The organism is Enterocloster sp. 210928-DFI.2.20 (assembly GCF_020554465.1).
Taxonomy (GTDB): domain Bacteria; phylum Bacillota; class Clostridia; order Lachnospirales; family Lachnospiraceae; genus Enterocloster; species Enterocloster bolteae.
On the sequence record NZ_JAJCHK010000041.1, the window covers coordinates 1 to 53,352 of the forward strand.

A 53,352-nucleotide genomic window follows, 5' to 3' on the forward strand; every position below is an offset into this window, starting at 1 on the left:
AAGTTCAATGCCAGAGTTTTGCTGGCATGATCACTCAAGATTCCGAGAGATCATACTTTTTTCATGCTTTCACATGATATTTTTATGTTTTCTTAACACTGATTTTATTATAAGAGTATTTTGCGTTTCTGAACATAGTAAATTTTTGTGAATCATAGTAGGATTTTAACTTGTTTCTCCCATCCATTTATGCAAATATCACATATATGGTCTTTATACAATCTTTATCCCTTCTGGAAAATAGACAATCTGTACTCTGTGGGGCTCTGTCCCGTTATGCGCTTGAACACCTTTGCAAAGTAATTGGAATCCCCATAGCCCACTGCCCTTCCAATCTCCTTCACATTGACCGTTGGCTGGCTTAGCATCTTCTTGGCCTCCTTTATCCGGTACTGTGTCAGGTAGGATGTGAAATTCTGGTCAAAACACTGCTTGAACAGCTTGCAGAAATAGGCCTCTGAATAATTCATGGCCCTTGCGGCATCCTGCATGGAAATGTCAAACATATAATTCTCATGTATGTACTGGCTGATTAAGGATGTAACCTTTGACAGACGGGCATGTCCTCCGTCCTCCGGTTCCTCTGTGTCTGGCGGCGCAGGAATTTCATTTTCATTTTCATCCCCATCCCCTTCATCCTGCCGGTGTTCCCCCGCAATATGCATGGCTTCCTCCACCACTAACATCAGTTCCTCCTCGTCGTAAGGCTTCAGAAGGTAATCCAGGGCCCTTACCGTGATGGCCTTTTTTGCATAGGAGAACTCGTCAAAGGCTGTCAGGAATATGATGCAGCAGTCCTTGTCGGCCTGCCGGATCTGCTGGGCAGCTTCTATGCCGTTTATGCCCGGCATCTCGATGTCCAGAATGGCAATCTGTATCTTCTCTTCCTCATAGATCTTAAGGGCTTCCCTGCCGTTGGCTGCCTGGAAAATCCGGCACCTGTCCCCCAGATTTTTCTGCAGCGTCTTATAAAGGACCTGCCTCTCAATCATCTCATCATCCGCAATCAGTAAACGCAACATCCGTTCCCCCCTTATATCTTCTGATAGTCCTCTTCCCGGGCGGCAGGCAGGATAATCTGTACCACGGTCCCCTTGCCTGCCTTGCTGTAGATTCTCAAATCCCCATCCTCGTACATGGATTTAATCCTCTGATATATATTCCCCAGCCCAATTCCCACCCTGGCTGTCCGGTGTCCCTTAAGGGCATCCATAAGCCTTTTGAGCGCCTCTTCCTCCATCCCCACACCGGTGTCAGCCAGGGAAATGACTATCTTGTCCTTCCGCTTCCATATCCTTAAAAATATCCTCCCTCCCTCCTCCTTCCTGGCTATGCCGTGTATGATGGCATTTTCCACCAGCGGCTGAAGGGTAAAAGCCGGTATCATGGTCTCGCTGCCGTCCACCTCCACCCTAAGGTCATGGCTGATACGGCTGCCAAAACGCATCTGCTGTATGTACATATAGTCCTGCACCACCTTAAGCTCCCGCTCCAGGGGCACAATCTGCTCCGAGGTCTTAAGATTATAGCGGAAGAGATTTCCCAGGCTGGATATCATCCGCTCTGTGGTCTGGGCTTCCTCCAGTTTAGCCATACAGGATATCATATTCAGGGTATTAAACAGGAAATGGGGATTAATCTGGCTCTTAAGCAGTTCCAGGCGGGCCGCGTCCAGACGTTTCTCCATCTCGATGCGCTCCACCTCCTCCTTATGAAGACGCTCCGCCATCTCGTTTTTCTCTTTCAAAGTATTGATATACCCCTCTGTGGCATGCTTCATCTTATTAAATGCCTGTACCAGCTCTCCCATCTCATCCCGGTTCTCCACCACCAGGTCCTCACCGCCGAAATCATTTCTCGCTATCTCCCTGGAGCTGTGGGCCAGCTTTACCATGGGGGCAATCAGGGTATTGGACAGAAGCTTGGTCAGACAGATAACCGTAATAATCATCAGGACGGAACAGGCCATAATCATGTAGGGTAGGTCATAGAGGAGAGGAACCTTTTCCTGGTAGCTGCGCTTTCCCTCCTTCAGGGTAGACTGCATCAGTCTTCTGGCGTAAGTCTGCAGATAACCCTGCATTCCATATACCCTGTACAATTGCTCCACAAATCCTTCATCCGACTGGTCCATGTGAAGGACCTGGTCCCGGAAAGTCTGGTAGCCTTCATAGCCATTCTTAATATTCCATGTCCTGGCATACCGCTCAGGCCCAATGACATCATAGTCAAAGGGCAGGGCCTCCAGACTGCTCTCCGTCTTAAAACAGGCCAGCCTGTATTGCTTTGCATTCTCCCAGGACCGCTCCCTCACATAGAGTTCAAAGGCATCCGCTTCCTGCTCCATGGACTCCTGCACATCATAGCAGAGGGAATTGTCATTGAGTATCACGTTAAAACTCTCCAGGGAAAAATTCATGACCAGCATATTGAAGGCAATGGACAGACCCATTACCAAAATGACAACCACGGAAAATGCACCCAGCTTTTTCTTCAACGAGATTGAAAGCCACTGATTTTTAATATAAGAAAACATACCCCACCCCAATCGCACCAGAATGTGTCTGAAACCTGCTTTCTTCCGGCTGTTTGTCCAATTTGCGCTCTGCGTAACCGTATCAAGCATCCTTCACCCTGCCATCCCTCCTGGAATGCCCATGGTCCGGTCAGTGTCTTTCGCCATTATACCATATAATAACAGGGAGCGCAAAGCCCCCGGCCTTGCGCTCCAGTTATTCCCAATCACCTATTTTGTTTCACTGCCTTCGGTTTTTGAAGCGGTTATCTGCTTCTGGTTCTTCTTAGCTGTCCCGATCTGCTTCCGGCTCTTTTTGGACGTGCTGATCTGTTTCTGTTCTTCCTTGGACGTGGCTATCTGCTCCTGCTTCTTCCTGGAAGTACCTATCTGCTTCTGCTCCTCCTTGGACGTGGCTATCTGCTCCTGCCTCTTCCTGGAAGTGCCTATCTGTTTCTGCTCCTCCTTGGACGTCGCTATCTGCTCCTGCCTCTTCCTGGAAGTGCCTAGCTGTTTCTGCTCCTCCTTGGACGTGGCTATCTGCTTCTGCTCTTCCTTGGATGTGCCTATTTGCTTCTGTTCTTCCTTGGATGTGCCTATCTGCTTCTGCTCCTCCTTGGTCGTGCCTATCTGCTCCTGCTTCTTCCTGGAAGTGCCTATCTGCTTCTGCACCTCCCTGGACGTGCCTATCTGCTTCTTCTCTTCCTTGGTCGTGCCTATCTGCTTCTTCTCTTCCTTGGTCGTGCCTATCCGCTTCTTCTCTTCCTTGGTCGTGCCTATCTGCTTCTGTTCTTCCCTGGACGTGCCTATCTGCTTCTGCTCTTCCTTGGTTGTGATTATCTGCTTCTGCCCTGCCTTGAACGCAGCCATAGGCTTCTGTACATCCTTTGCAACTGCAGCGCCTTCTGTCTCCTGCGCCACAGCAGTTATCCTCTTTGGGGACGCTGTTTTGCTTACCGCTGTTTTACTAGCCGCTGTTTTTCCGGATGCCGCTTTTCTGGCCGCAGGCTTTTTATCTGCTGCCTTTTTAACTCCAGGCTTCTTTGCCTCAGGCTTCTCGGATTCTTCCGCCTGCGTGCATGTGTAGATGCTGACGCTCATCGGCGGTATATAGACTTCAATGGAATCGTCCTTTTCATCCCATTCCAGCTTCCGGGATGTCTTGACACGCCCGTTGACCCGGCCTTCTCCGCCAAAGTCTTTGGCATCAGTGTTGAATATCTCCTTATACTTGCCGTGGAAGGGAACGCCCACACGGAATTTCTCATGCTCCATATTGTCAAAATTGCAGATAAAGAGAAGGGTTTCCTCACTCTTCCTGCTCTTTCGCAGGAATATAATCATGCTCTCATTCTGGTAACTGCAGTTAATCCACTCAAAACCATCGGGATCATAATCCATCTCATACAGAGCCGGGTGCTCACGGTACAGCCTGTTAAGCGCCTTCACATAATCCTGCATGTTCTTGTGAACAGGATACTCCAAAAGTCCCCACTCCAGGGACGCGCCCTCATTCCATTCAGCCGTCTGGGCGTATTCCTGGCCCATAAACAGCAGCTTCTTGCCGGGATGCCCCATCATAAAGGCATAGGCAGCCCTCAGGTTCTCGGCCTTCTTTTCCAGGGTCTCACCCGGCATCTTGCCAATCATGGAACCCTTGCCGTGAACCACCTCATCGTGGGAGAATACCAGCACAAAATCCTCACTGTAGGCATACAGCATGGAAAATGTCAGCTCCCCATAATTGTTTTTCCTGAAAAGAGGGTCGCACCGCATGTAGTTGGTAAAATCATTCATCCAGCCCATGTTCCACTTATAGTTAAATCCCAGGCCGCCCTCTTTCGGATCGCCTGTAATCATTGGCCATGCAGTGGACTCCTCCGCGATGATGACCGTGCCGTCCTTTCGGCCCTTGAATACGGAATTCAGATGCTTCAGGAACTCCATTGCCTCCAGATTCTCATTGCCTCCGTATATATTAGGCACCCATTCACCGTCATTCTTCCCATAGTCCAGATAGAGCATGGAAGCTACCGCATCCATCCTGATTCCGTCCGCATGGTACTTGTCCGCCCAGAACAGCGCATTGGCAATCAGAAAATTGGTTACGCCGGGACGGCCGTAATTGTATATCAGAGTGCCCCAATGGGGATGGGAGCCCTTCCTGGGGTCCATGTGTTCATAGACGCAGGTGCCGTCAAACACAGCCATTCCATAGGCATCCCTTGGGAAATGGGCCGGCACCCAGTCAAGTATGACGCCGATTCCCTGTCCGTGCATATAGTCCATAAAGTACATGAAATCCTCAGGAGCACCGTAACGGCTGGTAGGGGCATAATACCCTGTTACCTGATAACCCCAGGATTCATCCAGAGGATGCTCCATCACAGGCATGAGCTCCACATGGGTGTATCCCATATCCTTTACGTATTCCGCCAGCCTTGGGGCCAGCTCCCGGTAATTATAAAATTCGGAACCCGCCAGGTCCTGTCCTGTCTCATCCCTGACCGTCTCCTTACGGATCCAGGAGCCCAGATGGACCTCATATATGTTCATGGGCTTGTCCTTTGTATCTGTCTTTGCCCTCTGATCCATCCATGACTTGTCGTTCCATGTGTATTTATCAATATCCCATACAATAGAGGCATTGTTGGGACGCAGCTCTGCGTAGTTTGCATAGGGATCAGCCTTCAGCATAGGCTCCCCTGCCCTTGTCTTTATCTCGTACTTATATATCTCACCTTCATACAGACCGGGAATGAACAGCTCGAACACGCTGCCGTCCCCTTCGCCCAGGCGGCGCATCTGATGGCGTCTTCCATCCCAAAGGTTGAAATCCCCCACCACGCTGACGCGCATGGCGCATGGCGCCCACACGGAAAAGTACACGCCGGATACCCCGTCAATGGTCATGGGATGGGCGCCCATTTTCTCATAAATTGTATAGTGGATGCCCGCTGCAAATTTCTTCAGGTCTTCTTCCCGGTACTGGGGAGCAAATGAATAGGGATCACAGAGTTCCTCCGTCACCCCGTTGTCATAGGTGACCTCCAGGGTATAGGGCGTCTTGCTCTTGCGTGGTATCAGGGCCGCGAAAAAACCAGCCTCGTCCGCCAGCTCCATGGGATATTTCTTCCCGGTGGTGGAAATCTTCACACTGATTTCAGCCGCAGTGGGTACCAGCGCCTGAATCAGAAGTCCATCCTCTGTCAGATGGGGTCCCAGCATGGCATGGGGATTGGATGCTTCCGAATACACCAGTTCTTCAATCCCTGCCCAGTCCATCAAATCGTATAATTTCTGTTCCATATGATTGCCCCCTTGTAAGTTTATTCATTCTTCGGTCTGATATCAGCATGCCTGCTGTATATCCTACTTCTAAAGGGTATTTGCCCTGTCAGCAATATTCTGTCTGAAATTAACCACATCATGCTCGTATTCTTCATCCATAAGGGGAGAAGTAATCATGAAATCCGCGCTGGCCTTGTTATTTGCAATGGGAATATCATACACCTGGGCAATCCTTAACAAAGCCTTAACATCCGGATCATGGGGCTGCGCTGTCAGCGGATCGGAAAAGAAAATCACAAAATCAATTTTTCCCTCCACAATCTTGGCCCCAATCTGCTGGTCGCCGCCCAAGGGGCCGCTGTTATACCCCTTTACAGGCAGGTTGGTTGCATCCGTAATCATACGGGCCGTTGTGCCGGTCCCGCACAGGAAATGCCTGGACAGTATATCCTTATGTTCCCCGCACCACTGTATCAGTTCCCGTTTCTTCTGGTCGTGGGCAATCAGGGCAATGTTCTTCTGTCTGCGTATTGTCATAGGTAAATAATCCATTTTCATCTGTCTCCTTTCAGTCTGTCACTTTGTTTGCGATGGTACCTATCCCTTCTATGGTACACTCCACCACATCTCCCGGAACCAGGAATTTCGGCGGGTCAAAGCCCATGCCCACTCCTGCCGGGGTTCCCGTGGCAATAATGGTTCCTGGCTTTAAGGTCATGCCCTGGGAAAGTTCGCTTACAATGTGACTGATATCAAATATGAGCAGCTCCGTATTACTGTCCTGGCGAAGTTCGCCGTTCACCCTGGACTGTACCTGTACTTTGGGCGGATAGGACAATTCATCCACAGTGGCTATGCATGGTCCCATGGGCAGAAAGCCGTCCAGCCCCTTGCCGAAATACCACTGCTTATGCCGTGTCTGCAGGGTCCTGGCGCTGACGTCATTGATGATAGTATATCCGAATATATAGTCCTTTACATCTTCCTCCCTGACATGGGATGCCTCGCGGCCGATGATGACTGCCAGCTCTGCCTCGTAATCCAAATCCGTTACAATATCCCTGTGGCTTGGGATGCCTGCCCCGGGATCCGTGGCACGGTTTACCCGCTTGGAAAAATAGATGGCATGGGGCCTTTCCCCGTCAAATGCTTCCTTCTTAAATCTGGCCGATTCCTCAGCGTGAGCCATGTAATTGATTCCCAGGCAGATAACATCCTGCCGAGGGTGGGGAATCGGGGCTAAAAGGCTTACCTCCCCAATAGGGGCAGCCCCCCTGACCTTATATGGGTCCTGGCCGGACACATACTCCAGCAGCTGTTTCTCCGACTCGCTGATGTTCTCTATCAGCTCCTGCATGGTCTTATAATCCATATCCAGGGAAGCAAGGGGATAGACCCAGCTTCCGTCCCTGCTGATGACTCCAAGTCCGGATTTGTGTTCGATTTCATATGTAACTAGTCTCATAATGCCCTCCTGCTCATACCATTACGTGTATCTCATGTTTACTCTATCACATTTTTCCGAATTTTTCTACGATTTTGCCATTATTTCAGAAATCGCCCTTCCCCCTGTCAGAGCCCTTCTGCCTAATAAATAGACTCCCGGAGTATCTTATGTATCTGGATTGCCAGAGTGGGCAGGAAAGCGGCCGCCGCCAGGGTGGTAAGCTGGCTCAGGCTTAAATCGGCTGCGGCAAACATGATTTGAAGGCCCGGCACAAAGAGCACCGCTGCCAGAAGAACCACGCCCAGCTGGAACGCCATAACGCTGTACAGGTTGCTTCCCAGCCCCAGACGTATGATGGAATGGCTGCTGCGGCAGTTGAATCCGTGGAACAGCCGGGCCAGGGTAAGGGTGGAAAATGCCATGGTACAGGCCCTTCCCGCACCGCCCTCATGAAGTCCGGTGGTATAGGCCCACATGGTGGCTGCCGCAATCAGGGCTCCCTGGACCAGGATATCCCGTATAAAGGACGCCGTGAGGATGCCCTCCTTTGGATTTCTGGGAGGCTCCTTTAACAGACCTTCCTCCGGCGGTTCCATCCCTATGGCAATGGCCGGCAGGGAATCCGTTATAAGGTTGATAAACAGCAGATGCACCGGTTTAAAGGGCAGGGGCAGGGACAGAAGGGATGTGTATAATACGCAGAAAATGCCTGCCATGTTGCCTGACAAAAGGAACTGGATGGAGTTCTTTATATTTCTGTACACATTCCTGCCGTTGGATACTGCCTTTATGATGGTGGCAAAATTGTCGTCCGCCAATATCATGGACGCCGCATCCTTGGACACCTCGGTTCCCGTGATTCCCATGGCCACGCCGATATCGGCCTTCTTAAGGGCCGGGGCGTCATTGACACCGTCTCCGGTCATTGCCACAATGTGTCCCCGGTTCTGCCATGCCTTGACAATACGTATCTTGTGCTCCGGCGATACCCTGGCATAGACTGAAATGTGTTCCAGACTCCGGTTCAAATCCTCCTCTTCCATCTGGTCCAGCTCCGCCCCTGTCACCGCCATGTTGCCCGGCGTAAATATGCCGATCCGCTCTGCTATGGACATGGCGGTCACTTTATGGTCCCCTGTGATCATCACAGGGCGTATGCCTGCCTGCCTGGCGCTGGCCACTGCCTGGCGCGATTCCGGCCTGGGCGGATCCATCATGGCAGTGAGCCCCAGAAACACCAGATTATCCTCCAGCCTTCCTGACAGGGATGAGCGTTCCTGGCTGTTCCCTGCTTTTGCCCCGGCTAAGCCGGAATTACCGTGCTCCTTTCCCTCCTCATTGAAAGGACGGCATGCAAAAGCCAGGACCCGGAGTCCCCTGGCAGACCAGCGGCTGTTCTGGTCCAGTATCCTCTGGCGGTCCGAGGACGACAAGGTACGGCAGGGTATGGCTGCCTCTGGCCTCTGGCCGGATTCCCCCGGCCTCTGACCGGCTGCCCCTGTCCCCTGGCCGGCTAACCCTGTCCCCTGGCCGGCGGCCGGATTAGCCAGGCGGGTGCATTTTTTCAGCAGCACATCCACGGCTCCCTTGACAAAGACAATATCGTGTCCTTCTATCTCATTTACGGTAGTCATAAGCTTGCGGCGGGAGTCAAAGGGAATCTCCCCCTTTCTGGGACTCTGGAGCCGAACCTGTTCCGGGATAAGCCCTGCCTCCCTTGCCATGTTAAACAGCGCTGTCTCCATGGGGTCCCCGTCCTGGCCGGAGGCGTTGTTATTAAGAACCGCCCCCATAAGCAGGAGCCTGACATCGCTCCTTCTCTTTTCATTTTCCAGCCATGACGGCTGCTGCTGCGTGTGGTTGACGTACACCTGCTCCACATCCATGCGGTTCTGTGTCAGGGTTCCCGTCTTATCGGAACAGATAACAGAGACGCATCCCAGGCTCTCCACCGCCTTCAAATCTTTTATGATAGCCTGTTCCCTTGCCATTTTCTGGGTGCCCATGGCCTGGACAATGGTGACGATGGAGCTGAGCGCCTCCGGTATAGCTGCCACTGCCAGGGCCACGGCAAACATCAAGGCATCCAGCACCGGTTCCCGGCGGTACAGGCTGAGCAAAAACACCAGGCCGCAGATGGCTATGATGGCAATGGCCAGATGTCCGGAGAACCGGTCCAGGCTTACCTGAAGCGGGGTCTTTTGTTCCTTGGTTCCGTTCATCAGCACAGCTATCTTACCGATTTCCGTATTCATTCCCGTGGCTGTTACCGCTGCCACGGCACGGCCTGAGGTCACCAGGGAACCGGAAAATACCATGTTGGTCCGGTCGGCCAATGCCACGGTTCCCTCCCGCGCCTTCACCGCCCCGGTGTGTTTCTCCACCCCCAGGGATTCCCCTGTAAGGGAGCTCTCATTGACGGTCAGCCCGTACACCTCCAGCAGCCGTCCGTCCGCGGCCACCATATCGCCGGTCTCCAGCAGCAGGATATCCCCCGGTACCACCAGGGCGGACGGTATGGTCATGCTGCGCCCGTCCCGCAGGACCCTGGCTTCAGGCGAGGAAAGCCGCTTTAAGCTGTCCAGGGATTTTTCCGCCTTCTGGTGCTGGACCGTTCCCAGCACTGCATTTAGCAGCAGGACCGCAAATATGACCATGGCGCTCTCCGGATCCCCTGTGAGCATGGACACTGCGGCCGCCCCGATCAGGATAATGACCAAAAGGTCCTTAAACTGCGCAAGAAATACCTGCCACCACTGGAGCCGTCCTGCCTCCTCCAATACATTTTCCCCATATTCCTTAAGACGCTGCTCCGCCTGCCCGCTGTCAATTCCCTGCCTTCCGGAGTCCAGCCCGGCTAACACCTCTGCCTCCGGCTGTTCAAACCAATCTGCCATCTGTCTCTCCCCTCTTACCTAATTCATGGTTCTTATGAGCCTGCGCTAATGTGCGTCTGCTTCCCCGGTATCCGCCAGACGCCGCGTGAACAGATATAAAAATGCTCCCGGAAGCGCATGCATACGCTGTTTCCGGGAGCACTCCATAAGAGTACCCACTCTAAATCTATGAATTAGTAAGAATCATTATGACCGGCCATACACAGCCGGGGCGAGAAAGCTTTACCGCCTGTCCTTAAAATCAATCCCTTCTTCCGAAAATCATACCGAATGCCACCTTATAGCCTTCCTCCAGGGAATCTGTCTCCACATATTCCTCCCTGGTATGGGCCCCTGCGCCGCGGAAGCTTCCCACGCACACGCTTGGAATCCCCAAAGACAGCGGGATATTGCAGTCCGTGGAGCCGGCATGGTGTTTGGGCGCCTGTCCGGTCATTTCTTCAACCACCCGGTGGGCCCAGTCTGTCAGGGCCTGTTTTTGTGCCGGGTCCACCTGGCCTTCGCAGGGCCTGACTCCTATAACCTGGAAAGACACGTCCGTCCCCTCTGCCTTTGCACGGTCAAGTACCTCCATGAACTGCCGTTCCATATATTCCAGGTTCTCCCTTTTGTCGGAACGGAACTCGTACAGCATCTCGGCTTCCTGGGCAATGGTATTAACCGATGTCCCTCCTGATATCATACCTACATTATAGGTTGTCTTTCCGCCCTCCGGCACCTGGATTTTATAAAGCTTCCCCACCAGGGACGCCAGTCCCGCTATGGCATTATCATTGCCAAAGTCATTGTAGGAATGACCGCCCCGGGTGCGGACCTTTACCCGGAAGCGCTTGGAACCCACCGCCCTGTCCACGATGCTGGAAAGAGAACTGTCAAAGGTACAAAAGCTCTTTATCCTGCCGCCGTAGTCCTCGCAGATCTTACGCACTCCCTTCAGGTTTCCCAGACCTTCTTCCCCTGCATTGCACACCAGCAGAAGTCCGGGGGCATCCTCCCCCCGGATTTCCCTCCAACTGGGAGAATCCACATGCCGGGCTATATATTTCCCTGCCAGCAGAAGACATACCAGACATGCCGTGTCGTCTCCCACGCCGGGACAATAGATGCGTCCGTCCTCTACCCTTAAGGGAAGTTCTGTCTCATCGGAAAACACCACATCCATATGGGCCATGAACACATCCAACGGCCTGTCCTGGCTTACATCCGCCGGATACACCACATTAAGGGCCTGGTCAATATATACGCCCCTGGCGCCCTGGGACTTAAGCCAGTTCAGACAGAATTCAGCCCGCCTCTCTTCATGGTTGGAGGGCGCCGGTATCCTGGCCAGCTCCAGAAGAAGGCTGTAAGCCTCCTGCCTGTGGCTCTCTATATACCGTATCATTTCCTCTGACAGTATCATCTGCTTCCTCTTCCTTTCTTTCGCCTTTTCCCGCTGCCTTTCCCCTGGAGGCTTTCTTCTGCGCGGGAACCTCCTTTCCCATGAGAACCACGATGGTCCTTGCCATAATCATTATGGACTTCTGGTTCTCCAGAACCGGTTCACTGCCCCCGGGATACATGCCGTTCACCTGGTCCTCGTCCGTATTAAAGGCCGTATGCCACTTATAGTCCTTCGGCAGGTTGGGAAGGGCAAACTCATGTGGTTCCCAGTGCATGTTAAACGCAACGTAGAAGTAGTCGTCCTCCCTTCCGTCCGGCTTTTTACCGTATTTTCCGCAGTATAATATACCCAGCTGGCGGAGGAAACGGTCAAACATGGGACACCAGGTCTTAAGGCCGTGGTAGGACACGTCCGGCAGCCCCACGGAGCGGTAATCCATCAGGGCCGGCTCCTTCTCCATATGGAACACGGAGTGCTCCTTTCTGAATTGAATTACATGCTTTACAAATTCATGGATGCTGCTGTTGGAATTTAACAGGCCCCAGTTAAGCCATGATATATCATTGTCCTGGCAGTAGGAGTTGTTGTTTCCCTTCTTGGTCCGGCCAAATTCGTCCCCCATCATAAGCAAAGGAGTTCCCTGGCTTAAAAACAGCATGAGCAGGGCATTGCGTATCTGTTTCCTGCGCATCTGCATGATGCGTTTCTTTCTGCTGGGGCCTTCCACTCCGCAGTTCCAGGACTGGTTGTAGTCTGTTCCGTCCCGGTTCTCCTCCCCGTTGGCCTCATTGTGCTTTGTGTCATAGGACACCATGTCCATCAGGGTAAAGCCATTGGTATTAGCCATGTAGTTGACAACGCCCACCTGGCCGGGATTATGACGGATGTGGTATACCAGACGGTTAAGCTGGTCCTCATCCCCCTTCAGAAAGCTTCGCATATCCATCATGAACCCGTCATTATATTCAGCCAGATGTTTTTCCTGCCCCGGCTCCACACCGTCCCACCCGGGCGCCAACAGCTTCAGCCTGCTGAGGTACGGATCCTCGCCCAAAAGCTTCACAGGCGCATAGCCCACCAGCCGGACGCCGTCCACGTGGTATTCCTGAGCCCAGAAGCGGACCACATCCAGCACATAGGAGGGCGCTTCCTTCCCGTCAAAGAATAATTCCAGAACCAGTTCCAGTCCTGCCCTGTGGAGGGCCTTCACCATATCCTTAAACTCCCGTTCAGGCTCCCTCACAGGTCCGCTGCTGTAGGCACACTTAGGCGCAAAATAATACCCTCTGGTATATCCCCAGTAATTCAGCTTTCCGTCCGGTTCTTCAGCTGCAAAAGGACTTCCGTCCACACGCTCCGGTATGATTAACTCCTCAAACTCCACCGGGGGCATCATCTCCACAGTGGTGATCCCCAGGTCTTTGAGATAGGGTATCTTCTCCGCCACGCCCTTAAAGGTTCCCCTGCTGTCTCCTTCCAGGCCGGAGGAGGCATGTTTGGTAAATCCCCTGGTATGAATATGGTAAATCACACACTGGTCATAAGGGATGCAGGGTAGGATATCATCCTCCCAGTCGTACGCGCCCCCTTCTGTATCCACCGGCGTGCGGACCGGCTTGTCCCGGCGCGCCAGGCTTCCCCAGCGCTCCATGCCAGTAAACTTCCTCCCGTAAGGGTCCGGCATCTGCTGTCCGTCTACCTCGTACACGTACTCCAGGCCGGAAAAGTCTCCCAGCACAGTCATGCCCCACACATCCCCTGTTCTGGCATTTACCGGAAATTCGATTCTACCCTTGGGGCTTTTGGCCCCTTTCCTATATAAAATAACGGCGCAGGTCTCTCCCTTAGAGGGGAAAGAAAAATGCACCCCTCCGGAGACAGCAGTCACTCCCATCGCATATATCCTTCCATCATTCCTGTCTATCCGGAATCCCTTCATCATAGCTGTTACCGCCTTTCCCAAGACCACTGTTTCTGAATTATCAACAACTGTTTTTAAGTGGATTTTCTATTTGAAACTGTCATAAGCACGATAAGAAAAGTATATAGTTAATTCGATATTTTGTCAATAAATCAACACTCCCTGGCAGAAATCGTCATCTTTTTATGCACAAAAAGAACTGGTTATCAGAAAAATACAACCCGTCTGATAACCAGCTCCCATACTGTGCCTGCTGTTATTTCTGCGCCTCTATCTGCTCCACCAGCTCGTTAAGATACATCCAGCGCTCCATCTTCTCCTCCAGCTGTGCTTCCCTGGCGGACTTTTCCTCCATCAGCTCATTGAGCCTGGTATAGTTGGTGGCGGATTTTCCAATCTCCTGCTCCAAATCTCCGATGGACTGTTCCAGAGCCGCGATATCCGCCTCAATGGTTTCCCATTCCCGCTGTTCCTTAAAGGAAAGCTTGCGCTTCTTTTCGCCGCCTGCGGCCTGCTTCCAGTTATTCCGATTTATGGGGAGGCCGGACCCGTTTTCATCACTGTCCCCGGCTCTTACGCCCTTCTGCTCCCCTGTCTCCTGGGGATGTCTGGCGGACCAGGCAATCTGATAATCCGTAAATCCGCCCTCATACTGGGTCACCTTTCCCTGTCCCTCAAAGGCAAAGATTCGGTTCACAACGCGGTCCAGGAAATACCGGTCATGGGATACGGCTATAACTATGCCCGGAAATGTATCCAGATAGTCCTCCAATATGGTCAGTGTCTGGATATCCAGGTCATTGGTGGGCTCGTCCAACAGTATCACATTGGGCGCCTCCATAAGGATACGCAGCAGGTAAAGCCTCCGCCTCTCCCCGCCTGATAAGCGGCCTATGGAGGTATACTGCATACCGGAGGGGAATAAAAACCGCTCTAACATCTGGCTGGCGCTGATACTGCCGTCCTTTGTCTTTACGTACTCAGCCACATTTTTAATATAGTCGATAACCTTAAGGCTTTCATCCATGGCCTCATTTTCCTGGGAAAAATACCCCATCTTCACGGTCTGTCCTATCTGGATGGTGCCGGAATCCGGTTCCACCCAGCCTGCCAGCATCTTCATCAGGGTGGACTTTCCGCTTCCGTTGGGGCCGATGATACCCACACGGTCATTTTTCAGGAAAATGTAGGTGAAATCCTTCATCAGCACCTTGTCCCCGTAAGCCTTGCACAGATCCTTCACCTCCACCGTGGTCCTGCCTAACCGGCTGGCTATGGATTCCAGCTCCACGTTGCGGTCATATTCCGGCCCCTTCTGGTCCCGAAGCTCCTCATACCGCTGTATATGGGCCTTCTGCTTGGTGGAACGGGCCCTGGCTCCCCGCTGCATCCAGGCAATCTCATTGCGCAGAATGGTCTGCCGTTTACGCTCCGATGCCTCGGCCATCTCCATGCGCTCCGCCTTCAGGGCAAGGAAGCCCTCATAATTAGCCTGGTAGCTGTAGAGCTTTCCCTTGTCCAGCTCCACAATGCGGCCCACCACGCTGTCCAGGAAGTACCGGTCATGGGTAATCATCAGCAGGGCGCCCCGGAAGGCTTTCAGATATTCCTCCAGCCAGTCAGCCATACCGCTGTCCAGATGGTTGGTAGGCTCGTCCAGTATCAGAAGGTCCGCTGTACTCATAAGCACACTGGCTAAGGCCACCCTCTTTCTCTGTCCGCCGGAAAGGGTGGATGTCAGGGCATCGTGTTCTATGATACCCAGCTTGTTAAGCATGCTCTTGGCCGTGGCCTGCATCTCGTCCGCAGAACTGTAGTGGGTTTCCCCGGCATTTTCCCGCATAACGCTTTCAAGCACCGTATCCCCCTCCGCGAATTCCGGGATCTGGGACAGATAGCGTATGTAGAGGCTGCGGCCCCTTACCACGCTGCCGCTGTCCGCATCTTCCAGCCCCGCGACAATCTTAAGGAGAGTGGACTTGCCCGTGCCGTTGACGCCAATCAGCCCAATCTTCTCCCCCTCGTTGATGGAGAAGGACGTGTCGTCAAACAGCAGCCTCTCCGTGTATGATTTTGTCAAATGTTCAATGGTAACCAGATTCATCGTCTTTTCCTCTTATTCAATCACCAGCTCCACCGGGCAATGGTCTGAACCCATAACCGTATTGTGGATGGATGCGCTTACCAGTCTATCCTTAAGGCTTTCTGATACACAAAAATAGTCAATGCGCCACCCTGCATTCTTGGCCCTGGCGCTGAAACGGTAGGACCACCAGGAGTAAGTCCCCTCCAGGTCCGGATAGAAATAGCGGAACGTGTCCACAAAGCCTGTTGCCAGAAGGTCTGTGAACTTGCCCCTCTCCTCATCGGTAAAGCCGGCATTTTTCCTGTTTGTCTTGGGATTCTTAAGGTCAATCTCCTTGTGGGCCACATTCAGATCCCCGCAGAATACCACAGGCTTGTTTTCCTCCAGTTTCTTAAGGTATGCCAGGAAATCGTCCTCCCACTTCATCCTGTAATCCAGCCTAGCCAGGCCGTCCTGTGAATTGGGGGTATAGCAGGTCACCACATAATATTCAGGAAACTCTGCCGTAATCACACGCCCCTCGGTATCGTGTTCCTCCATGCCGATGCCATAGGACACGGACACGGGTTCCTCTTTCGTGAACATGGCTGTGCCGGAATATCCCTTTTTCCTGGCGTAGTTCCAGTACTGGTGATAGCCGGGCAGGTCCAGTTCAATCTGCCCCTCCTGAAGCTTGCTTTCCTGTATACAAAATACATCTGCCTCCGCTTCCCTGAAAAAATCCAGAAAGCCTTTACCTACGCAGGCCCTGAGGCCGTTTACATTCCACGAAATCAACTTAGTCATTCTTTATGGCTCCTCTCCGGAACATGGTCCGGGAATGGGTTTCCGGTATGTTCCTGTGTCGTTTTCAAACAGCTGCCTACTCCGGATATACCAGCCTGGATTCCGGGAACTGGTCCACATGGTACAGTACTTCCAGGTACTTCCCGGCCAGGTATCTGGCCATGCCCAAATTCATATCCAGATAATTGCCGCAGTCCTTTGGCGACGCCCCGGGCACCTCCCCCTGAAAATCCCTGATAAACTCATACATTTCCACCATCAGGGGCAGGATATCCGCGGACTGGTAATCCCCTGCCAGAAGCAGATAGAAACCGGTCCTGCACCCCATGGGTCCGAAGTAAATGCACTTTTTGCCAAAGGTGCCGTGATTCCTTAAAAAGGTTGCCCCCAGATGCTCAATGGTATGCATTTCTGCGGTGTTCATCACCGGCTCCTCATTGGGCGAGGTCATCCGCAGGTCAAAGGTGGTCACCATTCCCCCTTCCACCTGGTCCTTCCTGGATACATAGACTCCAGGCTGCAGCTTATTGTGGTCAATGGTAAAACTTGTAATTTTTTCCATATCTGTCCTCCTCTTAATCCGCTCCATACTCATAAAATGACTGAAAAGGGGCAGGATTTATCCATCCTGCCGCCCTGTCACTGCCACTATATTAATCATCTGCCTCTTCACTCTCAGTCAGTGTGAAGGTAAATCTCTTACGTGCCATCTCGTCGCTTTCAAGGTACTCGTCATAGGTGGTAATCTTATCAACCAGCTTGCCGTTAATGATTTCCATGATACGGTTTGCAGTAGTCTGCACAATCTGGTGGTCACGGGAGGAGAAAATCATCACGCCCGGGAACTTAATCATACCGCGGTTCAGAGCGTCGATAGACTCCATGTCCAGGTGGTCCGTAGGCTCATCCAACATCAGCACATTGGCGCCGGATATCATCATCTTGGACAGCATGCAGCGCACCTTCTCACCTCCGGAAAGAACCTTCACCTTCTTTACTCCGTCCTCGCCGGCAAACAGCATGCGTCCCAGGAAACCGCGGACATAGGTTACGTCCTTCTCAGGAGAATACTGGGTCAGCCACTCTACGATAGTGTCGTCGTTGTCAAACTCGGCGCTGTTATCCTTGGGGAAATAAGCCTGCGAGGTGGTAAGACCCCACTTATAGCTACCCTCATCCGGCTCCATCTCACCGGACAGAATCTTAAAGAGCACGGTCTTGGCCCGCTCATTTGGTCCTACCAGGGCAACCTTGTCCTCGCGGCCCAGAATGAAGGAGATATCGTCCAGTATCTTTTCGCCGTCAATGGTCTTGCTTAAGTGCTCCACGGTCAGGACCTCATTGCCAATCTCGCGGAAAGGACGGAAATCAATGTACGGATACTTACGGCTGGAAGGACGGATGTCGTCCAGCTCAATCTTCTCAAGGGCGCGCTTACGGGAAGTGGCCTGCTTGGACTTGGACGCATTGGCGGAGAAGCGCTGGATAAATTCCTGGAGCTCCTTAATCTTCTCTTCCTTCTTGCGGTTGGCTTCCTTCATCTGCTTCACAATCAGCTGGCTGGACTCTACCCAGAAGTCGTAGTTTCCTGCGAACAGCTGGATTTTTCCGTAGTCAATGTCAGCTATCTGGGTGCAGACTTTATTCAGGAAATAACGGTCATGGGATACCACGATAACTGTATTCTCAAAGTTAATCAAAAACTCCTCCAGCCACGCAATGGCATCCAGGTCCAGGTGGTTGGTAGGCTCATCCAGAAGCAGGATGTCGGGGTTGCCGAACAGGGCCTGGGCCAGAAGTACCTTTACCTTCTGGGCGCCCAGAAGGGATCCCATCTGCGCATAGTGCAGGTCCGGCTCAATACCAAGTCCGTTTAAAAGGCTTTCAGCATCTGACTCTGCCTCCCATCCGTTCATGTTGGCGAATTCACCCTCTAACTCAGCGGCCTTGATGCCGTCCTCGTCCGTGAAGTCCTCCTTCATGTAGATGGCTTCCTTTTCCTTCATTATCTCATACAGTCTCTTATTGCCCATGATGACCGTATCCAGGACCGTGTACTGGTCATACTTAAAGTGGTCCTGCTGCAGGAAGGACAGCCTCTGTCCGGGAGTGATGATGACATCGCCGCTGGTAGGCTCCAACTGGCCTGACAGGATCTTAAGGAATGTGGACTTTCCGGCACCGTTTGCGCCGATGAGTCCATAGCAGTTGCCCTCGGTGAATTTGATATTCACATCCTCAAACAATGCCTTCTTGCCCACGCGAAGAGATATGTTGCTTGTACTAATCATGTTCGTTACCTTTCTCTTAATCTGTTCTTCTTAATCTGTTCCGCTGATATTTCTGGTATCTGCTGATATTTCTAGTAAAAGAGGGGTCATGTACGGCCCCTCTCACGCTGTTTACTCAATATCAGATTGTACAGGGAAAACACTTATTTTGCAAGGGTTTTTCGCAAAATTGTGGCGGCAGCCTGTCTATTTCGTTCCTTTAATCTCCACCGGATAGTTTACTCCCTGGGAATTCACATAGGTCACAGTCACCTTATCCCCGCTGTCACCTGCCAGGGCCCCTTCCTCAATGGGGCAGTTATCCTTTAAGAAGCTTAACTCCTGTCCGTCGTCTGTCTTTATGGTAAAGCTGCTCATCGCGTTAGCCGTGGTGGTTCCTTTCTCAGTGAGAATACTCCACTCTTCCTGTTCCGGAAGGGCCACCACCAGGGTCACGTCCTCCAGGCTGCCCAGGGGCTCCCCTATATATGCAATGGCTATCTGCACATCCTCCTCAATCTCCACTTCCACGTCCCGGATGTCGGACTGGCTGATATCATAGTCCCTGCCGTCGTCCGCCTGAAGGGTGAACACCGAACCGTCCGCTGTCACCTTTGTAACGGTGCCCTGAAGCATATGGTATACTTCCTTTGCCTCAGCCGCCTGCTCCGTTGTCTCCTGTGCCTTGGCCGTTGTCTCAGGCGCTTTGGTGGTCTCCTCAGCAGAAGCCTGGCTGGTAACTGTCTCAGATGTCTCCACCGCTGGTTTTTTGGCACAGCCCGTTCCCAGCACCATCGCCGCAGCCAGAGCGGCTGCTGTTATCATCAATGAATGTTTCTTCATATTGCAATTCCTCCCGTCTTATATCAGATTACCTATGAAGCTTATCATCATATCCTGTTAATTTCAATAAAGATTCCCTTAATTTTCCCGGTATCATAACCAGTACTCCGGACAATCCCATGCCCAGAATCCCGGGCAGATGCCGGAGACACAGGAGTATGACCAGACGTCTGGCTGCGGGTGACAGTTCCATGGCAGTACCTTCCTTTTTTGTAAGTATGCCCCGGACTTCTTTAGCCCAAACTTCCTTGGGAAAAACTTTCTTGTAACAGCCAGTACCAGATGCTATAATATTTTAGAAGATTGAAAGGAGGTAGCCCCGTTTATGAATGACCCTGTGCTGACGCTGCGATGGTTTTTAAACTGCCCTGAAATTGATAATCTGGAATTCTTCGGAGATGAGGACTGTCTGGGAAATCCCATTACCGGAGTCAACGTAATTGACAATCCGGAAGGCGTCCCCTGGATTAAAAAAAACGAACTGGTCCTGACGACCGGCTTTATTTTTTATAAAGACATTGCACTGACAAAAAAGCTGCTAAAGGAGCTCCACGATGTCAGCTGCACCGCGCTGTGCATAAAAATAAAACGTTTTTACGACACCATCCCCCAGTTTCTCATAGAAGAAGCGGCCAGGTACCGCCTTCCTCTGATTGCAGTTCCCTTCTACCACAGTTACTCTGATATTATGCGTGTCATATTCCGTGAACTGGAACTGAGGCAGCTCTCCAACCAGGCCTTTGTCATCAATGAAACCCGCAAATTTTGCCAGCTTTTCACCAGCAACAGCGGAATCAGCTCCATGCTGTCCATGCTGTCCTCCTACACGGATTCCATCATTCTGATAACCGACTATAATGACAAATCCGTGTATTTCCATATTCCGGATTCCTATGCCAATCTCCTACAAACCTCCAGCCGTGTAGTGATCCGGCCCGATAAATCCAAGAATGCAGAGAGCGGCAAGGAGGCTGACAGCGATAAGGAGGCTTCCAATACGCGCAGGTTCTGGATCAACAAACAAATCATACCCTTTGCCGTTTTTCCTATCCCCAGCGGCAGGTATTACCTCTGCGCTGACATTAACGCTGCCCCCCTTTCGGATGACATAGTCTCTATCATCACAAACTGTCTTCCCATCCTGTCAACCGAGCTTGAGACCATCCAGGTGAATCAGAGGCGTTTTTCCTCCACCAACCACTTTGCTCCTTTTTTCTCCATGCTGTCGGACATGCGTTCCAAGTCCAGCGAAGAAATAAGGATAGTGTGCAATACCTACTCCTTTCCCTATGACTGCAAGCGTGTCTGCATTGCCTACGAAATCCAGCAGACGGGAAGCCCGGAACGGCTGATGCGCACGGTATACGATAAATTCAGCACTGCTCTGGAAAATTCGGGACAGCAGTACTTCCTGAGTTTTTACAATGATTATGTGATTGTATTTCTGTTCTTCCAGAAAAGCATCTCCAACCTGGAGGCAGTGAACCAGGCACAGATGACAGCGGAATACCTGTACCAATCTTTGGATGAGAGCCTGCGCCAGTGGGTGCGGGGAGGGGTCAGCAGAAGCCACAGCCGTTTGGTGACAATCGGCACCGCATTTGAGGAAAGCTTAATCTCCATCAATATGCAGTCCCACCTCAATCCCCAAAAGGCTGTGGCTTCCTATCTGCGTCAGATTCCCTATCATCTCCTGAGGAACCTGAACCATCACGACCTGAATAAAATATATAACGACACCATCGTCCGGCTGGTGGATTACGACCAGGCAAACGGAACCTGCCTGGTCCACACCCTGCGCATGTACCTGGAAAACCGTATGGTCATCCGCGAGACCTCCAGACAGCTCTTCATCCACCGCAATACCCTGGCAGACCATCTGAATCTGATAAAGCGTATACTAGGCACCGATTTGGAAGCCATGGACGAAATCTTCAGCTTCTATCTGGGACTATGCGCCTACGATCTGCTCAGGGAAACATAACATAAGCCTGCTATGCTTCTTTGCCTAATGTCTGGAGGTGGTTCATATTCCCATACAGCTTCCTGATTCTTGTAAACTCGTCCTCATCGTAAAAGCTGCATTCCCCTCTTGCATAAGCTTTTGCTACCTCCAGCATAAATCTGGCGGCCTCCTCACAGTCCGTGATATGGGTGGCTCCGGTAGCACATCCAGCCACCGGCACCTCTGTGGTGATGGCTACTCCGATAACCGGCGCCTTTGTTCCCGTTGCAGGCTGCAGGATGCTGTTTAAATGATACAGATCATTGCCATAGGGCGTAATATCCTGGACAGACAGGGCATATACATAGGGGAGCCGCCCGGTGGTGGCCTGCATAATGTCCAGAACGGACTCAGACACCTTCAGAATATATCCCTCCTTAACCGTAGGTGATATGGCGAATCCCCTTGTGTTGATAATCCGGTTCCCCTTGGTAGTGTCAACAGACAGGACCGCGTCAAGCTCATCACTCAGCTCTTCCTTGTTGACCTGGGCCATCTCCACAGGTGAATCCATAAATGCCACCGGCTTGTGGGGCCTTGTAGGCGCGTCGGGACACACATGAGTGGATACAATGATGTCACCCTCCAGTATGTCGCCCTTATTCTGCATATCCAAGAGCTTTGCAGCCAGGGATAATGCCACCAGGGCGCCGTCGCCGTCAGACACGAATCCGATTCGCTCCGGCCTTGCTCCCAATCCTCCCAGGCGTCCCAAAAGCCCCAGTGTGGGCGCATCTCCTCCGGACGTCTTTCCCCTGCTTCCGTGAATCCTGACTTTGACCATATCGGTTTTTCCCTTTGGCCCAACGAGCGGATATACGTGGATATCCGCATCCTTCCTGATTCCTCTTAAGTATGCCTCAACCGTTTCTCCGCTGGCATTGCTGTCATCCAGAACATCATACACTTCCAATAACTGTTTGATTAACACGACATATCTCCTCCTGGTATTTATTCAATTCCCATTAAATCGCACACCGCTGCCACATATGCCTTGGCGGCAGTCACCACATCTTCTATCTCCACTGTCTCATTGTAAGAGTGGATCCCCACTGTATTGGACGGCCCGAACTGGATCGTGGGAATACCCTGACGCCGGTAATCCCTGGCGTCGCTGGAAGCCCACTGGTAAGCTGGCACCACCTGAGTACCTAAAAATGCCTCCACATTCTTCTTTACCGCAAGGACCAATGGATCCTCGTGATCCGTAAAGTTTGGCTCGGAGCGGTAATTCAGCTCAAAATCAACCCCATCCACTCCGCTCTCCCTGCGTATCTCATCCACGCAGGCAGCAATCTCATCCTGGCTGACACCTATGGGCAGACGGCAGTCAACCACTGCCTCGCAGCAGTCCGGCACCATATTGTGGCGGGTTCCCCCCTGTATCAGTCCGATATTGGTGGTTACATGATCTATGACACTTCCCAAACCCGGAATCTCATTCTTATCCTCCGCTATCATCTTTGAGTCTGCCAGAGGCTTTAACTGCCTGTCTGAAAAATGCCCGCTTATCCTGGTAAGCTTTTCTACCAGCGGAAGGACCTTTGCCATCTTAAGGATTGCATTCTCTCCCTTATAATTCCCAAGACTTCCGTGGGCCGCCTTGCCATGGGCCCGGATTGTCAGCAGCATTCCCCCCTTCTGGCCAATCTCAATGGTAGCCATGGAGGTGGGTTCCGCCACCAGGCATCCGTTTGCTCCCTTGGCGTATCCGTGCTCACACAGCCACGCAGAGCCGTACTCCCCGCCGCTCTCCTCGTCGGAAACAATGTGAAGCCGTATATTTCCCTTAAGGCAGACATTGGACTCTTTTAACAGAGCCATGGCAAAAAGGACTCCGGCCACCCCGGCCTTCATGTCGGAGGTTCCCCTACCCAATATCTGGCTGTCAGTGACCGTACCGCAGAAAGGATCAAAATCCCATAACCCTCGGTCTCCCGCCGGGACTACATCCACATGTCCGTTAAAAATCAGGCTGTAGCCGTCATCGCTGCCCATCCTGGCCACCACGCAGGGATAATCCGGGTTTTCCCCGGTTTCCTCATAGGCAATGCCGGCCTTCTCCAGATATTTCTCAACAAAATCCACCACTTCCCTCTGGGTTCCTGTGGGATTCTCACTGTTAATCCTGATAAGCCGGGAAACCAGGTCAATCAGTTCATCTTTCCGATCTTCCACCATGCTGATTAAATTTTCTTTTCTCATTTTTTCCTCCGTCAGTCGCGTTCGTTCTGATATAGAAAACAGGCTACCATGTGGTCCGTGTCCCCGTGGGGCAGCAGTTTCGGCAGTTCCTCCCTGCACCGCTTCATACACCGTGGACAGCGGTTTGCAAGAGGGCATCCCTTCTGTTCCCCGATTGGGCTGGGTACCTCACCAGTCAGCACAATGCGTTCCTTTTCCTCCTCCGGGGATTCCGGCGGAATGGCGGACAAAAGTGCCTGGGTATACGGATGCAGGGGATTGTGGTAGATAGAGTCACTGTCACACAGTTCCACCAGCCGTCCCAGATACATGATGGCGATGCGGTCGCTGATATATTTCACCACGCTCAGGTCATGGGATATGAAAATATATGTAAGGTTAAAATGCTTTTGCAGCTTCTTAAACAGGTTAATGACCTGGGCCTGTATGGACACGTCAAGAGCCGATACCGGTTCATCGCAGATGACCACTCTGGGATTACTGGCAATGGCCCTGGCAATGTTCAGCCTTTGGCGCTGTCCCCCAGAAAACTCATGGGGATATCGGTTTAAATGCTGCATATCAAGTCCCACTTCCTTGAACAGGCCTATGGTCCTTTCCTGGCGTTCCCTGGCAGTGGCAGGCGTCTTGTGGACAATCATGGGTTCCTCCACGGAATCCGCGGCCGTATGGCGGGGGTCCAGGGAAGAATAGGGATCCTGAAATACCATCTGTATCTCCCGGCTCAGGGCCTGGCGCTCTTTCTTCCTGAGACGGTTCAGCTCTTTTCCGTCATAAACCAGCTTTCCTGATGTGATGGGATGGAGGTTGACCAGGCAGCGTCCCAGAGTGGACTTGCCGCAGCCTGACTCACCGATGATACCCAGGGTCTCACCCTCGTAGATATCCAGGCTGATGTCGGAAAGGGCGTGCAGCTTTAAGGCCTTGCCGGTAAAAGACTTTGCTTTTATGTCAAAATCCTTGCACAGATGTTCAATCTTCAATATCACTTTCCTATCTTCCACTTTCCGTCACCTCATTTCTGACAAGCCTGTTTCCGCCTGTCTGCCGGTGGCAGGCAACACGGTGGCCTGGCGATACTTCTGTCAGCTCCGGCACCTCCGTCCTGCACCGCTCCTGCGCGTAAGGGCATCTGTTGGCAAAGTTGCAGCCTACCCCGGTAAGCCTCAAATCAGGCGGTGTGCCTGCGATTGTGGACAGTTCCTCCTTAGAATTGCTGCTCAGTCTGGGCATACAGTCCAAAAGCCCCCATGTATAAGGATGAAGGGGATGATTGTATAAATCAATACAGGGAGCATACTCCACTGTCTTGCCCGCGTACATAACAATCACGCTGTCACACATATCCCATACAACTCCCAGATTATGGGTAATCAGCAGGATGGCTGTGCCGTATTTGTCGCGCAGTTCCTTTAATAAATCCAGTACCTGTGCCTGGACCGTCACATCCAGGGCCGTGGTGGGTTCATCCGCAATGATCATCTGCGGTTTGCTGCACACGGACATGGCTATAATAACCCTCTGGCACATACCTCCCGACAGCTCGTACGGATACGCCTCCATCCGCCGTCTGGCATCGGGAATCCCAACCCGTTTCAGCGCCTCCTCTGCCATGTTCCTGGCCTCTGCCTTGGTGACCTTCTGGTGGGCGCATATCATCTCCACCATCTGGCTCCCCACCTTAAAGACCGGCGACAGGGATGTCATAGGGTTCTGGAAGATCATGGATATGTCCTTCCCCCTGAATTCCAGCAGTTCCTTCTGGCTCAGCTTAAGGACATCCGTACCATTAAAATCAATGGACCCGCCCACGATTTTTCCTGTCTTGGCCGGCAGGAGATGGATGATGGAGCTGGACGTAACGCTCTTGCCTGAACCTGACTCGCCCACAATGCCCAGGATTTCTCCCTTTTCCACCTCAAAGCTGACTCCGTCCACGGCTTTGCTGACTCCGCCGGAGGTATAGAAGTACGTCTTCAAGTCTTTTACTGTCAATAATTTCTGTCCTTCCATATCCTCACCTCTCATTCATACTGCTTCTTCATATCCTGAAAGGCCCTGTCCACCTGTTCCATAAGGCTGTCGTCGGATAAAAGCTCCACCGCAGTCATGGCAAGTGCCTTGGCGCCAGTCAGGGCCGCCCTGTGTCCGTCCGGACTTTTGCAGGCATCTTCGAATTCCTTTGTGTGTCCCCGGAGCAGGGGAACCACCTGGACATAGGATTGGAGGGCCGGAAAGGCATGGGTCAGATTACCCACATCCGTACATCCGATTCCCAGTTCCTTTCTTCTTGGCATTACCGTTTCTCCCAGCCGGGTAAATTGCTCTGCCAGGACGTTCTCTATAACCGGATTGTTGCGTATGTCCTCATATGTGTAGCCGTCTTCCTTCCACTGCCAGGTAGTACCGGTCATCCTGGCTGCGGCCTCGCAGGCCTCCAGAAAATCTCCCAGGAGCTTCTTCTTGGTCTTCATGCTGAACGAGCGCACTGTAAACTTCCCCTGGCAGTGTTCCGGAATGTGGATGGGGTCCTCTCCGCCTTCGGATATGATACCTAAAATAGTTCCCTGCCCATTCCAGCGAAGCCTCATCTGGCTGATATGCTGGAACAGCAGAAGAAGGGGATCCAGGGCGCTGACGCCCTCCTCAGGCCAGGTAGCGGCATGGGCTCCCTTTCCGAAAAAGTCCACGATGATGTCTGTCCTGGAGTATGAGATATCATTCACCACTGTCTCATTGGCGGAATGGATTATCATAGCCGCGTCCACCCCGTTAAATGCCCCATTTTCAAGCATGATGACCTTTCCTCCGCCGCCCTCCTCGGCCGGTGTCCCGAATACGGAAATACTGCCCTTAAGCTGAGGCAGCACGGACTTCACGGCAATCCCTGCTCCGGCCGACATGGCCGCCATCAGGTTATGGCCGCACGCGTGGCCCATTCCTGGCACAGCGTCGTACTCCGCCAGGAACGCAATATGAGGTCCCGGCTTTCCGGAATCACAAAATGCATGAAATGCTGTCTCAATCCCGCCGGTTCCCCGCTCCACCTCAAAACCGTGCTTCTCAAGCAGTCCGGTAATGGACCGGCATGCCTTATACTCTTTAAAATTATATTCCGGATTGTTCCAGATGGTATCTGCCAGCTCCGTAAGCTCCCCGGAACATCGGTCTATACACGTCCCGACCTGTCTTTTCAATTCTTCTCTCATGGCTACCTCCTCATCTTGGGATCCAGTACATCGCGTATACCGTCTCCCAGCAGATTAAAGCCGATAACTGTCAGCAAAATAAAGCAGCCTGAGATACCTGCGATATGGGGCGCCGTGTTCAGGCAGTCCCTTCCCGACCTCAGAATACTTCCCCAGGAAGCTGTGGGCAGCTTGATGCCCAGTCCAAGGAAGCTTAAGGATGCCTCTGATATGATTGCGCTGGCAGTGTTAAGGGTAGCATACACAATGACCTCACTCACTGTATTGGGCAGTATATGGTGAAGCAGCATCCTGGTATTGGAAATGCCGATGACCCTGCCTGCATTGCAGTACTCCTCCTTTTTCACTATGAGCACCTGGCCTCTGACCACCCTGGAAAAGCGCGGTACAACCGCAATTCCGATTGCCAGGATCACATTGAATATACCATCCCCCAGTACCGTCATAAGGATAATGGACAGCAGGATAAAAGGAAATGCCATGACGCCGTCCATGCAGCGCATAATGACCGCATCCACCACGCCGCCGGCGTAACCCGATATAAGTCCCAGGGCCACCCCGATGACACCTCCCAGTACCGTGGCTCCCACTGCAACCAGAAGAGAGACCCTGGCCCCGTAGCATATTCTTGTAAACAAATCCCTTCCGGCTTCATCCGTGCCGAACAGGTGCCCCTTCTCAAAGAAGCCCAGATATGCGTCAATGGGATGTATCTCATTGGGCTTTCCCCCTGTGATGAACGGGGCAAATACAGCAATGGCGGTCATAATCACAATGATGAACAGTCCAATCATAGCTGTCTTATTCCGTCTCAGCTTATTCCAGGCGCTGTTGGCCCTCCGTTCCTTCCTGAGGATCTCCTCGTAAGACGGTTGGGATGCGGCTATATCTGTCTTTTTCATTTAGCTACCCCCTTCGTAGCTGACTCTTGGATTGATCAGCATGTATACAATATCTACCGCCAGATTTACCAGGACAAATGCCAGCGCGATTACAAGAACAGCGCCCTGAATCAGCATATAATCACGGTTGTCAATGGCGCCCACCATCAGTGATCCCATGCCGGGCCAGGAAAACACGTTTTCCGTCAGGATGGCGCCTGCAAAACAGGATGCCAGCTGAAGGCCAAGGACTGTGACGATGGGAGGAAGGGCGCTCTTTAAAGCGTACTTCCATATAACAATGGCGTCCCTGATTCCTCTGGCTCTGATGGCCCGTATGGAATCGCTTGAAATGGATTCCAGGATACTGGAACGGGTGATTCTGGCAAAGGTTGCCATTGGTATGGTGGACAGACAGAAACAGGGAAGGACCATGTGGCGTATCACATCCCCCAGGCCGTTTTCAAAGGTTCCCATGCCCAGGGCCGGAAGCCACCCAAGCCGGACGCTGAAGGTCAGTACCAGCATAAGGCCCATCCAGAAAATAGGCATGGAAACCCCAATCAGTGCAAGTATCATAAATATGTAATCAAACAGAGAACCCTGCTTTACCGCGCTGACCACACCAATCACCATGCCTATCAAAAGCGCAACCGCTATGGAGGGAATTGCCAGCAGAAGTGTATTGGGTATCCTCTCCGCCACAAGCTTTAAGACCGGCTGGTTGTAGGAATAGGATGTCCCGAAGTCCCCCTGCAAAACGCCGAGGACATAGTCTTTGTACTGAACCAGCATTGGTTCGTTAAGCCCCATGCTTTCCCGCAGCTTTTCCACGTCCTGCACGGAAGCCTGGGGACCTGCCACGGCCCGGGCCGGGTCACCCGGAATCATCCTCGTAAGTACGAAGGTCAGGGTCACCACCACAAACAGGGCTGGTATGATCTGCAGGCATCGGTTAATTAAAGTCTTTAACATAGATGTCACCAAACTCCTTTTGAGACAGGAATGCCGCCATAAGACGGCATCCCCGGTGCCGGTTCCATCAAGCCGGTACTGATATAATACCGTTGCTTGCGAACCTTACTTTGAAAGCCATACGTTAATATCGGTTGTACAGATCTTTACCTTGCCGTCAGCCCTCTGGACCAGTCCCTGGACATTGGGCGTCACACCCCACTCCACATTCTCATTGGCATAGAATATACCGGGCATATCCTTCACGATCAGGGCTAACGCCTTCTTGTACAGGTCTGCGCGCTCATTCTGGTCTGTTGTCAGCAGGGCGTTCTCCAGGCATTTATCAACCTCAGGATTATTGTAACCCTGGCCGTTGCCCAGGGAACCGATTTCTCCGCTGTAGAACAGCTTGTTTAAGAAGAAGTAGGGATCCGGATACCATGTCCATGACATACCAAACACATCTGCCTGTCCGGAAGCGCCAATCTCGCTGAAGGTTCCCCACTCACTGGTATTAATGTTTACATTCACGTTCAGGTTCTGCTGCAGGTATGCCTGGAACAGGGTTGCCATCTTAACCCTGGTAGGCGTATTGGAAATATACAGGTTCAAATCAAATCCGTCCGGATAACCTGCCTCTGCCAGAAGCGCCTTGGCTGCTTCCGGATCATAGGTTGGAACCTCTGCCTTTACAGCCTCGTCGTATCCCCAGGAGCCCGGAGGCAGCGGAAGGGATGCAGGCACAGCCTCGCCATACTGGTACACGCCGCCTGTCAGTTCCTCCACGTTTACAGCCTTGATCAGGGCTTCGCGGACCTTCGGATCCTTGGTAGGCCCATTTACCATGTTAAAGTACAGGTAGGATACATGAAGCCCCGGCATCTCCAAAAGCTTGACGGTGTCATCATCCCTTGCCACCTGCACGGCCTCTCCCGTAAGGCTGGTAGCCACATTGACCTCTCCGGTCCTCAGGGCATTCACTGCCTGGTTTCCGTCGCTGACAGGACGGAATACCACCCCGTCCAGGTGAGGCTTCTGTGCCCAGTACTTTTCATTTCTCACCAGGGTGGCCTGCTGGTCCAGCTTGAATTCCTTCAGCGCAAATGGACCGCTTCCTACCAGATGGGTTCCGAAATCATCTCCCCATCCCTCCACTTCCTCTTTGGGGACAATTACATTGCCCGCATCGGTAAGGGCAGTAAGGAAAACCGCGTTGGGATTTTCCAGGACACATTTCACTTCCGTATCGCTTATCACTTCACAGTGATCCAACATGTCCAGCCTGTTCATAGCAGACAGCTCATGAGAACGCTCCAGGGAATACTTGATATCCTCTGCCGTTACCTGCCTGCCGTCCTGATACTGTCCCGGCTGGAAATACACATCATCCCTCAGCTTGAAGGTATACTCTTTTCCATCATCGCTGACCTCCCAGGAAGCCGCGATAGAGGGCATGATCTCAGTCAGGCTGCTGTTATACTCCACCAGTGTGTCACATACGCTTCCGATAATCTGTGATTCATATGTACCTGTATATTTCACAGGATCCAGATTTTTAGGCGATGAGGAAAGTGATATTGTCAGTACCCCGCCGTCCACCGGCTCACCGGCATCAGCGGTCTGTGTCTCCCCGCTGGCCCCCGCTTCCGCTGCCGTGGTCCCTGCGGGCGCGCTGCTGCCTGCATTTTCTGTGCCGCCCCCCGAACTTTTGCCGCACGCTGCCATGGATACGGCCATTGCCACTGCCATCAGGCTTACCATCCATCTTTTTTTCATAAGTTATTACTCCTCTCTTTTTTTGTTTTTGCTGCCCTTTTGTAAAATTTTATAAAAAAAACGATAGTCAAAGCAAAACATAGTCCCCTTTAACTATCGTTTTATATCTTCAATTCGGATGATTATTTAACCAGCATATGGCAACCTCTGCATAGATGGCCGACATTACCGGTATCATGTCCTCGCTGAATGTGACTTTGGGATTGTGCACCCCGTAAGGATATCCTTCCTCCTGCGAACCGGTTCCGACCCAGAAAAGCACACTGGGCACAAGCTGTGACAGTACCGAAAAGTCCTCCGAACCAGTCATCCTTGGCAGTTCATAACAGGTTCCCGGTCCCAGCAGGCGGTCAATATATCCCGCTGCCTCTTCCAGAAGCTCCTGGTCATTTACCATAGGCGGGACACCGGAATAGAGATATTCCACCCGGGCAGATGCCCCAAAAGCGGATGCCACTGTTGACGATATTTCCTCCAGACGTCTCCTGGCATATTCCCGCACCTTCTGGTTCCTGGTGCGGATGGTGCCGCGCATAACTGCCGTATCGGAAAATACATTGGCTGCGGCTCCTGAATGGAATTCGCAGATTGTCAGTACCAGCATTTCATCGGGATGGGTTTCCCGGCTGTTTAAGGCCTGCAGGGCCATATGGATATGTACGGCTGCGTTGATAGGGTCAATGCAGCTGTCCGGAACAGCCCCATGTCCGCCCTCCCCGTGTATGGTGATTGTGAACACATCACTGGACGCACAAGCCGCTCCGGTACTGTATCCCACACTGCCCATACTGTGATGGACCACATGCAGGGCCATGGCGCCGTCCACGGAAGGATTTTCAAGAACGCCTGCCTCAACCATGTCGGCAGCTCCGCCCACATCTTCCTCGCAGGGCTGGAACATCAGCTTGACCCTTCCTCTCAGCTCGCCTTCCCGCTCTTTTAATATCCTGGCAGCTCCCAGAAGGGCACTGGTATGAATGTCATGACCGCAGGCATGCATACAGCCGTTATTGGAGGCAAACGTGAGACCGGTCAATTCCTCAAAGGGAAGGGCGTCCATATCAGCTCTCAGAAGAAATGTTTTCCCGCCCGCTTCAGCGTTACCAAGAACCGCGCTGATTCCCGCTTTTCCTACTTTCTTGAATTCAATTCCATATGCCTTTAATTTCTCTGCCACAAGGGCAGTTGTTTCCGGAAGGTCAAATCCAATTTCAGGGTTTTGATGAATTTTCCTTCGTATGGAGATCAGCTCATCGCTTAATTCTCCGGCCCTTGTAAGGGTATACCTGTTATCCATGATATTCATGTGTCCTCATCCAGAATCTAAATTATTTATTTTAATCATCATATCAAAACTGCACTATCCTTACAATTGCATCATGCATGATATTTAAGTTTTTTAATATGCATTATGCATGATTCTTTCTGTTTTTGTCGTCTTTGTATACACTTATGTCCTTGGTGTGCATACATTTTTGCCTTTTTGCCTTTTCTCAGCTCACAGTCCGGTCTCAGATATCTGACAATTCCGATATCACCCGGGCCGCCATGGTGCGGGAAAGGACCACTGTCTTCCCTGTTTTTTCTGCAACCTCCCGCTTCATGGCAAAGGAATATCCGATGCAGTCCATGACAACCAGAGGCCCCTGAAGTGCGCTGATTTTTCTGCATGCCTGTTCTATTTCCTCCCATCCCCCGTACGGGGAAGCCGCCACTGTCACCACGTCGTTTACATATTTCCTCCATTTTTCCTGGGACTGTTGTACCTGTCTCTGGGTGGGTGTCACCACAATCAGCTGTCTGTCCCCGCAGAGAACAGGAATCAGCCGGCTTATAAGGTCGCAGGGGAATATAAGAGGAACCCGGGATTTGAATTTATAGTCAAACTCACCCGTACAAAAGAACAGAATCATCTTGACTCCCTCTGCCTCCAGCTGTTCGATACACTCCTGGATACGAGGCAGGATCTTCTGCTCGGAAAACGAAACCTGGCTGCCGTCCCGCATCCGGGAGACCAGGACATACTCCCCCGCATCCGGGGCCAGTTTGTCTATATCCTCCACCGTCAGGCCATCCAAAGCCCCCCGTTCCAGAATTTCAACCTTCCCCTGGAATATCCCCATAATGTCATCTGTCACGTCTGTCCTTGGAGACTGCCCCACTGTAATTGCGCCTAATTTAAACATCTCTTTTCTCCTTTCCGACTGCTGTATAATGTTGATTCTAAAAGTATAGCATACTACTGTCAAATAAAATATACGGCCTGAAAATGGTACTAACAAAATAACCACCTGTTCCTGAGGCCATAAGCCCGGCATCGAAAAAAAGGCATCCCTGCCATGTTGTCATGGTCCTGGATGCCTTTTATCATATCTGGCTGAGTATACCATTTTGTTTAAAACTAATTCAGCAAAGCCCCATACCGCCCCAAAAAGCTCTGGGTCCTCTCATTATCCGAAGCAAACACCTGCTCCGGCGTGCCCTCCTCCACAATGACACCGCCCGCCATGAATACCACGCGGTCCGATATATCCCTTGCAAAGGCCATCTCATGAGTGACAATCACCATGGCGATGTCAAGGTCTGCCAGGGACTTAATCACCTTGAGAACCTCACCGGTGAGCTCCGGGTCCAGGGCTGAGGTGGGTTCGTCAAAAAACAGTATCTTGGGATTCAGCGCCAATGCCCTGGCAATGGCCACGCGCTGGCACTGGCCGCCGGACAGCTGGCACGGATACGCATTTTCCTTGTCCTCCAGCCCCATCTTTTTAAGCAGTGCCCTGGCTTCCTCATAGACCTGCGCCTTATCCCTTTTCTGCACATGGATGGGAGCATCCGTGATGTTCTTCATAACAGAGTAATGGGGGAACAGGTTGAAATTCTGGAACACCAGGCCGTACTGGCTCTGGATTTCCTTTAAATCCTTTTTTGAGGCGTACACAGCCCTTCCGTCCTCTGTCCAGGCCGCCCGCTTTCCCAGGTATATCACTTCCCCGCTGTCCATGGTCTCCAGCATGGTGGCGCACCGCAGCAGGGTGGATTTTCCCGAACCCGAGGGACCGATGACAGAAACGATTTCCCCCTCCTCCACACTGAGGGATATATCCTTTATGACGCCCAGGCCGTCAAATGACTTTTCCACATGATTTAATTCCAGCAGCTTCATAATCCACAATCCTCCTGTTCCTAACGGTAATAATCCATCTTCTTCTCAACCCACTCCATCCCAACTGCCACTACCAGGTTGAAAATGTAGTAGAACAGACCGGCCGCCACAAAGGGAATCATATTGGTCTGGGACGCCGCAAGGGCCTTGGCTATGGAAAACATCTCCGCCACGCTGAGGGTAAAGGCCAGGGAGGTGTCCTTGACCAGGGTGATGACCTCGTTGGTCACAGACGGAAGAATCCGTTTGATGACCTGGGGCAGTATGATTTTGAAGAAGGTCTGGAACCGGCTGTAGCCCAGAATCTGAGCCGCCTCGTACTGGCCCACAGGCATGGACTGGATGCCGCTTCTGTAGATTTCAGCAAAATAGGCAGCATAGTTGATCACAAATCCAATGAAGGTGGCCCACAGCCGGTAGCCGCTGCCCACCTTGATGCGGAACAGGTAATAGGGTCCGAAATACACCACCATAAGCTGCAGCATCAGGGGCGTGCCTCTCATGATGGATATGTATACCTTGACAACGGCCTGGAGCAGCCGGTTTTTGGACATACGACCAAAGGCCACCAAAAGGCCCAGAGGGAGGGAAAAGATAAGCGTCACCAGGAATATCTGGATACTGGTTCCCATACCTCCTGCCAACTGAATCAACATCTGCTGGATTGTCATTTTACCCATAACTTCTTACCTGCCTTTAACATTTATGCCGTATAAAGCCGCTGTTAAACAAGCTGCCGCCGGATTATCCGGCAGGACAGCAGGTCCAGACAGCGGCCTTTATTACTTGCCAATCGTAGTTACGTCCTCGCCAAACCACTTCTCGGATACGGACTTAAGCGTGCCGTCCGCAGCCATCTCTTCCAGGGTGGCCTGTACCTTGTCGCGAAGTTCCGTGTTGCCCTTCTTGAATCCAACTCCGTACTCCTCTGCGGACAGGCTGTCCTCCAGGATAATGAAGTCAGCGTTTCTCTGCTGAATCTGATATCCGGCCACGATTACGTCCATGGCAATGGCGTCCACCGCGCCCTGCTCCAAATCCATGAAAGCCGAGTTATAATCAGCCGTGGTAAGCAGCTGCTTGAAGGTAGCCGTCAGGTCCGGGACCTCCTTTAACGCTGCCTCTGCAGAGGAATCCACCTGGCACTCCACAATCTTGCCTGCCAGGTCTGCCTGGCTGGCTATACCGGAATCCTTAGCCACAACAAATACCTGGGTGTTGGCCATGTACGGCTCTGACCATGTATAGACGTCCTCACGCCCTGTCATGGTAAATCCGTTCCAGATACAGTCGATATTGCCTGCCTCCAGCTCCATGTCCTTGGAATCCCAGGCAATGGGCTGTGCCGTATATTCCAGTCCCAGACGCTCTGCCACTTCCTTAGCCAGCTCCAGGTCAAATCCTGTATATTCACCGTTGTCCCCCATGAATCCCATGGGCGGGAAATCCTGGTCAAATCCTACTATCAATGTTCCTCCGGCGCTTTCTGAAACAGCCTCTGACGCGGCTTCGCTCTCTGCTTTTGTCTCCTCCTGCGCGGTGGTATCCTCAGCCTTGGCAGAAGTGTCTGCTGCTGTCTGCTCTGTTTCTGCCTTTGTCTCTGCCTCTGTGGCTGCTTCCTTTGAACCGCCGCATCCTGCCAGGGATAATGCCATCACAGATGCAAGGGCCAGGCTAAAAAGTCTCTTTTTCATAATAAACGTCCTCCTCTTATTCCGCTGTTTCAAGTCCAGCGGCTCCTCACGGTCTTTTGACACGCTATCATATTAGCACACTAAAGCGTTTGTGTAAAGGACATTTTATATGGCAAAACTGACAAAGATCCGCGCCGCTGTCCCCCTCCCCAAAATTCAGGGCAGAACAGGTGCCTGCAAAAGATTCATAAGCTCCTTAAGGCTCCCCACTTCATAATCCGCCCGTATGCCCTCAGGCAGCGTCTGTCCGCCGGGGTTATACCAGCACGTATACGTGCCTGCGGCCATTCCGCCTTTGATATCGGACGCAGGTGAATCACCAATGAGCAGCATACGCCGCGGATTGGCATCCGGTATCCTGGAAAAGCAGTAATCAAAATATTCCTTCTGCGGTTTCTGGCTCCCCGCGTCCTCGGACACAAAAATATCCTTCATAAAGCCGTCCAGGCCGGAGGCAGCCAGCCGCTTGTACTGGGTGGACGATGTCCCGTTGGTAACCACATATAAATCATACCTGTCCTTCAGATAGGCGCACAGCTCCAGGGCCCCGTCAATCAAAAATGCGGATGCGTCCAGCTGCCTGCGGTACAGTTCCTCCGCCTCACGGCCGTCCACCGCCCTGCCCAGACGGCCAAAAAACGTCTCAAACCTCTGCCGTACCAAGTCTTCCTTGGTCACTTCTCCCCGCTCAAAGGCGGACCAGAATCCCTCATTGATTTCATGGTACAGCAAAAGCCGTTCCTCTGTGGGCTCAAATCCATACTGCTCAAGGACCACCTTCATGCCCTGCTTCTCAGACATGCCAAAATCCAAAAGCGTTCCGTCCACATCCAGAAGAATCACATCAAACTTCCGTTCCCTGATCTCCATAGACAATCCTTCCTTTGCAAACCGTATACATTACCTTGCCCGTCAATGTGGCGCCCAGGAAGGGGCTGTTGGATGACTTGGATTCAAAGCCTTCCACCGTCCACTGCCTGTCCGCATCGAAAAGCACCAGATCCGCAGGCGCTCCTGCTTCCATGCGTCCGCAGTCCAGCTTATAGAGCCTGGCCGGATTATAGCTCATCTTTTCCATAAGCTCCAAAAGCGTGAGATGTCCCGGCTTCACCAGATTGGTGATTCCCAGGGCCAGGGCAGTCTCCAGTCCCAGTATGCCGCTGGGCGCCTGGGTCAGGGGCCGATCCTTTTCCTCCCGGCTGTGGGGGGCATGGTCTGTGGCAATCATGTCAATGGTCCCATCCTTAAGCCCCTCAATCAGCATCTGCCTGTCCTTCTCTGTCCTTAACGGCGGGTTCATCTTAGCCAGGGTTCCGTGCTTTAACACGGCTTCCTCTGTCAGGGTAAAATGGTGGGGCGTCACCTCGGCCCATACCTTTGCCCCCAACTCCTTGGCCAGGCGCACCATCTCCACGGAGTGCCCTGAACTGATATGCTGGATGTCCACGGTTGCCCCTGTATCCAGGGCTATCATGCAGTCCCTGGCCACCAGGGAATCCTCTGCCAGGGCCGGTGAGCCGTAGATTCCCAGTTCATCGGAAATCCTGCCGTGGTTGATTCCATTTTCCCTGATAAACTGCTTGTCCTCCTCATGGAAGCTGAGAACCGTATCCAATCTGGCCGCTTCCTCCATGGCCTCCCTGACAAACGTCCCCTCCATCAGCGGAATCCCGTCATCTGTAAATCCGGCTGCCCCGGCTGCCAGAAGTCCCTCCATGTCGGTCAGCTCCCTGCCTGCAAATCCCTTTGACACAGCGGCGCAGCTTAACACATGGATGCCTGTCTTTTTTCCCTCCTCCAGCACATAGCGCAGGGTCTCCTCGTTATCCACAATGGGGTTGGTATTGGCCATGCACACGACCGTGGTGAAGCCGCCCTTTGCTGCAGCCCTTGCCCCTGTATGGATGTCCTCCTTGTACGTGGGCCCCGGATCGCGAAAATGCACATGGACATCCACCAGTCCCGGCGCTGCCGCCAGTCCCTCTGCCTCGATTATCTGCTCATACTGCCTCTCCCGGGTGCTAAAGCCGGGTGCTCCCTCTGCTCCCCCCTGGTCCGCCGGAAATATCCCGGCAATCCTGTCTCCGTCCAAAACCACATCCGCCTTTATATCCAGCCCTTCTGCGGGTCCCAGTACCCGTCCTGCGCGAATCAAAATCATAATCTGTTCCTTTCTTTAATCCCATCTGTTTCACAAATCCATGTCCGGTGCAGACCGAAAAGCCCGGCTCCCGCCGTCCGCCTGTCACACCAGGAATTCCTCTCCCCGTCTGTGTATCTCCTGTATCCTGTCCTTGTACCCGTCGGCGCAGGCCAGGGCCTTAAATCTGGCAGCCGCCTGAAAGTCCTCCCAGAAATGCATGGGAAACACCACGTCCGCCCCCACCATTCTCATAAAGTCATCCATTCCCAGGTAAAAATCCTTCTCCTGCCTGGGGTCAATGAGCATAAAGGCCACATCAATATGGCGTCCGGCCAGCTTGTCCATTTCCCGGTGGAAATTCTCACTCATCCTGCGGTTGTCGGCCTCCGGCTCCCCTTCCCATACCCAATTGTTTAAATCCCCTGCATGGTAAATGGTCCTGCCCTCCAGGCTGGCCAAAAAGGCCACACCCTGGTCTGTGGACTTAAATGCCCGGATGTCCACCGGATTCCCGGCTCCGTCCTTCAGGCTCACTTCCTCCCCTGGTCCCAGGAATATGGTTCTGCCCAGAAGGTCCTCCGGCACCTGCCTTGTCCAGATATCGTCGGACAGCACATAGGTCACATTCCCGCGGCTTTCCTCCAAATCAAATATGGAACGGGAAAAATGGTCTCCATGGCGGTGGCTGGCAAACACAAACAAAGGCTTCGCCCTGTCTGTTTCCGGAATGTTTCCTTCAAAATAGTCAAACAGAAGTACGGCATGGTCAAGCTCCGCCATAAAACTGCTGTGATGGATATACGTTATCTTCATATCGGTCATCTCCCATCCGTTCTTATATGTCTAATAGTAACATAAACCTCAATTCCCGTATAGTTATTTTATCCCGTTTTCCATTTATATACAGAAACAGGCGGCGCCCTCCGGTTTCACCAAACCGGTCCGGCGCTGCCCAAAAGACAATACATTCTTATTTTTCCCAAAATTACAGGGCATGATAAAAGGTTTTCCATTTCCCGCTGGCAAACCGCCATCCAAAGAAGGCGGATCGGACACTCCAGTCCGCAATCATGGCCCACCACACGCCCACGGCTCCCATGCCCAGTCCCACTGCCAGCACATAGCTGAAACCTATGCGGAACAGGAGCATGGACAGGATGGATACGCACATGGGGAACTTCACATCGCTGGCAGCCCTCAGCACATTGGCCAGACAGAAGGAGGACGGCCATAAAAACACTGCGCACCCATCATGAATCAGCACCAGTACGGCTCCCAGTTCCAATGCTTCTTTTGACAGTCCATATAGACTGAGAGAAAGCGGCATAGTCAATATAACGGCTATACAGCAAAGCCCGTTGACTAAGTATGTAATTTTCATCATTTTTTTTGCATAATATCCGGCCTGGTCAAAATCGCCTGCCCCCACGCAGCGCCCTACCACGGTAATCATAGCCAGGTTCATGGCCTGCCCGGGCAGTACGCCCATCCCGTCCAGATTATTGGCAATGGCGTTGGCAGCTATCTGGGTCGTGCCGAACATGGCTATGATCCCCACCACCAGAACCCGGCCCAGCTGGAAGATGCTGTTCTCAATCCCATTGGGAATGCCTATGCCCAGTATCTGCTTCACCATTCTGAAATTAAGATTCCATTTTCTCCCAATAAAGATGTCCAGATTCTTATTTTTCAGCCGGAAGAGAAGGATAAAACAGGCAGTCATACGTGAAATCAGGGAAGCCGCAGCAGCACCCGCCACACCCCAATGGAATACAAAGATGAACAGGGAGTCCCCTATAACATTGATAATGTTCATGATGATGGACGCCTGCATGGATATCTTGGAATTTCCCATGGAGCGGAACAGGGCGGCGCAGGAATTATACACGGCCAGGAAGGGGTAGGACAGTGCGGATATGGTCAGGTAAACCAGGGCATTGGCCATCACATCCCCGGCCACGCCGCCGTAGAGCAGATGCAACACCCCCCGGCGAAACAGGATGCAGAGCACCATTATAATAAGTGAAATACATGCAGTTATCAAAATCAGCTGGTTGGCTGACTGGCAGGCCCTGTCCCTTCTCCTCTGTCCCAGATACTGGGAGGACACCACCGCGCCTCCGGTTGCCACCGCCGCAAAAATATTGATGAACAGGGTGTTGACCATATCCACCAGGGAAACCCCGGAGGTAGCTGCCTCCCCTGCGTTTGATACCATCATGGTATCCACCATTCCCACGGACACAGCCAGTATCTGCTCCACAATAAGGGGCAGTATAAGGCGCTTCAAATCCTGGTTGGTAAACATACGGACTCCGGCTCCATTTTGTTCCATCTTACATATACCATCCTTTGTATCCCGCTCACCTTCATACGGCACGATGGGGGATGTTTTCTTAAAAAAGCCTACTCCCCCCGCCATTCCCCGTCAATCCGTAATTTACCCAAAAATATCAGACAATCAAACAGTCTCCCCTGCCGCTTTCCACAAATCCCCAGGCTTCCTGAAACTACAGCCCGTAAAACAGGGGCGATCCCGGCCCCAGCGGCAGACCTGTCAGATACCAGACAGTGAACATCACAATCCATCCCAGCAAAAAAGCCCCTGAATACGGAAGCATGGTGGAGATTACGCTCCCGATTCCGGCGTCCTTATCGTATTTCTGGAAAAACGCCACCGTCAATACGAAAAAGGGCATCAGGGGAGCAATGATATTGGTACTGGAATCCCCAATCCTGTACGCTGCCTGGGTCAGCTCCGGTGAAAGACCCAGACGCATGAACATGGGGACAAAAATCGGCGCCATGATGGCCCATTTAGCGGAATCCACCGCTATGAAGATATTGATACCGGCTGTCAGAAGGATAAAGCAGACGATTAAAGGAAGTCCCGTAAGCCCCACGGATTGGAGGAAATCCGCCCCTTTGACGGAAATAATGGTGCCCAGGTTGGAATAGTTAAAACAGGCTGTGAACTGGGCCGCAAAGAAAATCAGCACCATAAAGCCTGCCAGGCCGCTTATGGACTTATTCACAAGAGCCACCGCGTCCCTGCTGTTCTTCAGGGTGCCCGCTCCGATACCGTAGGCCAGACCGGGGAGCAGGAACAGGAGCATCATAAAGAAGATGATGCCGTCCATAAATGGGGAATTGAGGAGTGAATGGGTTTGGGGATCCCGCAGCAGTCCTCCGGGCAGAACCGTCAAAAGAGCCATAACCGCCGCATATACCAACACCGTGATGCCGGCCCAGCCCATTCCTCTCCTTTCATTTTCCCCGATATCCTCAATGGTCCCTGTCTCCACAGGCCCCCAAGGCCCCAGGCGGGGCTCCACCAGCCTGTCCGTGACAAGGGTGCCTATGACTGTGATAAGCACCGTGGATGCCACCATGAAATACCAGTTGCAGACGGGAAGCACTGTATATTCCGGGTCAATCATGCGGGCTGCCTGGGTGGACATGCCTGCGAACATGGGGTCATTGGTGCCGATTAAAAGATTGGCGCTCCAGCCTCCGGATACACCTGCAAAGGCTGCCGCCAGCCCGGCCGCCGGGTGACGTCCAAAGGCCGTGAACAGGACCGCGCCCAGCGGGACCAGGACCACATAGCCTGTGGATGAGGCAATGTTGGACATGATTCCAAGAAACACCACCACGGCGGTGGCTAATGACTTTGGCGTGGAGGAAGCCACCCTGCGCAGCAGGGCAGACATGAAGCCCGTACCGTCCGCCACCCCTACGCCTATCATAATGGTAAAAACAGTTCCCAGCGCAAAAAATCCCGTGAAATTAGGCACCACCGCGGTGACCATATACCGGATGCTGTCCGGCGCCAGAAGGCTTACGGCCTCCACTGTCATTTTAGTAATCTCACCGCTTGTGCGGTCCAGAAAATCATATGTGACAGACAATCCCAGGAATCCGCACAGGGCGGACACAAGGATGACAATTCCCGTCAGAATCAGGAAAATCACTGCCGGGTCAGGCAGCCTGTTCCCCACCCGCTCCACGGTATCCAAGGCTTTTAGGACCATGCTTTTTTTCTGCCCATCATTTGCCAAAACAATTCCTCCCATCATGTGTATTCTATGTCCGGCCAAATTCTTTCTGCGGCCATATTCTATATCCGGTTTATCATTCCCTTCTTTACCGGCTTATATTACATTCTCATATTAACTATGGAGCTTCGGCTAAAAAACAGCGGCTGAAGCCTTTGTCATTTTGACAGTCACTTTTTGCCAGTCTATTATATTTATTGGTTTATAGCACAACAAAATCAACTGTGTTTTTGCGTCCCATTATACACTTTAGATAAAAAAATTAAAAAATCTTTCCAAGTTGCCGTCATTGTTTCAAACAGCTTTGTGCCTTAAAATATAAGCATACAGGACATGGGAACGTGAAACGAAATGTTAGTACAGGAATCAGCACAAGAAAGAAAAAGAAGGGAAAAGAAAAGGGGGAAACAATGGAGGGAAAGAAAAAAGGGTTGTCTCTGACAACACAAATTCTAATCGCTACAGCAGGCGGTATTGTCTTTGGATCTCTGATTGGGCCATGGGCCTCAAATTTAAAATTTATCGGTGATATTTTTATCCGGTTAATCCAGATGTCGGTTGTACTGCTGGTAATGACTGCAGTGGCAGGCGCGGTGGGAAGCGGAGACGGCCAGGATGTAGGAAAGATGGGGTTCCACACATTTAAGTGGATTATCTTTTTCACTTTAATATCAGCAGGACTGGGGGTTGTTCTGTCCATGCTCATACAGCCCGGCATCGGTATCGAAATCGCCAACGCAGAGGCCATTGCCAATGCCTCCGCTGAAACAGCATCGCTTCAGGACACGCTGTTAGGCTTTGTATCCACAAATATCATCGGCTCCATGGCTGACAGCGCTATGGTTCCATGTATTGTTTTCGCATTGTTTTTTGGCACAGCCATGGGTACATATACACGCCAGAGCGGCAACAGGAACATGGTTGAATGGGTAACCGGTTTTAACACCATTATTACCAACATCATAAAGGCTGTCATGCATGTTGCACCAATCGGAATTTTCTGTCTGTTGGCAAACGTTGCAGGCTCCACCGGTTTCAAGGTTATTATTCCTATGATTAAATTCCTGGGAGTATTGCTGCTGGGAGATGCAATCCAGTTCCTTATTTATGGTCCGCTGACAGCTGCTCTCTGTAAAGTAAACCCTGCAAAGATGCCTAAGAAATTTGCTAAAATGTCCATGATGGCCGTTACCACCACCTCAGGCGCAATCTGCCTTCCAACCAAGATGGAAGATGCGGTTGTAAAGTTCGGCGTAAGCCGTAAGGTTGCAGATTTTACCGGACCCATTACCATGTCCATGAACAGCTGCGGCGCAGCCCTGTGTTATGTGGCTGCAATCTTCTTTATGGCACAGTCCACCGGAATCCAGCTGACCACCTATCAAATGGGAATGGCCATCCTGCTTTCATGTCTGATGTGCATGGGAACTATCGTTGTGCCGGGCGGTTCCGTAATCGTGTATACCTTCCTTGCCTCCTCACTGGGGCTGCCGTTGGAAAGTATTGCTATTCTTATTGGTATTGACTGGTTCTCAGGAATGTTCAGAACACTTATGAACGTTGACGTTGATGTCATGGTAGGCATGCTTGTATCCAGCAAGCTGGGCGACCTGGACCGGGACGTGTATAATGAGACGAAGGTAGTAAAATATTGATTTTCAGTTAAAGATTGTCAGCAGTTAAAATAAAAAACAGGAGCGTGTCTGACGCTCAATCCTCCCACGGTTAAACCAACCATGGAAAGAATGAGCCGCAGACGCGCTCTTTTGTATTTCACTGCACATTTCATCAAAGCTTCTGTCTATTTCATCACAGCTTCTGCCTTATGGCCTGCTCCTGTTCATCAAAAAGCAGGTCCTTATTGTACTGGTAATAGCGTTCACACTCATATTCATCCAGGAACCGCACACACGCCTCGCTGGTATTCAGCTCCGTGACAAATATGACCATTTCCTGGCCGGTTCCAAAGGCAGCTTCCATGAAGTCAAAGGCATGTTCCAGGCGGCTGCCGCAATCCTCCTTCATGGCCTCATAGCAGTCGCTGTGCTCCATGAATTTTCTGCGCACCCATTCCCAGGCCTGCTCACTGTCCTCAACAGCTTCCTTTCTCATCTGCTGGGCATATTCCTCCAGCATGATTCCCACACGCAGCCACAGGCGGTCCTCCCGCCTTCCTGACAGTCCGCTTTTCTTCCTGTGAAGGCGCTCCTTCTCCAGCTCCTGAGCCAGGCAGGACAAAGCCATGGCAGGCGATTGGGATTGCGCCGCCGCGCTGTTTGCAGAGGTCTTGGCCCTGCCGTCCATCTCCTGGCGGTATCTCTTAAGCTGCTCCATCAGAAGTTCCATGGAAGCATTTTTATCCCACAGTTTCTTAAATCCTTCAGTCAGCCTGGACAAAATCAGACCTGTAACGCTGAGACGCTCATCAAAGGGCGCCCTGGCTACCCGGTCGCACAGCGCCTCACGTATGGTGCCCTGCAAAATCTCATCCACCTGATACTCATTCTGATATTTATAATACAGCTCCAGATAATTGGCAAAATCCTTTGCAATTCTGGGGTGCTGGATATACTGGCTGATCACATCCCTGTCAGCTCTTTTTTCCAGACTCTCATAGACCAGGATCAGTTGGGATAAATCTTCCCATCCCCTTGGGGTGGCGAACAGCTTTCCGTCCACGGTTGTCTCTATCCGGCAGAAATTCTGTCCCTTGATGCTGAGATAGGATATAATGGCCGGATGGATATTCTCAGCATATGCATATTCCTTCCACACTGCCAAATCCGGTTCCACGTCAATCCGCTTAATCCGGTCCAGGGTGACCACATCGAATTCCCTTACCGACTTGTTATACTCCGGCGGATTGCCGGCAGCTGCTATAATCCATCCCTCAGGTATCTTATGGCTTCCAAAGGTCTTGCACTGGAGAAATTGCAGCATAGTCGGAGCCAGGGTTTCGGATACGCAGTTGATTTCATCTATAAAGAGAATTCCTTCCTTAAGTCCTGTTTCCTCCATCCGGTTATAGATGGAGGCCACAATCTCGCTCATGGTATACTCCGTCACCGCATACTCACTGTCCCCATACATTTTTTTCTCGATGAAGGGAAGGCCCACCGCGCTCTGTCTGGTGTGATGGGTGATGGTATAGGATATCAGCCCGACCCTGCATTCCCTGGATATCTGCTCCATTATCTGGGTCTTTCCCACTCCAGGGGGACCGATAAGCAGCACCGGCCTCTGCCGGATGGATGGTATGACATACTCCCCATTCTCATCCTTTAAAAGGTATGCTTCAATGGTATCCTTTATTTCTTCCTTAGCCCGCTTAATATTCATGTCCTGTTCTCCTGCTCTGTGGGATAGGCAATCCATCCCTGTTTCTATTGTCCATGTCTGTTCCTGCTGTCCTGGTCTGCCGGCATTTCCCCGTTCCTGCGGTTCTGGTCCGCCTCCGTATCTCTGTTCCTGCTGCCCGGCCTGTACTCCATGAGCTGTTCCTCCTCCAGCACCACTTTCATAGCCCAGGGAGGCACGGATTCATCGGAAAACATATTCTCAATGAACACAAAGGCCGTGTCGTAGGAAGGGGCCTGAACCGGATAGATTCCCTTGCCGTCCGTGAAATAAATAAGCCCCTTGAGAGAGGCTGCCTGACGGCTTTTCTTAAGCCCGTTCACATATTCAAATGCCGGTCTGAAATCCGTTCCCCCGCTTCCTCTAATCTGGAAATCATCCATATAAGCCTTCAGTTCCTCCTGGCTTGTGACCAGCACGTCTGACTGCACCGCGTCATCACACTGTATAATGTGTAAATGGACCTTCTTAAAATAACTCTCAGTCTCAGACAGCACGTCGTAAGTCTCTTCCAGGAACCGCCTCACCAGCTCCCCGGAGCAGGACATGGACGTGTCGATGACAATGGCAAAATCCTCTACCCGGTAAACCTCTCTGGACTCCAGCGGCTCAATGAGGGGCATATTGCCGTACAGGGACAGTCCGTAGGTATAAAACGCATAGTCAAATGAATCCGGATCCACCTGCATTTCTTCCTTCAGAACCGCAAACTTTTGAAGGAACCGGCTGTAATCGTACCTCTCCCGGTTTTCCACCTGAACCTCCTCCAGCAGGCTCCGGTTATCCTCAGACGCATCCTTTGAACCGGTTTCCAGCTCCGTCTGCATCTTCTCCCGGTTATCATTCCACTTGTTCTGCCTGGACCGGGCGATTTTAGGACTGTCCTCCTGCTCCCACAGATCATGGCTGTCCACAAAGAATTCCGCCTTCAGCATGTCCAGGCGGCGGTCCGGAAGCTCCATCTCCAAAAGGGCCCTGTAAACCCGCTCAGCCGTCAGGACAGGACCTTTTTCCGACAGAGCCTTCTCAAGTCTGAGATATATTTCTCTCCTAAGGGCACTCCTCGGCACATGGACACATTTTTGGTATAATCCGTCAATGACGTACTCCATGGCTATGTCGCAGGACAGGTCCCAATACCCCTTGTCCCTGTCCTTTCGTGTATACATATGGCAGAACAGGCAGTGGAACAGCATATGGAGATACCCGCGGTTTACCAGCGTCCTGCCTCTTTTATAAAGGCCCAGCAGATAATCCGGCCCATAGTAAATCAGATGCCCGTCCGTCCCCAGTCCCTCTCTTGCCCAGTCAGCCTCAAAGCCCAGACTGCTGAGAGACACATCCAGAAACTTCATGTTCACATACAGCTCACTTCTGGCCTGTAAGAGAATCCTGGCGCACAATGTCACCTGGTCCAGTTCCTCCAGCTGCCTTTTCCTGGTAGGGTCTGTCATGGCTGCTGCCCTGCCGTCATGGTCTCATGTTCTTCCTTTAATTCCTGGTACAGATGGTAGAAGGTCCAGTCACTGTTATGTTCTGTCAGAACTGCCTTCAGGGCAATCCTGGGCACACCGGCCCTGCGCAGTCCTGCCAGCAGCATGTCCAGTCTCTGGCTTGAAAACTGTTTTAATACCATGACTTCCTCCGGTATAACCGGAAGCTCACCCGGTCCGGCTCCGGTTCTCTCCCCATCAGCTCCGTCTGCCCCGGCGCTGCCTCCCGCAGCCTCATAGCCTTCCATTCCGGCAAGATATCCAACCTTCTCCAGGACTTGTTCCGGTCCTATGTTCCTTATGCGCACGCCCATGCGGACCAGCACGCTTTTCATCATAGCCACATGCTTCATTGTCTCCGGTCTGCCCGGATTATAGTACAGTACAGTCTCCATCATCTTAGCCATGTCCTGCCATCTCCTTTCAACAGGGCCTGTTTACAGCCCCTTACCGCACCATGTTGCGCGCCGCTTTCCCGCCGCCGGTTCTTCCGTTTCCTACTCTCCAAACAGCTCCTGGCTGTCAAGCATCAGGGTAAAGGGTCCGTCATTGAGAAGCTCCACCTTCATGTCTGCTCCAAACCGTCCCTTCTCCACCACATCCACATGGGTCCTGCACCTCTCCATAAAATGTTTGTACAGGGACTCCGCCATCTGGGGAGCGCCTGCCTTTATAAAGCTGGGCCTGTTTCCCTTGCGGCAGTCCGCGTACAGGGTAAACTGGCTGACCACCAGAAGTTCACCCTCCACATCCTCCAGTGATAGGTTAGTTTTTCCATTTTCGTCCTCAAATATCCGCAGACGGCAAATCTTATCCGCCATCTTCTCAGCCATCTGCCGGGTGTCTCCGTCCGCCACTCCCAATAGTATCAGAAACCCCTTACCAATTCTTCCCAATAATTCTCCATCCACAGTGACGCTGGCCTGCGTCACCCGCTGTACCACTGCTCTCATATGCTATTATCTCCTTTTATCTCAGCATCATTTTCAGATATTCCATAAGCGTCTCGGTGGTTTCCTCCCTGTAGAGTATCTCCCTGGCCCGCACCGGATAATCTGTGATGATATTGTCCACGCCTAACAGTTTCATTTGTTCTATCTCAGTTTTGCTGTTCACGGTCCACACATGGACCGCCTTGCCCTTTTCATGGGCTGCTTCCACCAGCTTCCTTCCCACAAAGCTGGAACGGATGCTGATAAAATCAATATACTCATTGTCATAATACGTTCCGTAGGCAGCCGCCAGAATGTATCCTGTCCTCAGCTCAGGAGCCATCTCCTTTACCCGCTCCAGATATCCCAGCTTAACCGACGTGATGACACACTGGTCCTCCATACCGTATTCCCGTACCAGGGCAGCCACCTGCTCCGGCAGACTGGAACTATTTCCTATATTCTTAAGCTCAATGTTCAGCTTCATACGGCCTTTGCAGGCTTCCAGTACTTCTTCCAGGGTGGGTATCCGCTCCCCGGCAAACCTGGAGCTGAAATGGCTTCCCACATCCAGCCGGCTTACCTGGTCATAGGTCATGGTACCCAGCCTGCGGTCCACCCCTGCCACCCGCTTAAGGTTCAGGTCGTGGCACACCACCACAATTCCGTCCGCAGTTGTCTGTACATCAATCTCACTGTAATCCGCCATTTCTTCCATGGCCGCCTCAATGGCTGCCATGGTATTCTCCGGAGCCATCCGGGAGCTTCCCCTGTGGGCCGTCACCTCTGTCTGCCCCAGCACATCCCAGTCAGGGGATGTGCCGTTGTATACCATATCGAATATAAGAAACAGGCTGGCTCCCGCCAGCGCCCCTGTTATGGTCAGTATCCATTTTCTCTTAAAATGCAGCTCATAAGGCATGGTAAAATCCCAGGGCGCTGCATGCGCGCTTTTCATTCCATACTGGTAATATATCACGGTCAGAGCCCCAAAGTCCACCAGGGGAGCCAATATCCCTCCAATGAACAGCACTACCACTTCCAGTTTAGTACATACAGCTGCCAGCACAGCCATGGCCGCATAGCTGTCCACAAACAGGGTGACAATCACGGCAGATACCACCACAATGACCACGTACATGAGAACCAGCCCCACAGCCAGCCCAAAATTCACAACCAGCAGCAGGACTACTGCCCTGAGGCTGCGTCCCTTTAAAAGCTCCATGCTCCTTCTGAAACCGTCGCGAAACTGCTTCTGCTCAATCATACAGGCAAAAAACACCAGCATAGTAGGTATCCCTATGAGCACCAGGGCTGCCGTCAGCATCACCAGGCCCAGCCGTGCCGCCGGCGCATGCATGATTTCATACATGACAAAATTCAGGGGCTTTATCTTTGTGAGAATCCTGAGCAGCAGATAGCTGTTCATCATCACATAATCAGCCAGAGCCAGCGGGAGAAGCTTCCAGTTCCTCCCCTTACACGCATCCCATGCCTTGCCCAGCGCGCCTTTTAAAATGTACACGGAATCCACCCGCATGGAATAGGCCGCAGCCTGGTAGGCAGTGATAAGGCCCCCTATTTCCACCACCATAAGCACCATCCCCAGCACCGCTGCCAGCAGGGCGCAGACAATGGTTGCCGGGCGCAGAAGAAAGGCCCCCATATTACTCATGGTCAGATAACTGTATCCTGCCATGCGCAACGAGAACCTTAAGAGCTGGTTTACCAGCCTGATATAGAATGTACCTGCAACCAGCCGGAACAATACTTCAAAAATCACCAGCTGGCGCAGGTTCAGTTTAATTACCTGGTCTGTCTCTTTTATCAATCGGTTCACTTAAGATTCTTCCGACCTTTCTTTCTGCTCCCTGGCAAATGCCGTGATAGCCTCGTTAAGTGAAAACATTTTGGCATCCAGTATATCCACCATATCGGCGCAGGCCTTTAGTTCCTTCAGCAGGTTCTCCGGGGCATTGCCCTCGAACTTATACGCAATCTTGTGTTCCAGACTGGCCCAGAAATCCATGGCAACGGAACGAATTTGAATCTCCACCTTGGTCTCCACCGGTCCATCTGTGAGATAGACCGGCACAGTTACTACCATATGATAACTCTTGTATCCGTTGGGCTTGGGGTTTTTGATATAGTCCTTTACATGAAGGACAGTCACATCCCCCTGAGCCGCTATCATGCCGGCTATCTGGTAGATATCCGACGTGAACGAACATATAATCCTGATACCCGCAATATCGCTGAGGCATTCCATCATATTCTCAATGGTTACCTCGTATCCGTCCTTCTTAAGCTTCATGACAATGCTTTCAGCTGATTTCAGTCTGGATTTGATATGCTCGATAGGGTTATAGTCATAACGGTTCGCAAACTCGTTGTTTAATATTTCAATCTTTGTATTGACCTTTTTTAGTGCTGAATCATAGAGAAACATCACTGAACGCCATTGGTCAACCTGGTCGTCCGCTTTGGGGATATTGGTCATTCCTATCCCTCCTTACCTTAAGCCTAGAGTTTAAGCCCTTTTAACAGGTCGCCTAACCCTGTGGATACCGAACCGGTCTCCTTGTAGTCAAATGTCTCATGCTCTTCTTTGTCTGCCTGCTGTTCTGCCAGAACCTTCATACTCAGGCTCAGCTTGCCCTCCTGTGCTGAGAGAATCTTAACCTTTACGGTCTGTCCCTCGGTCAGGACTGCGCTGGGATGCTTGATTCTCTGGGTGCTGATCTGGGATATATGAAGCAGTCCGTCCACGCCGTCGTCCAGCTTAATGAACGCGCCGTAAGGCTTAATGCTGTCCACAGTGCCTTCCACCACATCACCGGCCTTGAACTGAGCCATGCGCTCCTTTTTCTGCGCTTCCTTTTTCTCCTTCTCCACCTCGCGTCCGGAAAGCACCAGTCTCTTCTTCTCCGGATCAACCGTGATGATGACGGCCTCCACATACTTGCCCTGCCAGTCTTCCAGTTTCTCCACATACTCTGTAGACAGCTGGGATGCCGGAATGAATGCGCGCACTTCCTCCAGGGATGTGACCACGCCGCCCTTTACCGCCTCGGCAATCTTAACCTTGACAACGGTTCTGTCCTCCATCATCTGAGCGAACTGGGCCCATTTCGCCCCCGCGCCGCTCTCCTCCTCGGTAATCTCGATGTGCCTCTGGTTCAGTGTCTTATAGGAAGCCTCCAGTTCAGCCGCGTAATCCTCCATGGTCTCCATGGGTGCAGCCTCCTTTACCTCTTCCGTCACTTCATTCTCCAGCTCTTTGTTCAGTTCTTCACTCATAATTACTCTCCTCGCCTTCTGTACATTTTACCAAAATATATTCCTTACCATTATAACAACAACCCACCTAATATTTCTATAGTTTTATGACGAAAATTATACCTTTTTTATTTTTTATCCTCTTTTTACGCCTTTTCACTGTCCTGAAAATATGATATGATGCATTCAGCGGCTAAAATGTCTCAATGTACGCTAGAAAGGACCTGCATTCCATGATAGATTTACTGGACCTGCACACACATACAACAGCCAGCGGCCATGCCTATAATTCCCTTTACGAGATGGTTCACTCGGCTTCGGTCAAAGGATTATCCCTGTTTGGATGCTCCGACCATGCCCCTGCCATGCCCGGCAGCTGCCATTCCTTCCATTTCATCAATTTCAAAGTCCTGCCAAGGACCCTTTACGGCGTCAGGCTGATGATGGGCGTGGAACTGAATATTATGGATTATGACGGAACCGTGGACCTGGAACAGAGCATCCTGGAACCCCTGGACTATGCCATAGCCAGCCTGCACCAGCCCTGTATCCACAGCGGCACGGCGCTTCAGAATACCAGCGCTTACCTGGGGGCGCTTAAAAATCCCCTGATTCATATTATCGGTCATCCGGATGACAGCCGTTTCCCCATAGACTATGACACACTGGTGGCTGCAGCCGGGGAACACCATAAACTTCTGGAGGTAAACAACAGCTCCTTAAACCCATTAAGCTTCCGCGTGGGAGCCAGGGATAATTATATAAAAATGCTGGAACTGTGCAGACACTACGGCACCAGCATTATCATAAACAGCGATGCCCACTGCGAAGCAGACGCAGGCAATCACGGCTTTGCCCACGCGCTTCTGGAGGAAGTGGACTTTCCGCAGGAGCTGATAGTCAACACGTCCCTTGACCGTCTGTGCGGCTTTCTTCCCAAAGCAGCCGCCATCCTGGCCCAGCAGGAAGATGAACGCTGCGGGCACCTGTACCGGTCAGGAACCATACAGGAGGAAACCGTACAGGAGGAAACCGTACAGGAGGGAAACGCTTCGGGGGGAAATGAGTCATGATTAATTTCCTGAACCTGGAATATTTCCTGGTAGCTGCCGAGGAGCTCAACTTTACCCGTGCAGCCAGGAAGCTCTACATCTCCCAGCAGTCCCTGAGCAACCATATATCCAACCTGGAAAAGGAATTTGACGTAATTCTCTTCAACCGCACCTCCCCTCTGACCCTTACCTATGCGGGAAGGGCCCTAAAGACCAGGGCCAGGGAGCTTTTGGACCTGCGGGATGAGACCTACAAGGAAATCTCCGATATTAAGGATTTCTCCACAGGACAGCTTTCCATCGGAGTATCCCATACGCGCGGCAGGGTCATTCTGCCGGAAATCCTGCCCACCTACCAGTCCCAGTTTCCGGGCATCGAGCTTCATCTGGCGGAGGGAAATTCCAGCCAGCTGGCCTCAGACCTGCTCCATGGAAACATCGACCTGATGATTGACCTGCTGCCCTTTACAGCGGAAAATGTGGAAACAGTTCCCATTTGTAATGAAGAGATTCTTATGGTGGTCCCGGACGAGACACTGAAAAAAGCATATCCCGGCCAGGTGGAGGAGATAAAAGAAAAACTCCGCGCCGCCTCTGATATCCGCCTTCTGGAACACTGCCCCTTTGTACTGCTTAAAAAGGGGAACCGTGTGCGCACCATAGCGGATGAGATTTTCGAGGACGCCCAGATGAGTCCCCGCATCGTGCTGGAGACAGAAAATATCGAAACCGTGCTGGCTCTCAGCGGCAAGGGTATGGGAATCACCTTTTATCCCAGGATGTTCATGTCCCCGGACCCTGCCTCCCATTCCTACCGCAGCGCGGTCCTGGAGCAGAACCACCTGAACCTGTATTCCTTAAACTACACCCGGGCTCACGGCGTCCTGGGAATCGGCTACCACAAGGGACGCTACATGTCCCGGGCCGCCCACGAATTCATCCGCATTGCAAAGGAACGGCTGGACTATGCCCCCTAAAAAAATAATGCTTTATACCTGATATATGTATTAGATACCCTGCTTCCCTCATAAGATGGATGCAGGGTATTTTTCGGCCCTTGACAGTGTATCCATCTTCTGCTAAAATATAAACAGTAACTATTATTATTATCTTTATATAGAGAAGGAGATGCGATGAAAGCTCTAAAGTATAGCCGTCAGAGGGAATCCATCAAAGCCTGTCTGATGAATCGTCACGACCATCCTACGGCAGACGCCCTATACGCCAGCATCCGTGAAGAATTTCCCAATATCAGTCTGGGAACGGTTTACCGTAACCTGAATCTGCTGGCTGAGACCGGCGAGATACGAAAGCTGACCTGCGGGGACGGTGCTGTTCACTTTGATGGAGATACCCGTCAGCATTACCATTTTGTGTGCAGCGAGTGTAATCAGGTTTATGACATGGAATTAGGCGCCATGGAGGACCTGAATAAGGAAGCCCAGGAACATGCGCCGGGCATCATCGACAGCCACTACGTACTGTTCTACGGGCGGTGCAACAGCTGTTTACAAAAAAAAGTTGATAAAGCTATTGACAAACCAGCCTAAATGATTTATATTGATATCAGTAATAATTACTATTATTGATTATCAACAACTCGTCAGGATGCCCGGACATCTGTTGTCCGGCTCCTGGCCATCATTATAAAAAGGAAAAGGAGAATATTGATTATGAAGAAATGGGTATGTACAGTTTGCGGTTA

The 53,352-nt window shown here is 51.8% G+C and carries 44 protein-coding genes; 5 read left to right on the plus strand and 39 right to left on the minus strand.

The features are described 5' to 3' along the window. Positions 1 to 224: 224 nt before the first annotated feature. From LI015_RS24500 to LI015_RS24565, 14 genes are all read right to left on the minus strand, one after another. A complete protein-coding gene (locus LI015_RS24500) occupies positions 225 to 1,022 on the minus strand; it encodes a response regulator transcription factor (protein ID WP_002568944.1) in 798 nt (265 codons plus the stop codon). A gap of 11 nt (positions 1,023 to 1,033) precedes the next feature. Then, positions 1,034 to 2,536, minus strand: a complete 1,503-nt coding sequence (locus LI015_RS24505) for a sensor histidine kinase (RefSeq protein ID WP_038282362.1) — start codon at positions 2,534 to 2,536, stop codon at positions 1,034 to 1,036. A 210-nt stretch (positions 2,537 to 2,746) separates the two neighbouring features. Continuing rightward, a complete protein-coding gene (gene glgB / locus LI015_RS24510) occupies positions 2,747 to 5,824 on the minus strand; it encodes a 1,4-alpha-glucan branching protein GlgB (protein WP_227126563.1) in 3,078 nt (1,025 codons plus the stop codon). A 69-nt stretch (positions 5,825 to 5,893) separates the two neighbouring features. Then, entirely contained in the window at positions 5,894 to 6,358 is a 465-nt protein-coding gene (locus LI015_RS24515; RefSeq protein ID WP_002568948.1) for a methylglyoxal synthase, read from the minus strand. A gap of 16 nt (positions 6,359 to 6,374) precedes the next feature. Next, entirely contained in the window at positions 6,375 to 7,271 is an 897-nt protein-coding gene (locus LI015_RS24520; protein ID WP_002568949.1) for a fumarylacetoacetate hydrolase family protein, read from the minus strand. A 122-nt stretch (positions 7,272 to 7,393) separates the two neighbouring features. Next, a complete protein-coding gene (locus LI015_RS24525; protein ID WP_002568950.1) occupies positions 7,394 to 10,150 on the minus strand; it encodes a cation-translocating P-type ATPase in 2,757 nt (918 codons plus the stop codon). 241 nt (positions 10,151 to 10,391) lie between these two features. Beyond that, positions 10,392 to 11,369 (minus strand): M20/M25/M40 family metallo-hydrolase, encoded by a 978-nt coding sequence (locus LI015_RS24530; protein WP_002568951.1) that lies wholly within the window; start codon positions 11,367 to 11,369, stop codon positions 10,392 to 10,394. A gap of 79 nt (positions 11,370 to 11,448) precedes the next feature. Continuing rightward, positions 11,449 to 13,476, minus strand: a complete 2,028-nt coding sequence (locus tag LI015_RS24535; RefSeq protein WP_227126564.1) for an alpha-amylase — start codon at positions 13,474 to 13,476, stop codon at positions 11,449 to 11,451. Positions 13,477 to 13,711: 235 nt separating this feature from the next. Next, positions 13,712 to 15,559, minus strand: coding sequence for an ABC-F family ATP-binding cassette domain-containing protein (locus tag LI015_RS24540; protein ID WP_002572944.1), 1,848 nt, complete (start codon positions 15,557 to 15,559; stop codon positions 13,712 to 13,714). Positions 15,560 to 15,571: 12 nt separating this feature from the next. After that, the gene (locus LI015_RS24545; RefSeq protein ID WP_227126565.1) at positions 15,572 to 16,327 is read right to left on the minus strand and encodes an exodeoxyribonuclease III; all 756 of its coding nucleotides are present in this window, start codon (positions 16,325 to 16,327) and stop codon (positions 15,572 to 15,574) included. A 76-nt stretch (positions 16,328 to 16,403) separates the two neighbouring features. Continuing rightward, positions 16,404 to 16,889, minus strand: a complete 486-nt coding sequence (locus tag LI015_RS24550; protein ID WP_002568955.1) for an S-ribosylhomocysteine lyase — start codon at positions 16,887 to 16,889, stop codon at positions 16,404 to 16,406. 91 nt (positions 16,890 to 16,980) lie between these two features. Further along, a complete protein-coding gene (locus LI015_RS24555; RefSeq protein WP_002568956.1) occupies positions 16,981 to 18,618 on the minus strand; it encodes an ABC-F family ATP-binding cassette domain-containing protein in 1,638 nt (545 codons plus the stop codon). 186 nt (positions 18,619 to 18,804) lie between these two features. Beyond that, entirely contained in the window at positions 18,805 to 19,440 is a 636-nt protein-coding gene (locus LI015_RS24560) for a hypothetical protein (RefSeq protein ID WP_002568957.1), read from the minus strand. A 28-nt stretch (positions 19,441 to 19,468) separates the two neighbouring features. After that, a complete protein-coding gene (locus tag LI015_RS24565; RefSeq protein WP_002568958.1) occupies positions 19,469 to 19,633 on the minus strand; it encodes a hypothetical protein in 165 nt (54 codons plus the stop codon). 132 nt (positions 19,634 to 19,765) lie between these two features. Here LI015_RS24565 and LI015_RS24570 point away from each other — a divergent pair, with 132 nt between their 5' ends. Further along, positions 19,766 to 21,424 carry a PucR family transcriptional regulator gene (locus LI015_RS24570; RefSeq protein ID WP_002568959.1) on the plus strand — a complete coding sequence of 553 codons (1,659 nt, stop codon included), beginning with the start codon at positions 19,766 to 19,768 and terminating at the stop codon, positions 21,422 to 21,424. A 10-nt stretch (positions 21,425 to 21,434) separates the two neighbouring features. Here LI015_RS24570 and LI015_RS24575 read toward each other — a convergent pair whose 3' ends face one another. The 18 genes from LI015_RS24575 to LI015_RS24660 form a co-directional block, all read right to left on the minus strand. Further along, positions 21,435 to 22,376 carry a DUF1177 domain-containing protein gene (locus LI015_RS24575; RefSeq protein ID WP_227126566.1) on the minus strand — a complete coding sequence of 314 codons (942 nt, stop codon included), beginning with the start codon at positions 22,374 to 22,376 and terminating at the stop codon, positions 21,435 to 21,437. Between the two features lie 20 nt (positions 22,377 to 22,396). Beyond that, positions 22,397 to 23,650 (minus strand): M20 family metallopeptidase, encoded by a 1,254-nt coding sequence (locus LI015_RS24580; RefSeq protein WP_227126567.1) that lies wholly within the window; start codon positions 23,648 to 23,650, stop codon positions 22,397 to 22,399. An 11-nt stretch (positions 23,651 to 23,661) separates the two neighbouring features. Further along, on the minus strand, positions 23,662 to 24,654 hold the full coding sequence (locus tag LI015_RS24585; RefSeq protein ID WP_002568962.1) for an ABC transporter ATP-binding protein: 993 nt from the start codon (positions 24,652 to 24,654) through the stop codon (positions 23,662 to 23,664). Further along, on the minus strand, positions 24,644 to 25,663 hold the full coding sequence (locus tag LI015_RS24590) for an ABC transporter ATP-binding protein (RefSeq protein WP_002568963.1): 1,020 nt from the start codon (positions 25,661 to 25,663) through the stop codon (positions 24,644 to 24,646). The genes LI015_RS24585 and LI015_RS24590 overlap by 11 nt, the downstream gene beginning before the upstream one ends. An 11-nt stretch (positions 25,664 to 25,674) precedes the next feature. Then, positions 25,675 to 26,859: an amidohydrolase gene (locus tag LI015_RS24595; RefSeq protein ID WP_227126568.1), complete on the minus strand. Its 1,185-nt coding sequence runs from the start codon at positions 26,857 to 26,859 to the stop codon at positions 25,675 to 25,677. Between the two features lie 2 nt (positions 26,860 to 26,861). Further along, complete coding sequence (locus LI015_RS24600; RefSeq protein ID WP_002568965.1) at positions 26,862 to 27,761, minus strand: ABC transporter permease; 900 nt, start codon at positions 27,759 to 27,761, stop codon at positions 26,862 to 26,864. After that, on the minus strand, positions 27,762 to 28,715 hold the full coding sequence (locus LI015_RS24605; protein WP_002568966.1) for an ABC transporter permease: 954 nt from the start codon (positions 28,713 to 28,715) through the stop codon (positions 27,762 to 27,764). A 105-nt stretch (positions 28,716 to 28,820) separates the two neighbouring features. Beyond that, entirely contained in the window at positions 28,821 to 30,473 is a 1,653-nt protein-coding gene (locus LI015_RS24610) for an ABC transporter substrate-binding protein (RefSeq protein WP_002578416.1), read from the minus strand. Positions 30,474 to 30,582: 109 nt separating this feature from the next. Beyond that, positions 30,583 to 31,770, minus strand: coding sequence for a M20 metallopeptidase family protein (locus LI015_RS24615; protein WP_002568968.1), 1,188 nt, complete (start codon positions 31,768 to 31,770; stop codon positions 30,583 to 30,585). A gap of 214 nt (positions 31,771 to 31,984) precedes the next feature. Next, positions 31,985 to 32,659, minus strand: a complete 675-nt coding sequence (locus tag LI015_RS24620; RefSeq protein WP_002568969.1) for an AroM family protein — start codon at positions 32,657 to 32,659, stop codon at positions 31,985 to 31,987. A 215-nt stretch (positions 32,660 to 32,874) separates the two neighbouring features. Then, the gene (locus LI015_RS24625; protein ID WP_002568970.1) at positions 32,875 to 33,639 is read right to left on the minus strand and encodes an amino acid ABC transporter ATP-binding protein; all 765 of its coding nucleotides are present in this window, start codon (positions 33,637 to 33,639) and stop codon (positions 32,875 to 32,877) included. Positions 33,640 to 33,659: 20 nt separating this feature from the next. Next, a complete protein-coding gene (locus tag LI015_RS24630) occupies positions 33,660 to 34,319 on the minus strand; it encodes an amino acid ABC transporter permease (protein WP_002568971.1) in 660 nt (219 codons plus the stop codon). Between the two features lie 102 nt (positions 34,320 to 34,421). Then, the gene (locus tag LI015_RS24635) at positions 34,422 to 35,333 is read right to left on the minus strand and encodes an amino acid ABC transporter substrate-binding protein (RefSeq protein WP_227126569.1); all 912 of its coding nucleotides are present in this window, start codon (positions 35,331 to 35,333) and stop codon (positions 34,422 to 34,424) included. Positions 35,334 to 35,489: 156 nt separating this feature from the next. After that, positions 35,490 to 36,203 (minus strand): YjjG family noncanonical pyrimidine nucleotidase, encoded by a 714-nt coding sequence (locus LI015_RS24640; protein WP_002572951.1) that lies wholly within the window; start codon positions 36,201 to 36,203, stop codon positions 35,490 to 35,492. Further along, complete coding sequence (locus LI015_RS24645) at positions 36,178 to 37,494, minus strand: dihydroorotase (RefSeq protein WP_227126570.1); 1,317 nt, start codon at positions 37,492 to 37,494, stop codon at positions 36,178 to 36,180. The genes LI015_RS24640 and LI015_RS24645 overlap by 26 nt, the downstream gene beginning before the upstream one ends. 84 nt (positions 37,495 to 37,578) lie before the next feature. After that, positions 37,579 to 38,289 (minus strand): MBL fold metallo-hydrolase, encoded by a 711-nt coding sequence (locus LI015_RS24650; RefSeq protein ID WP_227126571.1) that lies wholly within the window; start codon positions 38,287 to 38,289, stop codon positions 37,579 to 37,581. Between the two features lie 172 nt (positions 38,290 to 38,461). Beyond that, a complete protein-coding gene (locus LI015_RS24655; protein ID WP_227126576.1) occupies positions 38,462 to 39,784 on the minus strand; it encodes an MATE family efflux transporter in 1,323 nt (440 codons plus the stop codon). Positions 39,785 to 39,986: 202 nt separating this feature from the next. After that, entirely contained in the window at positions 39,987 to 41,537 is a 1,551-nt protein-coding gene (locus tag LI015_RS24660; RefSeq protein ID WP_330628694.1) for an AbgT family transporter, read from the minus strand. A 407-nt stretch (positions 41,538 to 41,944) separates the two neighbouring features. Between LI015_RS24660 and LI015_RS24665 the strand changes: the two genes are divergently transcribed. After that, a complete protein-coding gene (locus tag LI015_RS24665; RefSeq protein WP_002568978.1) occupies positions 41,945 to 43,189 on the plus strand; it encodes a dicarboxylate/amino acid:cation symporter in 1,245 nt (414 codons plus the stop codon). A gap of 154 nt (positions 43,190 to 43,343) precedes the next feature. On the opposite strand, the gene LI015_RS24670 is transcribed toward LI015_RS24665, so the two are convergent. The 7 genes from LI015_RS24670 to LI015_RS24700 form a co-directional block, all read right to left on the minus strand. Next, on the minus strand, positions 43,344 to 44,873 hold the full coding sequence (locus LI015_RS24670) for an AAA family ATPase (RefSeq protein WP_227126573.1): 1,530 nt from the start codon (positions 44,871 to 44,873) through the stop codon (positions 43,344 to 43,346). A gap of 44 nt (positions 44,874 to 44,917) precedes the next feature. After that, positions 44,918 to 46,345, minus strand: coding sequence for a vWA domain-containing protein (locus tag LI015_RS24675; protein WP_227126574.1), 1,428 nt, complete (start codon positions 46,343 to 46,345; stop codon positions 44,918 to 44,920). Beyond that, positions 46,342 to 46,791, minus strand: a complete 450-nt coding sequence (locus LI015_RS24680) for a DUF3783 domain-containing protein (RefSeq protein WP_195632547.1) — start codon at positions 46,789 to 46,791, stop codon at positions 46,342 to 46,344. Before LI015_RS24680 ends, LI015_RS24675 begins: the two co-directional genes overlap by 4 nt. 90 nt (positions 46,792 to 46,881) lie before the next feature. Next, positions 46,882 to 47,337 (minus strand): D-aminoacyl-tRNA deacylase, encoded by a 456-nt coding sequence (dtd, locus tag LI015_RS24685; protein WP_002568982.1) that lies wholly within the window; start codon positions 47,335 to 47,337, stop codon positions 46,882 to 46,884. 16 nt (positions 47,338 to 47,353) lie between these two features. Next, positions 47,354 to 49,156, minus strand: coding sequence for a glycerophosphodiester phosphodiesterase (locus LI015_RS24690; RefSeq protein ID WP_002572959.1), 1,803 nt, complete (start codon positions 49,154 to 49,156; stop codon positions 47,354 to 47,356). Next, positions 49,157 to 49,816, minus strand: a complete 660-nt coding sequence (locus LI015_RS24695; RefSeq protein ID WP_002568984.1) for a GTP pyrophosphokinase — start codon at positions 49,814 to 49,816, stop codon at positions 49,157 to 49,159. 23 nt (positions 49,817 to 49,839) lie between these two features. Beyond that, positions 49,840 to 50,616 (minus strand): S1 RNA-binding domain-containing protein, encoded by a 777-nt coding sequence (locus LI015_RS24700; protein WP_002568985.1) that lies wholly within the window; start codon positions 50,614 to 50,616, stop codon positions 49,840 to 49,842. Between the two features lie 212 nt (positions 50,617 to 50,828). On the opposite strand from LI015_RS24700, the gene LI015_RS24705 reads away from it, so the two are divergent. The 3 genes from LI015_RS24705 (at position 50,829) to LI015_RS24715 (ending at position 53,197) form a co-directional block, all read left to right on the plus strand. Next, entirely contained in the window at positions 50,829 to 51,668 is an 840-nt protein-coding gene (locus LI015_RS24705) for a phosphatase (protein ID WP_227126575.1), read from the plus strand. Beyond that, complete coding sequence (locus tag LI015_RS24710; RefSeq protein ID WP_002568987.1) at positions 51,665 to 52,624, plus strand: LysR family transcriptional regulator; 960 nt, start codon at positions 51,665 to 51,667, stop codon at positions 52,622 to 52,624. The genes LI015_RS24705 and LI015_RS24710 overlap by 4 nt, the downstream gene beginning before the upstream one ends. Positions 52,625 to 52,780: 156 nt before the next feature. Then, the gene (locus tag LI015_RS24715; RefSeq protein WP_002568988.1) at positions 52,781 to 53,197 is read left to right on the plus strand and encodes a Fur family transcriptional regulator; all 417 of its coding nucleotides are present in this window, start codon (positions 52,781 to 52,783) and stop codon (positions 53,195 to 53,197) included. The last annotated feature ends 155 nt before the right edge of the window (positions 53,198 to 53,352 follow it).

Bases quoted from the DNA above. Each gene is read 5' to 3' on its own strand.
- LI015_RS24500 (WP_002568944.1), bottom strand. From the start codon at position 1,022: ATGTTGCGTTTACTGATTGCGGATGATGAGATGATTGAGAGGCAGGTC.
- LI015_RS24505 (WP_038282362.1), bottom strand. From the start codon at position 2,536: ATGTTTTCTTATATTAAAAATCAGTGGCTTTCAATCTCGTTGAAGAAA.
- glgB (WP_227126563.1), bottom strand. From the start codon at position 5,824: ATGGAACAGAAATTATACGATTTGATGGACTGGGCAGGGATTGAAGAA.
- LI015_RS24515 (WP_002568948.1), bottom strand. From the start codon at position 6,358: ATGGATTATTTACCTATGACAATACGCAGACAGAAGAACATTGCCCTG.
- LI015_RS24520 (WP_002568949.1), bottom strand. From the start codon at position 7,271: ATGAGACTAGTTACATATGAAATCGAACACAAATCCGGACTTGGAGTC.
- LI015_RS24525 (WP_002568950.1), bottom strand. From the start codon at position 10,150: ATGGCAGATTGGTTTGAACAGCCGGAGGCAGAGGTGTTAGCCGGGCTG.
- LI015_RS24535 (WP_227126564.1), bottom strand. From the start codon at position 13,476: ATGATGAAGGGATTCCGGATAGACAGGAATGATGGAAGGATATATGCG.
- LI015_RS24540 (WP_002572944.1), bottom strand. From the start codon at position 15,559: ATGAATCTGGTTACCATTGAACATTTGACAAAATCATACACGGAGAGG.
- LI015_RS24545 (WP_227126565.1), bottom strand. From the start codon at position 16,327: ATGACTAAGTTGATTTCGTGGAATGTAAACGGCCTCAGGGCCTGCGTA.
- LI015_RS24550 (WP_002568955.1), bottom strand. From the start codon at position 16,889: ATGGAAAAAATTACAAGTTTTACCATTGACCACAATAAGCTGCAGCCT.
- LI015_RS24555 (WP_002568956.1), bottom strand. From the start codon at position 18,618: ATGATTAGTACAAGCAACATATCTCTTCGCGTGGGCAAGAAGGCATTG.
- LI015_RS24560 (WP_002568957.1), bottom strand. From the start codon at position 19,440: ATGAAGAAACATTCATTGATGATAACAGCAGCCGCTCTGGCTGCGGCG.
- LI015_RS24565 (WP_002568958.1), bottom strand. From the start codon at position 19,633: ATGGAACTGTCACCCGCAGCCAGACGTCTGGTCATACTCCTGTGTCTC.
- LI015_RS24570 (WP_002568959.1), top strand. From the start codon at position 19,766: ATGAATGACCCTGTGCTGACGCTGCGATGGTTTTTAAACTGCCCTGAA.
- LI015_RS24580 (WP_227126567.1), bottom strand. From the start codon at position 23,650: ATGAGAAAAGAAAATTTAATCAGCATGGTGGAAGATCGGAAAGATGAA.
- LI015_RS24590 (WP_002568963.1), bottom strand. From the start codon at position 25,663: ATGGAAGGACAGAAATTATTGACAGTAAAAGACTTGAAGACGTACTTC.
- LI015_RS24595 (WP_227126568.1), bottom strand. From the start codon at position 26,859: ATGAGAGAAGAATTGAAAAGACAGGTCGGGACGTGTATAGACCGATGT.
- LI015_RS24600 (WP_002568965.1), bottom strand. From the start codon at position 27,761: ATGAAAAAGACAGATATAGCCGCATCCCAACCGTCTTACGAGGAGATC.
- LI015_RS24605 (WP_002568966.1), bottom strand. From the start codon at position 28,715: ATGTTAAAGACTTTAATTAACCGATGCCTGCAGATCATACCAGCCCTG.
- LI015_RS24610 (WP_002578416.1), bottom strand. From the start codon at position 30,473: ATGAAAAAAAGATGGATGGTAAGCCTGATGGCAGTGGCAATGGCCGTA.
- LI015_RS24615 (WP_002568968.1), bottom strand. From the start codon at position 31,770: ATGGATAACAGGTATACCCTTACAAGGGCCGGAGAATTAAGCGATGAG.
- LI015_RS24620 (WP_002568969.1), bottom strand. From the start codon at position 32,659: ATGTTTAAATTAGGCGCAATTACAGTGGGGCAGTCTCCAAGGACAGAC.
- LI015_RS24625 (WP_002568970.1), bottom strand. From the start codon at position 33,639: ATGAAGCTGCTGGAATTAAATCATGTGGAAAAGTCATTTGACGGCCTG.
- LI015_RS24630 (WP_002568971.1), bottom strand. From the start codon at position 34,319: ATGGGTAAAATGACAATCCAGCAGATGTTGATTCAGTTGGCAGGAGGT.
- LI015_RS24635 (WP_227126569.1), bottom strand. From the start codon at position 35,333: ATGAAAAAGAGACTTTTTAGCCTGGCCCTTGCATCTGTGATGGCATTA.
- LI015_RS24640 (WP_002572951.1), bottom strand. From the start codon at position 36,203: ATGGAGATCAGGGAACGGAAGTTTGATGTGATTCTTCTGGATGTGGAC.
- LI015_RS24645 (WP_227126570.1), bottom strand. From the start codon at position 37,494: ATGATTTTGATTCGCGCAGGACGGGTACTGGGACCCGCAGAAGGGCTG.
- LI015_RS24650 (WP_227126571.1), bottom strand. From the start codon at position 38,289: ATGAAGATAACGTATATCCATCACAGCAGTTTTATGGCGGAGCTTGAC.
- LI015_RS24655 (WP_227126576.1), bottom strand. From the start codon at position 39,784: ATGTTTACCAACCAGGATTTGAAGCGCCTTATACTGCCCCTTATTGTG.
- LI015_RS24665 (WP_002568978.1), top strand. From the start codon at position 41,945: ATGGAGGGAAAGAAAAAAGGGTTGTCTCTGACAACACAAATTCTAATC.
- LI015_RS24670 (WP_227126573.1), bottom strand. From the start codon at position 44,873: ATGAATATTAAGCGGGCTAAGGAAGAAATAAAGGATACCATTGAAGCA.
- LI015_RS24675 (WP_227126574.1), bottom strand. From the start codon at position 46,345: ATGACAGACCCTACCAGGAAAAGGCAGCTGGAGGAACTGGACCAGGTG.
- LI015_RS24680 (WP_195632547.1), bottom strand. From the start codon at position 46,791: ATGGCTAAGATGATGGAGACTGTACTGTACTATAATCCGGGCAGACCG.
- dtd (WP_002568982.1), bottom strand. From the start codon at position 47,337: ATGAGAGCAGTGGTACAGCGGGTGACGCAGGCCAGCGTCACTGTGGAT.
- LI015_RS24695 (WP_002568984.1), bottom strand. From the start codon at position 49,816: ATGACCAATATCCCCAAAGCGGACGACCAGGTTGACCAATGGCGTTCA.
- LI015_RS24700 (WP_002568985.1), bottom strand. From the start codon at position 50,616: ATGAGTGAAGAACTGAACAAAGAGCTGGAGAATGAAGTGACGGAAGAG.
- LI015_RS24705 (WP_227126575.1), top strand. From the start codon at position 50,829: ATGATAGATTTACTGGACCTGCACACACATACAACAGCCAGCGGCCAT.
- LI015_RS24710 (WP_002568987.1), top strand. From the start codon at position 51,665: ATGATTAATTTCCTGAACCTGGAATATTTCCTGGTAGCTGCCGAGGAG.
- LI015_RS24715 (WP_002568988.1), top strand. From the start codon at position 52,781: ATGAAAGCTCTAAAGTATAGCCGTCAGAGGGAATCCATCAAAGCCTGT.